This is a genomic window from Pseudomaricurvus hydrocarbonicus (assembly GCF_011602365.1).
GTDB lineage: Bacteria > Pseudomonadota > Gammaproteobacteria > Pseudomonadales > Cellvibrionaceae > Pseudomaricurvus > Pseudomaricurvus hydrocarbonicus.
In genome coordinates, this window is sequence record NZ_JAAONZ010000028.1 from 1 (window position 1) to 40597 (window position 40597).

Genomic DNA, 40597 nt, shown 5'->3' on the forward strand with positions numbered 1-40597 from the left:
TATTCGGTATTTTGACGTTACCCCTCTGCACGGGCAGCAGGTGTTCGATGATTTTGAATTGCGCGTTTGTAATTTCCATAGGCGCAAATTTTACCAAAATTAGTGTGAACAGGCCCTAGAAGCTTTGTTTTTACATCGAGTGGAGCTGTTTGGCTATGAGTAACGACAATAAGATTTACGCACGCTCCATCCATACACTTCCGGTTCGGAGGGTGTTTTAAGCACCTCTCAGCACGGCACAAGTACTCCTTTTGCTCCTATCTTTCGCAAAACTCCCATCCGACTTTGTTAAGAGACTGAAGATCTAACACTTTGAGTGCAGCTGCCACCCCGTGTTCGAAGTGGATGTCAGCCGTTCAGGATTTCTGGGTTCACTATCAACAATCCGGCTGCAGCGCAGCCGGATTTGTCATTTCCCGTGCTAGGGATTGGCTGCATATACTCACTGCATACACAGATACGGCATTCAGGTTGAGTAAGTACCGAAGTATTTCCCATAAAAAAGCCACTGACGAATCGGATATTAACCTGTTTTAAGCCACACATAACTATCAATCAGTCACATTAAACTTAGGAGATATTATGGATCGTTATATTAACCGACTGTTTCACGTATGTATTACGGTTGCCGATATTGACGCAGCACTGGAATTCTATTGCGGTGTTCTGGGGTTGGAATCAATCGGCCAGCTGCGTCATGAACGCGCACCAGGCGAAATTCTCGGTTTCCCGAACCAGATCATTGAAATCCATGCCGACCACCTCGTAGGAACGGACAAAGAAAACGCAACTGTTATCGATCTGATTGAGTTTGTCGAGCCCAAGACTGTCGTCAACACTGAATCGGCCGCACCGCTGAACCATGCTGGCATTAATCGTATGGCGTTTGGTGTGGATGATACCGACGCAATCTACGAGAAGTTGAAGGCGCGTGGTGATATCAATTTTCTATGCGAGCCTCAAGTTGTGATCGCGCCGACCGGTGGAAAATTTAAAATTTTGACGTTCAAAGATCCTTTCGAAAATATCTTAGAAGTCATCGAGTACTGCGAGTAATCATGGCGTTACACCAAGGATTACTGACTTGGTTTTTTATAACCTTGACTAATCGGAGAAACTTAGATGAGTGTTACACAAGACAAAGTTGAAATTATTGATGTCATCAATCTTTATGGCGTCGCGCTTGATAGTCACGCCTGGGATGTGTTGGATGAGGTGTTTACCGAAGATGCACATGCCGACTTCGGGCCCGCAGGGGCGGTGTGGAAGTCAGTGGCTGCACTGAAGTTCGCCTTCAAGGACTTTCACGAAACACTGACCAACCATATGCACACCATGATGGGCTCTTGCATTCACGTTGATGGCGATACCGCCTATGCGCTGACTTATGGCGATTGGCTGCTGTCGCGCGATACGGCCGAAGGCGGCCCTGACTGGGTGGGTCGTGGCTGGTATGACGATGTATTGGTACGCACTGACAAGGGTTGGCGTATCAGCAGCCGTGTCTGTCGGTTGATCTCCTGGACCGGCAACCCGAACGTACCGGAACCTGCGTACGAACAGCACCCAGTGATGACGACGCATACGCTGCGCAGTTATCGCGAGCAGGGAAAAGTCCGCTACTTTCAGGAAATTGCCAAGAAAAAGTAAGTCGAGCTCAAACCACACTCCGTGCCTTGCGTTAAATGGTATTTGGCGGTGCTGGGCTCGAATCCTTTCCCTTGTTCAGAATTTCCGGATGATCTGGAATTTATTATAGAGGTCAGTAATGAACGAAGAAACCGTGATTTGGATGGTAGGCATCAACTGCAACGCCGAAGATATAGAAAAGTTCGAGGCCTGGTACGACGATGTTCATGTGCCGATGCTGTTAAAGGGCGATTTCGTCGAAAAGGTACGCCGCTTCAAACTGTCAGATGAAACCTATCATGTCGGTGTTACCACGCAGCCGTGCCCCACTTATCTGACGATTTATGAGTTCGCCAATCAGGAAAAATTTGATGCGTGGATGAACAGTGAGGCACGTACTGAAGCCGGTAAAGACAAAGAAGAAACCTGGAGCGATAAAGTATACGACGTCCAGTGGGCAACACTCTACAGCCTTGCCAACGCTTGGAATGTATAAAGGAAGGAAATTACCATGAACGCATTAGTTAAGAAACTCCTACATGTTTGCATCACCGTGCCTGATGTTGATAAAGCCCTGAAATTCTATTGTGATGTGCTAGGGTTTGAGTCGACCTTCGAAACACGCACTGATGAAGCTGATGGACCGCTATTGGGTTTTTCTGAAGATGAGATTAGTATTTATGCGCATCACGTTCTCACCGCTGGTGCAGACGCCCGGCATGCCACTGAGATCAATCTGATTGAATACACCAAGCCTGCCACCATCGAGGGCAATGGTCCCTATGAGTTGATGAATCAGGTAGGCATCACGCGCCTGGCGATGTTGGTTCTGGATTGCCAGGAAGCGTTTGAAAAGATCAAGGGTTACGAAGGTGTCGAAGTGGTCTGCCCACCAAAGGACATCGTTATCCGTAAACCAGATGGCAACCAGACCATGTCCTGGTTCAGTTTCAAAGATCCTTATGGAGTGTTCATTACTATTGCTGAGCCGCCGAAGGCCTAAATTCAGCGTATTTTGAGAGTGCGGTTCTGCCTGGGTAGGACTGCTCACAGTCCAATGACAGGAATCCCGGAGTTAAGATGCAGATTGATGTTCTGGTCGATGTTAAAACGACCCTCGGTGAGGGGCCTTTATGGGACGTACAAGAGCAGCGCTTGTACTGGATAGACGTAATTGACGGTCGCGTCTTTCGCTGTACCGCCGATGGTCGTGAGGTCCGTTCGTGGGATATGCCTGACTCGATTGGCTCATTGGCACTGCGCCACGATGGCGGTGCCATCGTGGCGCTGGGTTCAGGGCTTCATTTCCTCGACTTCGATACTGGTGAGACTGAGTTGGTCGCTCACCCGGAAAAAGACAAACCGCACAACCGCTTGAACGACGGTAAGGTGGATGCACGCGGACGTTTTATTGTCGGCAGCATGGATACCCGTGAGGGGTTTTCAGACGGCCGGCTCTTCAGAGTCGATCCAGATTTGAAGGTGCACGTGCTTGATGTTGGCTTTGCGATCTCTAATGGGCCTTGCTGGAGCCCGGACGGGTCCAGATTTTATTTCTCAGACACCTTCTCCGGGGAGATCTGGCAGTACGACTACGACCTGGACACTGGCAACATCGCTAACCGACGGACCTTTACCAATGATGGCTTTACCGCCACGACAGCGACTGACGGCTCAACCGTCGATGCGGAAGGTTTCCTTTGGAACGCCCACGTCTACGAGGGAAAATTGTGTCGCTATGCACCGGATGGCAGCCTGGATCGTGTCATCGAGATGCCGGTAAAGAAGGTAACCAGTCTTAACTTTGGTGGCCCCAACATGGACACCTTATTTGTCACCTCTATGACCAAACCACCGCTACCGCGTTATCCCGGTGACAACGCGATGCGTGGCAGTGTATTTGCGATTTATGGGCTGGGTGTGAAAGGGCTGCCCGAGCCACGCTTTGCGGGCTGAGTGATTTCTTGATTCGCCATACGGAAACCCCAAATAAATAAGACTTAAGGAGAACTCCTATGTTTGCCAATCAAATACAGCTATCTTTGAGAGGTTTGTGCCGATCGATTATTGCCAAACTCGGAACTTCAACTGTCTCGGGCCTCTCTATTGCTGTTGCCTTCCCTAATTTCTCGGTCATGAGTACGTCAGTAATATTCTGGATCTTTACCTTGAGCCTTCAACCCTCCAAAGTAACTCCGAGACGTGACGTCTGTTTAGCATACTAATTTTAACTCTTACGTCCGAGAAAACTTATAATAACTTCATGTTTTTTTGACGCCGATTTAAGCCATTGGAGCTATCATGCACTTCGACCTGAGGGATCTCCAGCTTTTCGTGTGTATTGCTGAATCCGAAAGCCTTACCCATGGTGCGAAGAGGGCCAATATATCCCTCGCGGCGGCGAGCAACAGGCTCAAGGGTTTCGAGGAACAACTGGGAACCCGCCTGTTTTACCGCGAGACCCGAGGCGTAAGTCTAACGACCGCGGGTACACGGTTGCTGCGGCAGGCACGTGGCATCCTGCAAAAGGTAGACGCCATCAAGGCCGATTTCTCTGCTCCTGATGATGACAGCGCCGGGCACCTGCGTATATCAGCCAATACCACCGCGGTGACGGAAATCCTGCCCAGTGTACTGGCGGATTTTCTGGCGCAGCGTCCCGGTGTCAGCATCGACCTTCAGGAGGCGCTCAACCGGGACATCGTTAAAGCCGTTATCGACGGTTCTGCTGATCTCGGCATTGTATCGGATGAGGTAAAGGGCAGTGGACTGGAGGTGATCCCCTTCGCCACCGACAAGCTGCTGCTGGCGGTGCCGGAAGGCAGCAAACTCGTGAGTCAGAGGGCGATCAGTTTTTTTGACACTCTGGGTGAATCCCATATCGGATTGCATGAAGGGAGTAGCTTGTTCACGTTTCTGGAAGCGGTGACACGTGAAATCGGTGGTATCTACAAGCCTAGAGTTAAGGTTTTCGGATTCGAACCCGCCTGTCGTATGGTGGAATCGGGGGTCGGTGTTGCCGTTGTGCCAGAATGCTGTGCCTTTCGCTATATCCAAACGATGAACATGAAACTGGTGGAACTGACGGATACCTGGGCTACGCGAAGGCGTTGCATTTTGCTAAAAGACCGTGAATCGCTGCCCCGATGCGGACAGGCACTGATCGAGAGTGTCATCGAACGATACGGAGATTAATCTGGGGCTCCGTCAGGAAAGGTGATCGTTCATCCCGCCTTCTTGGTGTCTGATAGGCCTGTTTGAGATCCTTTTGTTTTCCAAAACGGAGGCTATCGGAGATCGAAATTTTCATTGCTGCCTGCTTGGTTCATCCTCTGTAAAAACCGAAAGCGAGACGAGTCATGAAATCGGATTCTCCTGAGAACTGGGTGGGTCGACATATTCGAACACTCGATAACATTTCAGAACTTTTGTGCAGCCGTATGGCGGCGACGTTTAATATCGCCAAACTCAAGCAATACGCTGATCTGCCCGCACTGTGGCATTGGGCGTTTTTCCAGGATCCCGCTTCGCAGGATGGCCTGGGCCCGGATGGACACCCAAACGTGAGTGCTTTTATCCCCGGGGTTGAAGGTTGTGCACGCATGTGGGCGGGCGGTCGCGTCAAATTTCTGGAGCCGCTGAAGGTTGGGCTCGATGCGTCACGTGAATCCAGCATCATCAAGGTGGTGGAAAAAGAGGGGCGCTCGGGCAGGCTTATTTTCGTCACTGTGCAGCATGAGATTTATCAGGAAGGCGTGATGTGTATCAGTGAAGAGCAGGATATTGTGTATCGCCCGCCAGCTCCGGTGAGGATCGAGCCGAAGCCCTTTGAAGAGGCTTTTGACTGGGTTGAAGCGGTCGAGCCAACACCGACGTTACTGTTTCGCTATTCCGCCGTGACCTTTAATGCTCACCGCATCCATTATGACTGGCCCTATGCGACCGAGGAAGAGTCATACCCGGATCTCGTCGTGCACGGTCCACTGATCGCCACGTTGTTGATGCGAGCCTTCGTCGACGCCAATCCGGATCTGCGACCGACCTACCTCTCCTACCGGGGCCTTCGACCCCTCACCGCCGAGCAGACCTTTAAGGTATCCGGTCGGCATCTGGGTGATGGCAAGGCAGCGCTTTGGGCGTTCAACAACAACGGACTGGCGCATCAGGCCGAACTTCAATTTGAAGAGAAAAGCTGAGGTTCCGCCCCAAATCCGACGGCATGGTCGGAGATCGATTTCTTTTAGCAAGTAACACTGTCAGTCAGTGCCGTTACCGAGGTGGCGGTGAACGAAACAACGAGAGGAGTACAACAGTGCATAACACCAGTATTGGCGCGGGATATGACGATATTCGTGATGCGGTTCGCACACTTTGTGCGGAGTTTCCAGCCGAGTATCACCGCAAAGTCGATGAAGAGCGTCGCTACCCCGAAGAGTTTGTCGATGCCCTGACCAGAAACGGTTGGATGGCGGCGTTGATCCCCGAAGAATACGGCGGTTCTGGCCTCGGTCTTGCTGAAGCCTCGGTCATCATGGAGGAGATCAATCGTGCGGGCGGCAATTCCGGTGCCTGCCATGGCCAGATGTACAACATGAACACGCTGATCCGCCACGGTTCGGAGGAGCAGCGCAAGTTCTACTTGCCGAAGATCGCCAGCGGTGAGCTGAGACTGCAGTCGATGGGCGTGACCGAGCCGACCACCGGCACGGATACCACCAAGATCAAGACCACTGCTGTGCGCAAGGGCGACAAGTACGTCATTAACGGGCAGAAAGTGTGGATCTCCCGAGTACAGCATTCGGACCTGATGATCCTGCTGGCGCGCACCACGCCACTGGACCAAGTGAAGCGAAAGTCCGAAGGGCTGTCGATCTTCCTGGTCGACCTGAAGGAGGCCATCGGCCACGGCATGACGGTTCAGCCGATCGCCAACATGGTTAACCATGAAACCAATGAGCTGTTCTTCGATAACCTGGAAATTCCGGTTGAAAATCTGATCGGCGAAGAGGGGCAGGGTTTCAAATACATCCTCACCGGCCTGAACGCTGAGCGCGCACTCATTGCTGCCGAATGTATCGGCGATGGTTACTGGTTTATTGACAAAGTGACCAACTACGCCAACGAGCGCATCGTGTTTGGCCGCCCGATCGGTCAAAACCAGGGCGTACAGTTCCCTATCGCCGAGAGTTTCATTGAGGTGGAGGCGGCCAACCTGATGCGCTTCGAGGCCTGCCGCCTGTACGACGAGCAGCAGCCCTGCGGAACCCAGGCGAACATGGCGAAGTACCTGGCGGCCAAGGCCTCATGGGAAGCTGCCAACGCCTGTCTCCAGTTCCACGGCGGTTTCGGATTCGCCTGCGAGTATGACATTGAGCGCAAGTTCCGCGAGACCCGACTGTATCAGGTGGCACCGATCTCGACGAACCTGATTCTGAGCTACGTTGCCGAGCACGTACTCGGTATGCCTAGGTCGTTCTAACTCAGGTGTTGGTTGCCGGGAGCTTTCCCCGGCGATTCCCGATAACGCATCAACAAAGGTGGTACTTTGATGCAGAACACTATATCCAAACGTCCGCTCGACGGGATCAACGTGATCAGCCTCGAGCACGCCATTGCGGCTCCCTTCTGTACTCGGCAACTGGCCGATCTCGGTGCCAACGTCATCAAGGTCGAGCGCCCGGGCAGCGGTGACTTCGCGCGGGGGTACGATCAGCGGGTACGGGGGCTGTCGTCCCATTTCGTCTGGACGAATAGGTCCAAGCAGAGCTTGACGCTCGATCTGAAGTCGGATGACGCGAAGCCGGTGATGAATGCCCTGCTGGAGAGTGCCGATGTCCTGGTGCAGAACCTGGCGCCGGGTGCTGCAGCACGCCTTGGGCTCTCGTTCGAACAGTTGCACGACCGCTATCCACGACTGATCGTCTGCAATATTTCCGGCTATGGCGAGGGCGGACCCTACCAGGACAAGAAAGCCTACGATCTGTTGATCCAGAGCGAGTCAGGTTTTCTGTCGACCACTGGGTTGCCCGGTGCGGATGGTATGTCGAAGGCGGGCTGCTCCATCGCCGATATATCCGCCGGTATGTATGCCTACACCAACGTGCTATCGGCGCTGATTCTCCGCCAGCAAACAGGGGTGGGCAGCGCCATCGATGTGTCGATGCTGGAAAGTCTAGTCGAGTGGATGGGCTATCCGATGTACTACGCCTTCGAGGGGGCCGAGCCGCCTCCGCGGGCTGGCGCGTCGCACGCTACCATCTATCCCTACGGCCCCTTCTTGGCAGGTGACAACCGTGCAGTCATGTTGGGGCTGCAGAACGAGCGCGAATGGCAGTCGTTCTGCAGCACCGTGCTGGAGCAGCCTGAACTGGCTGTAGATGAACGCTTCAGTGCCAACTACAAGCGCTCTGAGAACCGTGAAGAGCTGCGCGACCTGATTCACGCCGCGTTCAAATCACTGTCATCGGCGGAGGTTGCCGAGCGTCTCGATAAGGCCAAGATCGCCAACGCGCAGGTCAATGACATGCACGCGGTCTGGGCGCACCCGCAGCTCGAATCCCGTCAACGCTGGACCCGCATCGACAGTCCCGCAGGCGAACTGCCAGCGCTGGCGCCGCCGGGGGTCAACAATGCTTATACCCCTCGGATGGATGCGGTTCCGGGGCTGGGCCAGCATACCGAGGAGATCCTCACCGGACTTGGCTACAGCGAACATGACATCGAGCAGTTGAGACGTGAATCCATTATCTGAAGGTGATCAAAGTAATGACAGTATTCCAGAAAACACGATCGGTTCTGTTCGTGCCGGCATCTCGACCCGAGCGCTTCGGCAAAGCGCTTGCAAGCGGTGCCGATGTGGTCGTCATCGACCTTGAAGATGCGGTCGCAGCAGCTGAGAAAGATGCAGCGAGAGAGTCGCTGAGAGCGTACCTCGAAGCCAATCCTGACTTGGCGGTGCTGGTGCGCATCAATGCCTCCGGCACTCAGGAGTTCGTTCAGGATTTGGAACTCTGCCGCCAGCAGCGCGGCGTTGCCGCGATCATGGTCGCGAAAGCGCAGAGCGTGGAAGCGTTGCAACTGGCTGCCGCCACCGGCAAGCCGATCTGGCCGCTGCTGGAAACCGCTCTTGGTATCACTGAGCTGGCGAACATGGCCAAGGTGAAAGGGGTGGAGCGCTTCTGCTTCGGAGCCCTGGATATGGGCGTGGATCTGGGCCTCAAGCCCGACACCGCTGGTGCCCAGCTAATGCTGGACCGGGTGCGCGTCGATCTGGTGCTGTACTCCACGGTTGCGGGTCTCCAGGCACCGATCGAAACCGTTTACCCTTCGATCGATGATGAGGCGACAGTGGAGCGGATCGCGCGACAGGCCAGCGAGATGGGCTTCTCCGGCATGCTCTGTATCCACCCACAGCAACTGGTACCGATACACAGAGGTTTCAGTCCTGATGTCACTGATCTCGATTGGGCGCGGCGTGTGCTTGCCGCTGCAGAAAGTGGCGAGGGGGTGTTCAAGTTCGACGGCAAGATGGTGGATGCCCCTGTCATTCAGCGGGCGCGCCTGATCGTGAGTCAGGCGGGCGATGAGTATTGACCGAAATAAAATTAAAGAGTGGTTAGAGCCTCTATGAAGCCGTCGTGCGCGATGGCGATATACAGAGCACTTTGCATCACCCAGCACGTGCATCCGTACTCGGCCTATCGGAACACAATTCCGATTGAACGGTAGGGCGCCTATCCAGGCCGAGGAATGGCTCACTTCAATGAGTCGTACGAATACATTGACCGTGGTGGAGCGGATTCCTCATCCCTGGATGAACATATGCGCCCTAAGGTGGCGCATATGTTCGCTATCTCAAGCTGCCCGGTCGACGTAGGTGCCATTCGGCAGCTTGGGTAAGGCGATCTTTGTCATTTGGGAAAAGGTCTTAGTCCAACTCAAGGATTCTTAAGTTTGATTTATCTGAATATCATCTACCCATCGAAGTAGCTACTGTAGAGCGTGCAAAAGAACGGCAATCCAATGGCAGGGTCATTCTGGAGTGTCTGCTACTGCAATTTGCGGTCATGGTTCGGTTTTCAATTCATATTTTCTGATCAACGAAACCTGAAGTTAAGGTTAAACGTTTCAAATGCAGGAGTATTACCCATGGAACAGAACACTAACAATAATCCCACCACCTTGAGTGGAATCCAAAACGGCGTGCGCAATGGCGCCGAGTATATCGCCTCTCTGCAAGACGGTCGCTCCGTTTGGATTGATGGTGAGCGTATCGACGATGTGACCACCGATCCCCGTTTTTGTGGTGCGGTTCAGTCGATTGCCGATTTGTACGACATCCAGTGCAATCCGGCTAATGAAGAAAAAATGACGTTTATATCACCAACTTCTGGTAAGCGTGTGGGACGTTCATTCATGTTGCCACGTAACGCTGACGATCTGCGTTTGCGCCGGGAAATGATGAAAACCTGGATGGACGCCGTCGGTGGCATGATGGGCCGTACACCAGACTTTTTGAACGTGATGGTGAGCGCCCATGCTTCTGCCTACGAGTTGTTTTCCGTTGGTGGTGAGCAGTTTGGTGAAAACATTCTGAACTACTATGAATACATTCGGGACAACGATCTGGCATTAACGCACTCGCTAGTGTCTCCCGATATTGACAAGCGTTTGCCCATGTATGAACAGCCTGGCGATATGGTTATGCGCGTTGTGCGTGAAACCGATGAAGGTATTTATGTATCTGGAGCGCGCTCAGTGGCTACCCTCGGCCCTCTGGCTAACGAAGTCCTGATCATGCCCGCAGCCGCTAAGTTCCCTCTGGTTGAAGATGCTGAAGATTTTGCGGTTGGTTTTGCTTGCCCGCTGGACATCCCTGGATTGAAGATGATCTGCCGCCCCAGTTTCCCCACCAAAGGTGGCTTTGCCAACGATCCGCTGTCTTCACGAATGGACGAAATGGATGCCGTACTGTGGTTTGAGGAAGCGTTCATCCCGTGGGAGCGCGTCTTTATCTATCGCGACATCAAAGCGGTGCAGTCGGTGATTAAGTCACCTTCTGGCCCACACGGTTCTCATCAGTCGGGCACTCGCTCACTGGCCAAGATGGAGTTCCTACTGGGTATTGCTTACAACCTGGTGGAAATTAACCACAGTCGTTTCCCTAATGTGATGGTACAGCTGTCCGAGTTGGTAGCTTTTGTGGAAACGCTGCGCGCCTTGATCCGCGTGTCTGAGGTCGACTGCATCAAAGGGCCGGGTGATACCGTAGTACCTTATGAGCAGCCGTTGAATGTCATTCGTGCCCAGTATCCGGCTATGCATGCTCGCGCGTTGGAAATTTTGCAGTTCTTGGGTGCAGGCAATGTGGTTGTTGCTCCAAGCGTTGAAGATCTGAACAGTGAAAACGGCACAGAAATTAAACGCTACTGCGCGGGCGCTGATATTCCCGCAGAGCGCAAGATGCAGATGCTGCGTTTAGCTTGGGATGCCTCGTGTTCTTCCTTTGCCGGTCGTCAAAATTTGTATGAGAAGTTTTTCTCCGGCGATCCATGGCGCAACGCACAAATGCGTGGTGAGCGTTACCCAGGAGCTCGCGAAGCACAAGATCGTGTATGGGCGTTCCTGGATCGCAATGCTGAGTGGGATGAGAAAATCAACGGAAAGTAATCGATAGTGGCCGTGGCAAGGTCACGGCCACTGCAATTTAATAATAATGTGCGGAGTACAGTATGCCTCGTATCCAACTTCCAACACCAGATGAAGCCCCAGAAGCTTTTGAATTACTTCGGGCAAAGCGCGGTCACGCGCCGACGGCACAAGTGTTTCGGATGCTGGCCATTTGTCCGGATATTCTCGAAGCGTTTATTCCCATGGCCGACGCTGTTCGCCAGGGCTGTGGCATTGATCCCAAGCTGCGTGAAATGGCCATCGTGATGGCGTGTCAAACCATGGGTTCCAGCTATGAGCATGATCCGCATTGGAATCGGGCCATTAAAGAAGGTGTGCCCAAAGAAAAAATGCTAGCGCTTTGGGATTTTGAAAAAAGCGAGCTTTTTTCTGAATTAGAAAAAGCTGTTCTGCGTCTCTCGCGGGATGCGACTCGTGCACCAGCGCAAGTCAGTAACGAGGTATGGGAAGCTGTTCATCGTGAACTTGGCTCCCAGCAGAGTGTGGCGCTGCTGTTCAGTATTGGTTGGTACAACATGACCGGTCGCTTGACTGGTCCTCTGGAATTAAGCAACGAAGACGATTTTACCCGGCTATAACCGATTAAAACCGCCTAAAAAACACAATAGGAGCCTTAACATGCCATTACCCAAGCCGGTCTATTACCCCCCATTTAATATTACCCGTTCTAGTCATTCCATCATTACCTCGCGCGACCTGGAAGCAAGCCTCGACTTCTATGAGCAGGTCATAGGTTTGGTATTGACCGAGCGCGATGCGGATACCTTATATTTCCGCGGTCTGGAAGAGGTGTGTCATCACAGTTTAGTGGTGAAACGCCACACCGGTGAGCATCAGGCGGAAGCGATTGGCTTCCGAGTTTACACGGAAGAAGAACTGGATAAGGCCGAGCATTTCTACCGCTCAAAAGGCTTACCAGCAAGCTGGATTGAAGTACCGTACCAGGGACGTACTTTGTTGGTTAACGACCCAACCGGAACTCCCGTACAGCTGTGCGCCACCATGCCGACCGAACCGCGTATGTACACTAACTTCCAGGACTTTAAGGGCGGCGCGGCGATGCGCTTCGACCACTGGCAGATTCAGACGCCCAATGTGCAGGAGCAAACCGATTTCTACGCCGAGATGGGCTTCCGTGTTTCCGAATATATGGTTGTCGGCGATAAGCTGATGACGACCTTTATGTTCCGTAAACCCGGTACTCAGGATATCGTTTTCCTGGAAAACCCTGGCCCACGTTTACACCACTTTGCCTACTCAGTTTCCGATAATAACTCCTTGATTCGTGCCTGTGATATTGCCGGTATTCTCGGTATGGGTGATGTGGTAGAACGCGGCCCAGGTCGTCATGGTCCAGCAGGCGTGATGTTCGTTTATTTCCGTGACCCCGATGGCCACCGTGTCGAGCTGTTCTGTGACCATTACTTCCTGATCGATATTGAAGTCGAGCCGGTTGAGTGGGATATGACAAAACCTGGCTTGTCGATTCGCTGGGGTCTGCCAGCGCAGGAGTGCTGGTACAACGAGACCACTGCATTCAGCGGCATTGAGACGAAGCAGCTGGATTATGAGCGTGGTCCATTGTCTACGCTTGAGACCTATTTGGCCGAGAAGGCGAAAGCGAGAGCCGCCAAAGCCCAGTAATGGGACTGGTAGAAGGAGTCACTGTGGTGACTCCTTTATTATCGATACTCACCTCTGTGCCGAGTTTCACCGACCTATATTTATGAGAGATAGTTGAGACATATACTATGACGACCCAGACATCTACCCAAGCAGCGCCTTTCGAAAACGGTCCACGTTTTGATGGCCGTGCGCTGCGCAATGCCTTCGGTTCATTCGCCACCGGCGTGACGATTGTTACAACCGCGGGATCCGACGGTGCCGATATCGGTTTAACCGCCAACAGTTTCTCCTCCGTGTCACTGGATCCTCCGATGGTGCTGTGGAGCCTGGCAAAGACATCTATGAATATGGAGGCATTCTGCCAAAGCGAGTATTTCGCTGTGCATATTCTCTCAGCCGATCAAGAAGATCTTTCAACGCGCTTTGCAAGCAAGGTTGAGGATCGGTTTTCAGGCCTGGCGCTTGATCGCGGACCAGACGGTATTCCGATGTTGCAAGAGTGCATGGCCCGCTTTGCCTGTAAGGTCGCGTATCAATATGAGGGTGGGGATCACGTTATCTTTGTTGGAGAAATTGTTGATTTCAACCACTCTGCCCAAAAACCGCTGCTGTTCCATGGTGGACGATATGGCATGCTGCTGCCCAAGCAAATCGATACGTCGGAAGACGTGTCTAGCAACCTGTCGTCTGATGATTTGCTGTATCAGGTATCGAATGCCTACTTCCGGACACGTCACTCCGTGATTAATGAGCTTAATCGTCATAACTGGACAGCAGAGGAGTATGCCGTTCTAAGCATCATCGCCCGTGAGGATGGGTTGTGTATGCCTGAGATTGTAGCACGCAGCGAAGAAGTCCGAGGCCAGGCGATTTCCGCCACCATCGTTCAGTCACTTATCGCACGAGGGTTGTTGTGCGAAGACGAATCAAGCGATGGTAAAACAGGGTTCAAGTTGACCTTCGAAGGTAAAATTGCCGTTATGGAACTTATCTCAATACGGAAGGCGAGCGAAGCCGCTGTTCAAAGTGGTTTGGACCCGAGTGAAGTACAACTGCTGAAACATCTGTTGGCTCGACTCGAATATTCGCCTGCACAATGACATCAATGTAAGCGTCCAGACTGTCGTGGTTTAATTTGAATGGACGTCTACACGATTTTCCGGATCAGATCGATTGTACCATTTGGTAACAAAGAGTAAGACAGAACGCGTATTCCGCTACGAACCGTTTCACTGCTTATGCTTGGAGTTGTTAGGAGATTGATCGCCCGCACGTTACCGGTTGATATAACTTCCCCATCAGCTACTTAGCTATGGGGCAGCAGGATTTTTCATTTCCCGTGCACTGGGAGGGCTGGATATACTCCGTTCTACACAGATGAGTAATTCAGATTAGCCTCCACAACGAATCCAGGCTCAAGAATGTTTATGTAGGTCCCCCAAAGTGAGGTCAGTGTATGGCCGCAATGGCTTTGGGGGCGAGAGTGATTTTTTCAATCTGCGTAAAAACCTTGTGTATCGAATGCTATAAGCTGTTGATTAAAGCAATAAACAATTGAGGCCCGTAAAGCATAACCCATGAAGAGCAACGTAAAGAACCAATCGACGGCCTTGTGTGAAACAAAAATCCGCATGGGACTGGACCATCTGATACTCGAATACATGCTGCATGGTTTCCAGCGTGGCTACATGTTCGTGGCAATAGCCCTCGAAGCCTACTCGCTGGGAAGAAGAGGCGCATGAAAATTGCACGTTATCAATCGGTCGGGGGGGGAGAGCGGCTCGGTATCGCTACCCGCGTGTCAGGTCGTGAGCTATTGATTAATGTTGCCAAGGCAGGTGCATGTGCTAATTTCTCCGTCCCTACGACGATGATGGGTCTGATCGAAGGTGGGGACTCAGAGATGGATGCCACGCGCGAGTTACTGTCATGGGCGTCGCTGCGTCAGGATTCAATGTGGATGGATGACCCGAGCTCTGTGAATTGGCTTACCCCTGTGCCAAAAAGGTCGATGTTCTGCGCAGGACGCAACTTCGGACGGCACAAGATGGAGTCAATGAACAGCGACACAGCCATTGCCAGTCAGCTGCACAGCAACTTTCCTACGGGCTTTATCAAGCTTGGGCGCACGCTGGTCCCGCACATGAGCCAGGTGAAGCGACCTGCTGACGTGATCAACTTCGACTACGAAGTCGAGATCGCACTGGTGCTGGGCAAGGACATTAATGCGAACAGCGACATCGATCCGGCCAGCGCCATCTTCGGTTACACGATTTTTAACGACCTGTCCGCGCGCGAGTGGCAGCTTAGCGAAATGCAAAACGGCATGATCATGCTGGGCAAGAACTTTCCTGACTTTGGGCCAATAGGTCCCTATATTCTCACCGCTGATGAGGTGCCAGACCCCACCGAACTGGTGTTGTGGCTGAAGGTTAATGGTGAATTGCGTCAGCACTCTGACTGCCGTGACTTGATTTTTAGTTTCCCAGAGTTGGTGGCGTTCTGGTCGCGTTTTGGATTAACAGTTGGCGATCTTATCAGCACCGGTACGCCTGAAGGGGTGGCCTTGCACCACAAGCCTGATCCTAACGAATGGTATCTTAAACCTGGTGACTGTGTTGAGGCTGGCGTGGACGGTATCGGCGTTTTGAAAACCTTCATCGTTTAGAAACCACCGTTCCCATTCCCCCATCACTTGAGGAGTATTATATGAAATTGTATTATTTGCCTGGAGCCTGCCAGATCGGGATACATGCCTTGCTTGCCGAGATAGGTCGGCCGTTCAAGATCGAACAGGCGGCACGTCCTGACACTCCAGAGTTCGAAGCTTATACTCAAATCAACCCTAAGGGCAAAGTCCCCGCGCTGATTCGTGATGACGGCTCGCTGCTCACAGAGTTTCCAGTGATAGCGCTCTACCTCGCGCGTATCAATCCCGAACGAGAGCTGATTCCGACTGATGTCGAAGGCGAGATCCGCGTGCTGGAAATGACCGAATATCTGGTATCCACTGTGCATATGCAGGGTTATACCCGTGCACGTCGGCCCGGGAAGTTTACGCCAAACGAGTCAGACCATGAGGCGGTTAAGGCGCAGGGGCTGAAAATTTTCCAGGCAGGCCTTGACCGGGCAGAGCAGCAGATAGGTGGCAAAGAGTGGCTGTTCGACAAAATGAGCATCGCGGATTTTGCGCTTTTCTATCTGGAACACTGGTGTGTGCTCAATGGAATCGGTACCTTAGGTCCAAGATGTCAGGCGCATCATGACCGCCTGTGGTCGAAGGTTGAAATTCGTCACGCCGTTGAGTCTGAGCTCATCGCCTAATTTTGAGTGATCAATAATGGACGTGTTAGTGAAACTGAAGGCTTTCATCTCGACCGCAGATACCGGTAGTTTCTCAGCGGCTGCGCGCGCGTCCAATACTTCAGCATCCGTCATCATGAAACGGGTTGACGAGCTCGAGTGGGATTTCAAAACGAAATTATTCGACCGAACAACCCGGCGACTGACGTTAACGGAGACGGGCCATTGCTACCTGACGCATGCGCGCCAGCTTGTCCGATCCTACAATGACATGGCCAGCGGCGCGATTTTGAGCCCGGACAGCATCGAAGGGCCAATCAGGGTCAAGGCCCCGGCGGTGCTTATCCGGCAAGGCCTGGGTGATCTGTTCACGAGTTTCCGTTCCCAGTATCCGCTTGTTCAGTTAGATATAGTCGCGTCTGACAGGGGGGGAAATCCAGCGGAGGAGGGGTTTGATATCTCGGTCGGGATGGATCAAATGGCTTATCGTGACGTAGAAGAGCAGATCATTAGGCCCTTTCCTAGACTGCTGTGTACGTCCCCAGCCTATCTCTCACATTGCGATGCCCCGTCACATCCCCGCGAACTGATCCATCACCCCTGTCTAACCTTTTCTATAGCCGGACCCATCTGGGAGTTCAATTCGCCGGAGGGGCTCGTAGAAGTGGACGTGCACCCAGTCCTGGTTACCAATGATGAAGGCTATTTGTGTGCTGCCGCCCGCGATGGCCAAGGTATTGTTCAGCTGGCTCTGCCAGTTGTTGCTGATGCTCTGCAAGCAGGGCAACTTGTTCCTGTATTGGAGCAATTTTCTTTGGTGGAGCGCTGGTTGAAAATCATGGTACCGGCTCCCCGACTCGAACTGATGCGAGTAAAGTTACTGTTCGACAGGATGGCTATGCATCTGGGCTCCGACGATGATTGAACCATTTTTCTTGAAGTAAGTTATTGTTGTTGTGAATAGGGATCCAAGAATGATTTTAATTACTTCTGCGAATGGTAACCAAGGTAAGCACCTCATTCCCAAGCTTCTCGCAGCGGGGCATAGCCTGCGCGCCTGCGTGAGGTCAGAAGAATCGGCCCGCTACCTCGGAGAGCAGGGCGTACATCAGGTGCTGGTTGGCGATCTCGCTGACACCGCTTTTATTGCAGAGGCAGTGCGCGGTGTTGCCAGCCTTTACCATATCGGTCCTACGCTGCATGCCGCTGAGCGGGACATCGGTTTCGCAATGGTGGATGCAGCGCGGGCGGCGGGCGTGGGCCACTTTGTGTTCAGCTCGGTACTTCACGCTATCACCACCGATCTGATTCAACACGAGATCAAGCGTGACATTGAGGAGCATCTGCTGTCGTCCGGGCTGGCGTTCACCATTCTGCAACCGGCCAACTACATGTTACCGCATCGCCTCACATCGGTGTTTCAGGAGGATGTATTCCGCCTCTCCTGGTCGCTTGATCGGCTGCAATCCATGGTCGATCTGGACGATGTTACCGATGTCGTCGCAGAAGTGCTGGCTCAGCCGGAGACCCATTTCGCCGCGACCTACGAGCTAGCGGCACCGGGTCGTTTTTCGGGCCATGATATTGGACGGGTACTCTCGGAGGTGCTTGGACGGGATATCCGCGTTGAGCGCATCGACTCTGAAGCCTTCATCCGCGCCCGAATGGAGGATGCAGACCCAAGTGCCCAGAAGTACCAGCTACGCATGATCCGGGCCATTGAGGCACGTTATAGCAGCCACGATTTTCTCGGCAATCCGAATGTTTTGACTTGGCTGCTCGGTCGCTCTCCGACGACTTTTGAGGCGTTCGTGCGTAAGCAATCCACCCAAACCTGACCCCCGCTATCAATTATCCTGCTGCCTGGCAGCAGAATATGCCATTTCCCTAGCTGTGGAGAAGCTGCATAAACTTCACCTGTGCATTCACAGATGTGTAATTCAGTTTGAAAACAAGTGACGTAAACCAAACAAGCTGAGGGGCTGTGCTTAGCAGGCGTTCATTTTATCTGGGTGATAAAAATAATCAGGGCTGATGTGGTAATCAACATCTCTAAAGAACAAAGATGCACATAACAATAAAATTCAAAATGCCAGTAAATAAATACTGCTGCAAAAATTTTCGCTCCGTGGTCATCGCCACCGACATGATAGTTGTGGCTGACTCGCCCTCGTCTGAACTAGACAAAATGACTGATGAGACTTGCAACTGATGACTAATTTAATGGGTGGATCGCCACGGGGAAGACTTCAAGTCAACGTTACAGAAGTGATTGATAGCAGTTCGTTCAACGCGTTCAGCATGAAAGTAGCGCTCATCTGCTTTTTGGCAATCGTGTTTGACGGCCTGGACAGCGCGCTCTTCGGCACCATATTGCCAGCGATCATGGCCGATATGAAGATGGGCCCTGCCGAAGCCGGTCTCCTGGGAAGTGTTGGGCATATCGGTGCGGTGATCGGTGCTGCTGTCTTTGGCATCGCAGCCGACGCCATTGGCCGCAAGAAGATGATGATCATCGGCATGACAATCTTCATCATCTTCAGTGCCGCCTGTGGCCTGACTCAGGGTGTGGTCGATTTCGCCATTTACCGTCTCATAGCGGGTTTTGGCCTTGCCGGGATTGTGCCAATTGCGGTGGCGTTGGTGTTCGAATATACACCCCTCAAGTGGAAATCAACGATCTCCAGTGTGTCTTATACGGGTATCTCGGTAGGCGTTCTGTTGTCTGCGTTGGTGTCGATTTTGTTGCTATCCTCTGTTGGATGGCGGACGATCATGCTTGGCACCATCATCGGCATCGTGCTGGTCCCGGTCGCAATCCGACATTTGCCCGAATCCATGACGACTTTGGTTAACATGAACAAAAACGAAAGCATTCGGGAAGTCTTAAAAAAGGTCGATACACAGTTTGTGACCAACGAGGATCAGGAATACATTCTGAAAGAGGCGCCCACTGCAAAAGTGCCCTTGAAAACCCTTTTCCAGGATGGCTACGCGGGTAACACGCTGTTCCTGGGTATCGGGATGCTGAGTATCATGATGATTACTGTCACACTGACCACCTGGATCGCGCAATTGATGGTACAGCGTGGGTATTCGCTGACCATGGGTATCACTTTCATTCTCGTATTCACAGGCAGCAATTTCATCTCTACACCGTTGGCTGGGTGGTTATCTGGCCGAATTGGTTACAAGAAAGTGTTCTCGATTTATATGCCAATTCTTTTCATTTCAATCTCATTGATTGGCGTTATCCAAAATTTGACAGGTGCATTGATCTGCATGTTTTTTGCTGGGTTTTCGGCGATGGGAGCTACCTGCATTTTATTACCCTACGTCGGGTCGCTATACCCTATGAATTTTCGATCATCGGCGATGGGTGTCATTTATGCTATTGGCCGGGTTGGCCCTATTATTGGTCCCGCACTGGCTGGCTTTATGCTGGCAGCAGAAATCAGTGTGCCAGCTGTATTAGTATCTATAGCAGCACCAAGTGTGGTTGCCATGATCGCTTTCCTGCAGGTGAAAGAGCCACCTTTGCACAGTGTTAACCGTAACGGCTGATGCACACTGATACCGATTTGATCAAGTTGATTTTTTTATGGTCAACCACAAATCCTGATCTCGCAGCTGATGGTAGATTTATTTCCCAGACTTTGAAAAATCCGTTCGACAATTTATGGGATGTCATCGAGTATTGCAGTTAATCAGAGTTTTACAGTAGAAGCTACTAGAGCTGTTTTTATAATTCTGGCTAATAGGAGAAATTAAGATGAGTGTTACACAAGATAAAGTTGAAATTATTGATGTTATCAATCTATACGGTGTCGCGCTTGATAGCCACGCCTGGGATGTTCTTGACGAGGTGTTTACTGAAGATACACATGCTGATTTCGGACCTGCAGGGGCCGTCTGGAATTCAGTAGCCGCGCTGAAATTCGCCTTTAAGGACTTCCACGAAACTCTGACTAATCACATGCATACCATGACGGGTTCTTGCATTCACGTTGATGGTGATACCGCTTATGCACTGACCTACGGCGATTGGTTACTTTCTCGTGACACGGCTGAAGGCGGTCCTGACTGGGTGGGTCGTGGCTGGTATGACGATGTGCTGGTACGTACTGACAAGGGCTGGCGCATCAGCAGCCGCGTTTGTCGACTGATCTCCTGGACAGGCAACCCGAACGTGCCAGAACCGGCCTACGAACAGCGCCCGGTGATGACAACGCATACACTGCGAAGTTATCGCGAGCAAGGCAAGGTCCGTTACTTTCAGAAAATTGCCAAGAAGAAGTAAGTCGAACTCAAGTCTCCTCCCTGTGCCCTTAATGAGACAACAAGCCAAGTTACTGCCCTACCCAAGTTGCATGTTGTTGAGTGACGGCGTGTTTGCGATTTATGGCTTGGATGTAGAAGGGCTGTCCGAGCAGAGTTTAACAGAACGCCTGCGTTCGGCATGGTCATGCGTGTTACCACACTGGCTTCTGATAGGATAGTTTCGATGAAAGAGTTCAATGACAAAGTCGTGCTGATAACAGGTACTGGTGGACAAGTGGGTAGGGTCGCTGCCCAGATGTTCGCCCTGGCTGGTGCGAAAGTGCTCGGTTGCGACATCGCAACCGAGCCAGCTGAAGAAACCTGCCGACGGGTAAACGAGATGGGCGGCGAGATGCAGTCTCTTGCACCGTTGGACCTTGCCAATCCGGTAGAAGCGCAACGCTGGGTCGATGAAGCCATAGCGCTGTGGGGGCGTATTGATGTGCTCTTTCACATCGCTGCAGGTATCGCTATTGCACCGTTCAATGAAGCCTCTATTGAGCATTGGGATTTAACAATCCGCAACGAATTGACAATTGCCTATGTGGCTTCTCGCGCGGTGTGGCCGCATATGCTTAAGCAGAAAAAAGGTGTGATTGTCTGCCTGTCATCCATTGCCGGCCACCTCGAGCTCGCAGGCTTCCCGGCCGTTGCCCATGGTGCGGCAAATGCGGGATTACAGGCGCTTACACGCATGTTGGCTGCCCAGGGTGCACCCCATGGCATTCGTGCGGTCAGCATCAGCCCAGGACTGATTGCAAATCCGGATGCGCTATCATCGCCGACATTGGATGAGTACGGCTTACCCATAGCGCGCCCGCTGTGGCGGCATGCTCCGCTGGGACGTCCAGCCCGTGCGGCGGAGATCGTTGAAACGGCGCTGTTTATTGCATCGGACCGAGCGTCCTATATCACCGCGACGGATATCGCCGTAGACGGGGGGATGTCCGGCATCATCTGGAACTCAAAAGTATGATGACGGTCATCTTAAGTACACTCTAGCCGCGCTATCTAACGGCCTGAATTAAAATGACGGATAAACCTCGCCGCAATACGCATAAAGACTGGCTAGCAATTCGACAAGGCGTAGCATGCGACACCAGATAGAGATAGAATCTTAGTATTCTATAGCTGGCTAAGGGCATGTAGTCATGAACAATAAAAGTAATACAGCCCAGCGGATCAAGCTTCCAAAGTTGATGCACATCCGCATGTTCGTCGCCGTGTACGAGGAGGGTTCCTTTACAGTAGCTGCCAGCCGCGAAGGGTTGGGCCAGTCTGGTGTCTCGGCGCATGTAAGGCAGTTAGAAGCCCAATTGGGTGTACAGCTTTTTTTCCGTGACCGTGCGATTGTGCCAACGCCAGCGGGCCACGCCTATTACCAACAATGTGTTCAACTTTTGCGTTTGCATGAAAGTGCAAGCAACGCGGTCGGTCGCCGTGCGGAGCCGGCTGTCGGAACTCTGCGGATGGGCATGATCCCCACGATGAGCCGTTCGGTATTCAGTCGGGCGTTGCGGGCTTTCGAAATTGCCTATCCTAATGTATCCGTACAATTGACCGAAGGAACAGGCGCCGTCTTGGCGACCTCCGTCCGCCGTGGCATGCTGGATTTTGCTATCACACAGCGTATGTTCTACGATGCTGGCGGTGGCAGTGGACTCGGTATATCGGTATTTACTAGGACACCGGCGTTTCTGGTCTCGTCACCGAACTCAGATCTACCACATTGTGAGCCGATTCGCCTGAACAAGGTCAAGGACCTGCACCTTGTGCTACCTGTGGGTAGAAGACCGTTACTGGAAAAATATCTGATCGACCACAATGTTCAGGTTGTGGAGCGAATCAACTGGTTCGAATCCATGCTCGGTGCCATGGATCTGGTTCGCACCAGCCACTGGACGGCAATTATTTCCGGACTTTTCATCGCCGATGATTTGCGCCGTCGACGCTTCACCCTCAATCCGCTGGCTGATCCCATTCTTTGGGACGAAATGCTGCTGGTGGAGCCCGCGCGTATACCTTTGAGCACAATTGCCCAGAACTTTATCGAGTTGTTGAGACAGGCCACAGAAGAGATCAACGAGATCCCGATCCGTATTGCCCATGGCGAACAAGTAAATAGCTTAAATCACCCTTTTAAGAGCGCATTGCCTCATGAATGATTCATTACCCGGCTTACGGGAGATGCAGCTGTTTGTCGCAGTGTATGAAACAGGGTCCTTCACCGCTGCGGCAGAACGCGAGTTCGCTACCCAGTCTGGTATTTCTCATCACATAAAACAGCTGGAGGAGTCTCTGGGAGTACAGCTGTTCGACCGACAGAAAGCGGTCGAGCCTACCGAAGCGGGCACTGTGTTCTACCAGCATTGTTTGGAGGTTCTTGCTGCCAACGCTCAGGCACTACAGACCCTGGGCTGCTTTGACCTCGGGCTTACTGGCGAAGTGCGATTCGGGGTGACACCCACCTTGGCCTTTTGTCAGCTGGCACCGGCCTATCTGTCTCTGATGGAGCGGCATCCCAATGCCTCCATCGCTGTGATTGATGCCCCCAGTAATATACTGATCGACAGAGTGCGCTCCCATGAGCTTGACTTTGCCATTATTCCGTCGATCTCGCATCCTCCAACGGATCTAACAACTTCGGTCTTTGCCAGCACTCCAGCATTTTTGGTTTCGTCTATTACTCATGCCAGCGGGTTTGAGCATGGTGAGGTTATAGAATTCGACAAACTGGCAGGACTTAAACTCCTTGCACCTGATAAGCGTGAGCATGCTGAATGGATAGGTTTGCAATTGGATTTACCAGAAACGGGACCGAACTATCAACTCGATGCCGTGCTGGCGACGCTGGATCTGATCCGAGAAAGTGAGTGGATGGCGATTCTTCCTGGCCTGATGTTTATTCACGGTTTTTGTGCGGAGCCGGGAGAGCGAGATTTCAGGCTCAACCCGTTTCCCGGTGCGGGCCTCAACCTTGAGCTATTGCTGGTGCAATCGGCAAAGGTGAAACCTTCACCACTGATGCTGGAGGCGATTCGTGCGATTCAGGAGGTCACCCTAGAGCATCTTGAACGGCTGAATACTTTTCAGACCGGCGATTTCTGCCGGTAGCACATGCCAGGCGGCATCTCCTATTGCTGAGGTTTCAGCTCTGCAAAACATCGCGGCGAAGCCGGCCGTACTCTGACAGTAGTGGCTTCGCCCCGATATGTACGTGTTTAACGCTATGTATTAATTAATCGTCTGTAAGCGATTTTTTTCCGATCGGTGTTCCATGATAACCAGCGACTTTGCGCAGTACACGATCGGTCCCGTCACGCGGGCTAGCGGAAGCGTCGGGATGGTCATCGAACCAGTTTTCCTTGTTTGGGTAGCGGTACATCAGATCCACCATAAGGCGGCGCTCGGCAATCAGCCAGACACCATTGCGGCGTTCGAAACGGTCAAAATAGCGTGCCCACATTTTTACAGTTTCGCCTTTCCAGTGATGGCGCTCGGAGGCCGCGTGATCAGCCTGCAAGTAGGTCTCAACAAACGCGATATCCGGGCCGTCAAATTCAATCAGACTATTACCCAAAAAGTGCTGGGTACGGTTGAATCGAGGCATTTCATCGGTCAGAAATTTAAAAAAACCTTCAGCTCCACCGATATGAAGGCTCTCGGGAAAGTGTATGTAGGCGTCATCATGGAAGGCGCCACGGACCAACGACATATCGATGCGGTCAAGGCCACGGCAGTATCGTAGCAGAACATCGTGAATTTCCGTGCGTGCGGCGAGTTCTTCGAGTGTCATATCTATCTCCTGTAGTCAATTTTTTGGATATGCAGAGTTAGTCGCAGGCCCCTTTGCCAACGGCCTGCGATGGGTTTACGTGTCTTTCGCCGGAACAATCGGCAGCTGGATAAAGCCTTGCCGATCCGGGCCGGTGTAGACCGCGTTGCGCGCACCGTCATGGTAGGACGCGTCATAGGCGTGGCGCGGACCATGGTCAACACCATCGAAAGGCTGAATATCAACGCGCAAACGGTAGCCTTTGCGGATCAGTGCGGTGTTAGGAATGATCTCGATTTCAACCGGAACAACTTCGTTATCTTTGAGCGGTGCATAGTCAGCTTTACTGTGTGTGTGTTTAACGGTGTACTCGGTTGTGCGCGCCTCGTCGATCTTGCGATGTGATACTTTCAGCCAACCCTTGGCCAGTGGGTAGTTGGGTACGTTCATGCCCATGGTGGTTGGACCGGCGTAGTCGACCTCCTTGCCATCTTCATCGAGAATTCGCAGGCTCAAAAAGATGTCCATGTCTGCGCTGGTGGAGGAAACCCACAGCTTCGCCTTGCCGTAACCGGCAAATACCATATCTTCTTCAACGGGTTCACTGATAAACGAGATTCCTGTTTTCCAAATTTCCAGCACCTCTGGTGGTTTGACGGGCAGGAAGCAGGGCGGAATACCCGTGCGCAGCTCCAGCGGAATTTCGGCGGAGTAATCCGCCTGGCCATCGCTGCTGGGATGTGTCACCGACAAACGCAGAAAGTCATCGCGATACTCATCGCCTTTCCAGTCCGTGGGATTCGCATCGAAGAACCATTTAGGATAGGTTGTCCTGGCGATAGGCCATTCATTCTCTTCCTGAATATAGGAAGCGCCATTGCCACTGCGAATTTCCAGACGCACTGGCGGCTCATCCATGATGCCGTTATCGATTCCTTTCAACCAGTGGTCGAAAAACGCACGATGAGCGGTCAACAACGAACGGGTATAGGGCTTGGTAAACCAGTCCTCCAGGAAGTCTATTTTCTTGGCGTCGGTGTTTGTGGCGAGATACGCCTCACTGCTGCCAAGCTGATGGAAATGGGCCATGTGGGTGGTACAGGCGATGGCCCAGAGTGGTACATCCACCTGACTCATATCCGGACTCATCATAATGGTCGACTTGGGGCCGAACGCTGCTGAGGTGTCGGAATCTTTGAAGGAGGCTTCTTTCAGCATCTCGATAAAGTTCACGGCATTGGGTTCGCCGCACACGGCAGCCAGTACCCCCGCCTTGTACCAGTGGCTGAAGAATTCCTCGTTCAGGATACCACCGGTATAGGCCACTTCCTCATAGAGATCCACATCGGTGCCGATGGCAATCATCGCTTTGAGGTGCTTGGGCTGGAGGCTGGCCACCATATGCTGGCTCATGGCGTAGTAAGACATACCCCAGAGGCCGACGTTACCGTTTGACCACGGTTGTTCACCCGCCCATTCGCTGGCGTCGCGAAATGCCTCTGCGGCTTCGATACCCCAGGGTGCCAGAGTACCAGGGTTTTTGCCTGACCCGGGGCCATCAACGCGCATCACGATATAGTCGTGAGGAACCCAGTCGACTGTGTTAACGGTTTCGTGGTTCTCGAACACTTGCCCACCAGAGTTGCCGAAGAAGTATTTCTCCTCCAGCTCTTCGTGGGCCTCGAAGTCAGCGTCATCGGCAATCGAGTGATGGTAGAACGCGCGTCCATAAGGACCGCAATTCATGATTACTGGAAAATTACCCTCTTTAGCCGGGCGGAACACATCTGCGTAAACGTACAAGCCGTTTTTCAGCGGGATTTTCACATCTTTAAAACGCTGAATTCCCAGAATGTTACGGCGTACTTCGTTGCGCGCTGTCGCCGCTGTGCAAAGCTGTCGCGGTGTGCGATCGGTAAACACGCCAGCATCGGACAGTTCGGCAAGCATCGTCGATACCATGGGGTCCTGTTCGAACTCCAGCGTGGGGTTTAAATCCATACCGGCAAAGGAAATATCGTGGCGGAAATTAATCCGGTATTTACCGAGGATGTCGTGTACCGCGGGATCAATAGTGATGCCACCGTTCAGGTCACCGTCACGATCCAGTGAACAGACAAAACGGGCAATGTTGGTCAGGCCTGCGTCTTGCAACTTATTGATATTGCCATCCACACGACTGATGATGTCCGCCAGATTGATACGCGGAGCTCCCATAGCCGAACCGATAGTTGTGTTGCCGAGCAGGAACGCGATGCGTTCACCTTCACGGTATTGAAACTCGCCCTTGTCGTTTGTAAGGCCACTATTGGTCGGGGTTTGATATTTGAGACCAAAAATTGGTCCTGAAAAAATGCCTGTTTGCAGCATGCTGATGTCCTCTAGAAATGGTGATTACGGCGACAGCCAAAATTGGGCTGTCGCCTCATGGTTCCTACATGTGATGTAAGTATGTGGGGGACCAGCCGTTCAAAGAATTATCCAGTGATTTTTATGGGCAACTGGAGATAGGAGGCATGGTTTCCACCTGTATGGATAACGTGCTGACCGCTGTTCGCTCCAGTGTATTCTTGCAGGCCTGGCATCATTGTTCCGCTCAAGTTGTGGGCGCTGATAATGAAACGCAGCTGGTCACCGGGGTAGAACGTGATGCCTGTTGGTAACAGATCAATCTCAATCTCCACAACTTCTCCCTCAGATAGCTTCTCTATGCGATCAAAGGTGTGTGCCGGCACCTCGTCGGTGGACAGGGATTCGTCGAGGTGGCGAGCCGATACCCGTAACCTGCCATCCGAACCCTTGTAGCGCAGGATGCTGCCGCCATGGTCGGTAACGTCATGGCAACGAGCGCTTTGGTTGGGCACAGTGAACTGTTGCAGTGGTGTGCCGTAGGCATCGAGCTTCTGGATAAGCACGAACAGATCCATGTCATCGGCTCCACGCGCTTCTACCCAGAGGTGTGCCTTGGGGTAACCGACGATGACCGTTTCCTTCTCGAAGCGGGTGATGAACGACACCGCATTGGGATTCGATTCGGTGCCGTAACTCGCTTCCATTGCACCAGCCGGAGCTGTATCGCTTAGCGTGCGAGAAAGGCCGTCGAGATACAGTTTGGTCAAGCTGATGTCAGCTGGTGGGAAACTATCTGCGGGCAGATTTACCTGATCGCCGCCTTTGAAATCATGCAGTGCGTAGCGCACACGTGGTGTGGATCGCCAGTCGTTGTCTTGGCCTTTAAGAAAATGATCGAAGAAACTGCGGAGGTCTTCAACGTTGGCTTCGTCGTAGTAGTCAGGCCACTCCTGACTGTTGTGGATACGCAGCCATTTGTCTTCTGAGGCCATGCGCCGCCATGCGCGGAAGGTGCCCGCTGTGTGTAGTGTATTGGAGTAACTGGCGACCACATAAGCTGGTACCGTGATACGATCGAAGTCGGGAATTTTGTTGCGCCACAGATCATTCATCAGTGGGTAGCGCTGTTCCTCGCTAATCAGATCCTCCTTCTGCTGCTTGCCGAAAAAGCTGCCTTTCTGCAAACGCTGACCGAAGTATACGTCTGGCATACCACCGCGTTTTAACAGATCGCGGTAGACATCGCTTACGCCCTCCCAGGGGTTGATCGCGACAAGATGTTTGGGTTGCTCAGCTGCGGTGAACCATTGAGAAGCTGCTAGGTAAGAAGTTCCACTCATGCCGACCTTGCCAGTGCACCACTGCTGTTCGGCGAGCCATTCGATAAGATCGTGGCAGTCGAGGCCTTCCTGGCGATCCCAGAGAACGCTGTTACCTTCGGAGTCGACAATCCCACGTGGATCAGGGTTGCAGATGGCATAGCCATGGGCACACCAATAAGCCGGATCCGGACCCTCGAACTTGGCTAGTCCGGAGACGAGGGAGTTACTCAGACCCACCATACCGAACACCCCCATTACACTAGCCGAAGTACCTTGCGCCTTGCCATAGGGGCTCCAGGCGACAATCACAGGTACCTCTTCGGTACCGACCGGGCGAAATAGATCGACGTAGATCGTCACGCCATCTCGCAATGTGACCGGCACGTCTTTCTCGAACACGATATCGACCGGAAGTGGCTTGAATGGTGGTGCTACTTGGTGACCTGCAGGCAGAGTGCGAACACCAGGATCGTATGGTGTTAGCAGTCCGATGCGGTCAGCCGGCAGTGGCGCGGATGGAATGAACAGCTGCGAAATATCGCTCATGGTTAGATCCTCTTATTCTTGTATTACAGGTCTTGGTCAAACGCTGGGCATGAGCTGATTGTAGAGCGGACTTATTTTTTTCTCAACACGCGTTGAGAAAATGGCCTAAACAGACTCATTATTTCCTTCTCGGGTAAGTCGCTGAAATATGGTTGGAAATCGGTAAAACCCTGGGGACGCGGATGACAGCAGCGTCAGGAGTTGTTATGTTTGGCGATTATTAATTTGACCCGGCCTGACAATTCGCTGTTTCTCTTGAGACTGCAAACAACTTAGAAATCGGCACTATGACAAGCAAAACAGAACCTACAGTAACAGCTCGCCGAGGCCGCAAACCTGGGCGAAGACCAGGAGGGGGCAGTACCCGGAAAGCAGTCCTTGAAGCTGCGCGAGCGCGCTTCGCCAATGATGGATTTGCAGCCACCACCATGCGGCTTGTTGCCGCTGATGCTGGCGTTGACGTGTCCATGGTGATGCAGTTTTTCCGCTCGAAAGATGAACTATTTGCGTCTGTTATGGACATTCCAGAATCGGCACTGAAGAAATTGGGTACGGTGTTTGAGGAAGCAGATGAGCGGCTGGGAGAGCGCGTGGTGCGCACCTTTTTGCAGGCGTGGGATGGTGCGCCCGAGGAGTCGGAGCCCCTCATGGCGATGCTCAGGAATGCGATGGTGCACGCCCAGGCCCGCGATCAACTGCGGGCCTATATCGAGTCCAGATTGATGGCAGGTGATAGCACATCTCTTGGTCCAGATGCTCGCCTGCGAGCGGGCGTAGCCCTGTCGATGTTGGTGGGGTTGGTCACTGGCCGTCAAATCATAGGTGTGCCGATGCTGACAGCCGTCGATCAGGAAACGTTGGTGGCGATGGCTGCCCCGGCGATACAGAACATACTCTTGCCAGCCAAAGGCACCAGTTAGTTGGCGCCTTTGGTGCAATTCCGGTTACTGATATGCCGGAAAAACGCTTAATTATAGGGTAGCTATCAGGGAATTATGGGTAGCTGTAAATAACTGGGATGCTCTGGTCCGGTGTAGATCTTGTTTACAGCATCAATGTGATAGCTCTCGTCATAGGCGCGAACGGGTACTCCTGCTGGCGCATAGGGTTGAATATCCACCAACAAGCGATGTCCTTTGCGGATTAGCGCTGTGCTGGGGTTGAGCCCGATTTCGACAGGCACAACTTCGCCACTTTGCAGTGGGGCCTCATCCTCTTCCAAGTGAGTATGCACGGGCCAGTATTCAGTAGAGCGTTCGACATCGAGCTTGCGTCGTGACACTTTCAACAAGCCATGCCCAACTGGATGAATGTGCACTGGATCCACTGGAAGTACTACGGACTCGTAGCGGATCTCCTTGTCGTGTTCGTCCAGCACGCGGAATGAAACAAATACGTCCATGTCGGCACTGCTCGATTCTACCCATAGACCTACCTTCATGTACCCGGCGAGCGTCATGTCTTCACTCATCGGTTCGCTGACAAAAGAAATGCCGGTAGACCAGCGCGGAGTGCCATCACTGGAGCCTGCGGGCGCGAGCGTAGGGGTGCCCAGATCCAGATGCGCGTCATACTCGGCAGTGCTTGGTTCAGTGGGTACGGTTTCGCTGATACGCAGCGCGTTGGGGCGCCGCTCATCGTTCTGCCAGGTCGAAGGCCGGGCATCGAAATACCAGCGACGGTATTCGGTACGTGCTATCGGCCACTCGTTTTCGTGCAACACGAAGTGAGCGCCGTTGCCGGTGCGAACCTGTACCCTTACCGGTGCCTCGTCCATCACGCCGTTGTCGATGCCTTTTAGCCAGTAGTCGAAGTAACGTATGTGCTCGGCCAGGGACTTGTTACTGTATGAGTCCGGGAACCAGGCATCGGTGAAATCAAACTTGCGTGCCTTGGAAGCGGTGGAGCGAATAAAGGTTTCACTGCTGCCCAACTGGTGAATGATGGCGCCCACTTGCGGGCCCACAATCCAAACCGGCGCCGTGGCCTTGCTCATGTCCGGGCGCATGAAGATGCTGCCGTTCGTGCCGTAGGCCTCGGGGTCGTTGAAAGGCGTATCCAGAACGCGGGCCATCCAGGGGGTTTCACGGCGTTCACCACAGTGGTTATTGCCCGACCAGATCTTCCACCACCAGTTCCAGAATCCGGAACCGAAGATACCGCCGCCATACAGGGCTTCGTTGTAGATGTCGGAATCGGTGCCTTGTGCGATCATCGCTTTGAGGTGCGGTGGCTGCAAGCTGGCCACATGGTGCTGGGTCATGGCCAGGTAGGACATGCCCCACAGGCCCACATTGCCATTCGACCAGGGTTGAGTGCCCGCCCATTCGATGGCGTCGTAGTAGTCCTCGGCTTCCTGCACACTGAACGGTGCCTGCTCACCTTGGCTGTTTCCTACGCCCCGCGCGTCAACTCGAATGCAGACGTAGCCCTCTGGTACCCATACTGAAGAATCGACGTTCTCGTGGTTCTCATATTGGGCACCGTCGGGATTGCCGGAGAAGTAGCGGTCTTCCATCTCTTCCTTACTGATCGCGTCGGCCTCGTTGCAAATGCAGTCGTGATAGAAGCTCTTGCCGTAAAAGGTCTGGCTCATCACGACGGGGTAACGGCCCGGTTCAGCCGGGCGGAAGACGTCGGCGCACACGTAAGTGCCATCGCGCAGCGGAATACGGACATCAGTTGTCTTGATGATGCCGCGGATATTGCGCCGCAGTTCGTTTCGGCTGGAGGCTGCCTCGCACAGTGTGCGTGGCGTTTTGGCGGTGAATACACCGGGCGTTGCGTTCAGCGTCTCAAGAATCTTGAGCAGGGTGGGGTCGTCGGCGAAGTCACCGCCGGCTTGTCCCATCGGCATAACAGGTGGGCTGAAGTTGATCGGGGTTGAACCAATCAGTTCGTGCACCTGAGGGGAAATTTTAACCCCCGACTCGATGTTGCCTTCCTGGTCCAGAGTGTGAACGAAGCGTGCCAGGTTGGTGATCGAGGGGTCGTGCAGTTTGTCGATTTTGCCATCCACGCGGTTGGCCAGCTGTGCCAGATTCAAGCGGGGTGCAGCCTCGACGGAACCGAGAACGATGCCGCCAACCATAAAGCTAATGGCCTCGTTGGCTCGGTACTGGAATTCGCCATTATCCGTGGTGATACCAGACAATGTGGGTGTCTGGTATTTCAGGCCGGCGATGGGGCCGGCGAACACGCCGGTTAAAACAGGGCTTAGAGCCGGTGCAGAAGACTGTGTCATGGTGCTCTCCTAATGCGTGTGCAGCAAGTCAGTGAAATCGGCGCAGCCGGAAAATCAGGTTGCGCGTGTATGGTTGGGAAACACCCCATTAATCGATCAGAATCGGCAGTTGCAGATAGGATGCGTACTGTCCACCGGTGTGAATTACATGCTGCCCCGCGTTGGCACCGACATATTCGGCCAGCCCTGGCATCAGCGTCCCCGAGAGGTTGCGCGAGCTGACGATGAAGCGAAGTTGTTCACCCGGGTGGAATGCCCAGCCGAGGGGCAGCAGGTCGATGTCGATGGCCACGACTTCGCCGGGAGAAAGCTTCTCGACGCGGTCGAAGGTATGCGCCGGTACATCATCCGTGGACAGGGTTTCATCCAGGTGGCGAGTGGATACCCGCAGGCGTCCATCCGATCCTTTGTAACGCAAAACGGTGGCCCCATGGTCGGTGAGATCATGTACCCTGGCGTTGTGGTTGGGGGCAGTAAACTGTTGCAGCGGTGTGCCGAATTTGTCCAGCTTCTGGATCAGAGCGAACAGGTCCATATCATCGGCACCGCGTGCTTCGACGAATAATCGCGCTTTAGGATACCCGACCAGTTGGGTTTCTTTGTCGAAGCGGACGATGAAAGAAACCGCATCGGGGCTGACGCCAACGTCATACATTGCAGGTACTTCGTTAGCGGGAGCATTGGGGCTCAGGATACGTGCTGCACCGTCGAGGTACAGTTTGGTTGATACCGCCTCTTTCGGTGGGAAAGCGTCGGCTGGCACGTTAGTTTGGTCGCCACCTTGGAAGTCATGCACCGCGTAGCGTACGCGGGGGGTGTCTTCCCAGCCATTGTCGATCTCTTTGAGGTAGCGATCGAAGAAGCGGCGTAAATCTTCTACGTTGGCCTCATCGTAGTAGTCAGGCCACTCCTGGCTGTTGTGAACACGCAGCCATTTGTCTTCTGATGCGATGCGCCTCCAGCCACGAAAAGTGCCTGCGGTATGCAGCGTATTGGAATAACTGGCGACCACAAAGGCCGGTACGGTGATGCTGTCGAAGTCGGGAATTTTTTCGGCCCACAGGTCGTTCATCAACGGGTATCGCTGCGCTTCCAAGAGGATATCTTCCTTCTCGTTTTTGCCGAAAAAGCTGCCATTCTGGAGCAGGCCCGCGAAGCTTGTGTCAGGCATACCGCCACGCATAACCAAATCGCGATATACGTCACTCACACCCTCCCAGGGGTTGATTGCCGCAAGGTGCTTGGGCTGTTCGGCCGCGGTGAACCACTGTGAAGCTGCCAGATACGAAGTGCCGCTCATACCAACCTTGCCAGTACACCAAGACTGCTCGGCCAGCCACTCGATCAGGTCGTGGCAGTCTCGGCCTTCCTGGCGGTCCCACAGCACGCTGTTGCCTTCAGAATCGACGCAGCCGCGTGGATCGGGGTTACAAATTGCGTAGCCTCGGGCACACCAGTAGGCCGGGTCCGGGGCTTCAAACTTTGCCAAACCAGACACAACGGAATTGCTCAGTCCTACTAGACCGAACACACCCATCACGCTGGCGGATGTCCCCTGGCCCTTGCCATATGGACTCCACGCTACAATCACCGGCACCTTTTCATTACCTGTCGGACGGAAGATGTCTACGTAGATTGTCACACCATCCCGTAAGGTTACGGGCACGTCTTTCTCGAAGACGATGTCGACAGGCAGTGGTTGGAATGGGGGTGCCACCTGGAAGCCTGCCTTAAGCGTGCGGGTTCCGGCTTCAAACGCGGTGAAAATCCCTGTTCTGGCAGGTGGTAATGGATGAGACGGCACAAAACTCTTAGGACAGTCTGTCATGGGAGCTCCTTATTTTTTTAATGAGCGGGGTTATTGTTTTAGAGTACAGCAGGCCAGGGAATATATCAACACGCGTTGATTTAATTAAAATACATGAATATCATGGTTTGATGGAACGAAACTCTTTAGGAAAGCCAATCATGCTAGCTCCTTAATTGTTTTTAATAGGCGTGCCTATTACCTTAGGGGCAGCAGGTCTGGACATATATCAGTAGCAAGTGTTGATATACTTAAAATATCGAAATTTATGGGTGTAAATATGAAAAAAGAATCTAATTCGACAGCGCGTCGGGGGAGGCGACCGGGGCCCAATAGTACACGCCGGGCCGTACTCGAAGCTGCGCGTGCTAGCTTCGCTAAACATGGGTTTGTTGGTACAACCATCCGATTAGTTGCGGCGGAAGCAGAGGTCGATGTTGCACAGGTTATGCAATTTTTTCGTTCTAAGGATGCACTTTTTGCTGCGGTGATGGCGATTCCAGAGTCAGCTCTGGAGCGATTTAACTCACTGTATGAGGGGCCCGACGAACACTTGGGCGAACGAGTGGTCCGCGCCTTTCTCACTGCTTGGGAGGGGGTAATCGAAGAGTCCGAACCCCTGATGGCGACACTGAGGGGCGCGTTCGTCAATGATCAGGCACGGAATCAATTGAGCGATTTTATTCAATCGCGGTTACTGGCTGGAACCAACGAAAACCACTGTTCCGACGCTAGACTGCGTACCGGTCTAGCTTCGTCCATGCTTGTTGGTGTGGTGGTTGGTCGACGTGTTATCGGTGTACCCACCATTGTTGCGGCGGACCACGAAGAGTTGATCAGAATACTTGCCCCGGCCATTCAGCAGATCCTGGTGCAATAGGTACTTTGCTCAATCAGCCGGTAGAAGAGATGAGCGTATAGTCGATGGAAGATTATAACGTGCCAAAATTGGAGCAACGATTACATCTAAATCTACTTTAGGTATTGCCAAGAGTGCATCGTCGAGCTTTCTTACATCTCCACTGGTATATTTATCCTTAGGATAACAGAGCGTTCCAAAAGCTACTCCGACTTTTGAAAAGACCATAAGAGGTTTAAAGGGTAATTGTGCCGCCCAATATTCACTCACTATATCTGATGCGGCCACATAATCAACCCTGTCGCTTATCAGCGATTTAAAAGCCGCCTCAGCACTTGGTGATCGTTTTACATTAAGCTTTTTCCCTTCAATACTGGGTAATTTAAAATATTCTTTTAGTAGCGGGGTGGGTATCAATGTCGCCAAAGTGGGGGTAGTGCGTGTTGAAGGTTTTGTACCATAAATATACAGAGGAATCCGTATTAAAGGGCGCTGAAAACATGTCAAATGCCTAGATTCGATAGCTTTATTTTGCTGTCCCGTGTAAAAAGTCAGCCCTAAATCCTGATGAATCCATTGCTGGTTTGTAAAAATGCGCTGATAAGGGAGTAGATGCACTTTCACTTCGAGGCCAGCTGCTGCGCCCAAAGCTAAGATTAGATCGGGCAATAGCCCTACCACCTTACTTTCTTTATTAAAAGCAAGAGGCTCCCCCATTTTATAAACACCTATATTCAGAGGGTTACCTGCAGCGAGCAATGGTGCTGCAGTTGTATCTGCAAGGCATTTTAAGGGGATAATCGTAAATAGCATTAAAAGATTGAAAGCTCGTAGTTTCATACCGTAATTCGTCGCTTATGGTGAGCACATTATCAGCTTAGTAAAGCCCTTGTGGTTTTCTATGCACTCTACCAAAGAAGTGGCCACTTGGAGTTCACTTTGTAGCTATAATAAGACGCATAAATAATTGTTCTTAGAAGCTTCAGGGATTCATTAAATCGAAAATTAAACCATATCTATGCTGCACAACACTGTGTCTGTCGCCTTTTGGGGTTACTTTAATCAAACTGGGGATACCTAATTCGGGTTTGTTGAACCTCTGGCGATGAACTGTCTCCCCGCTCCTAAATACACCGTCATGAACCTTGGTGAATCAAGTTGTCACTCAAGAGCCAACAGGGAATAACAGGAGGCTCAGGATCCACTATCAAAATTCCAGCTGCGCAGCAGCCGGATTTGTCATTTCCCGTAAGATTAATGGGCTGTTTATACTCAACACATACACAGAAACGTTTTCAGGCTAAGTGATAGCCAAAGTATTTCCATCCGCAAATTGGGCTTTGCTTTTGTTACGGATATACACAATTGGCTAAAGTTTTCTGCCCAATGATACGACAGAGATTTTAATGTTAGAGCTTAACGAATTAGAAAAGTACGTCACTGTTCTTATAAAAACTAGAGCCCATGTATGTTCAGCGAAAACACTTTTATGCCTAATTTGCTTTTGTTCAACATTCCGGAAGGCTTACAGAGAGATTAACCATAAGAGGATTTCAGACTGCACTTATTTTAAATGTTATAAATGGTGCATAACTGTATTGATCCCTAAGTATAATAGACACAGGATTAATCGTAATCTACAGGTGTGAACCTGTCTGTATTTATAAAAAGTGTCGCGGGACAGCCTAAATTCGTCAAAAGGCTGATTACATTGCAAGGTGTAAGCTTCGTAAACACAACAATACATAGCCGATAGACTTGAGAATCTATGCTCGCAAGTCATAGAGGTAATTGTTAAATATAATAAGGAGAAAATACTATGGTTTCCAGATTATCCACTCAATCATTACGGAGTTTGCGTACTTCGATAAATGGATTGACAGGCGTTTCGGCGCTTGCTGTTGCTATCAATGCTACTCTTCCATCCTCCAGTTATGCCGCCGACAGTCTCACTCTGGAGGAAATTACGGTTACAGCCCGTCGAGTTGAAGAACGACTGCAGGATATTCCTGGTAGCGTTTATGCTATTGGCTCTGACAAAGTGGACAGTATGCAATCACTTGATGATATTCAATCGATGGTTTCCGGCGTTACATTCCAAACATTTGGTTCTGCTACAGCTGTCGGTATCCGGGGATTTGGTAACCGAACACAAGCAGGGAATCCATCGTTTTCAACCGTCGGTATTTTTCAGGACGGTGTTTTCATCAATCCGTCGTTAGTGCCATTGGTAAATCGCATAGATAGTGAGCGCATCGAAGTTGCTAAGGGACCACAGAGTACGCTTTACGGTCGCTCCTCTTTTGCCGGTGCGATTAACATGGTCTCTAGTGATCCGGAGAGTGAACTGTCCGGCTATATTGATACAGGTTATGGTGAAAGTTCGGTACACGGCGAAGAGCTCTGGAGTATTAAGGGAGCTGTGTCTGTCCCCATTTCCGATACTTTAGCCTTACGGTTTTTTGGTCTGCGCGAGCAGCGCGAAGGATACACATATGATTCCGTAACCGGTAATCGTGGCAACGGTTATGATCGAAAAATAGGACGCATCAGAGCGTTGTGGACGCCAAGTGACTCTGTCACAGCACGTCTAACAGGAACTGTAATGCGTGATGACGTACCTTTTGGTCTTGTTCGAACCGGTGAGGTGCCCTCGCCATTGGGTCAAACCATACCTTTTGGCAATCCGTTTGACCCGGCTATTCAGGCTGGATCAACACGGTTTCCGGACAGTGTCTGGGATGGTAGTTATGCACAACCTCAAAAGGGCGAAGTAAAAGGTGAGCAGGTTACGTTTGACTTGCGCGTTGAAACGGCGATAGGTGAATTCGCTTCTTTGACCGATTACCAAAACTCAGAATCTACCCAAAGCCTTACCGTGGATGCATCTCCGTTTAATCTCGCAACGGGCAACGCGTCCTTCGATGAAGAGCGGTATTCGCAGGAGTTCCGGCTGGCGGGAAACAGTGGTAACCTGAGTTACCTTACAGGTCTCTATTATCTTCATGACGTTACAGAACAGTCTGGTGGTAAAGATATCGATTTGGACGTGGGTGCAGTGTTTCGTCCGGGGAGTGTCCAATACGATTTGGCCGGCCTCAGAGGTGCCTATCAGCCCACCTACACCAAAACTGAAGCCTACGCTGCATTTGTACAATTGGGGTACGACTTTACAGAGCGCCTGAATTTGACTGGCGGATTACGATGGGGTCAGGATGAGATTTCGGGGACAACTTCGGTGTTCTTGGAGACTATTCCTGGATTCCTGATTCCGGCCACACCTCAAACCTATCGTGAGGATACATTTGAGGCTATCACGGGTAACATCAATCTCAGTTATGAAGTGGCACCCGATGTAATCGTTTATGCAAGTTACGCACGAGGCAACTCTCCAGGTGGTCTGAACACAGGCGGTGCAGCACTGGTTAGCTATGATGAGCAGTCGGCGGATGCCTATGAACTGGGGCTAAAATCTCAGTTATTTGATTACCGTCTTCAGCTAAATGTAGCCCTCTTTAATAATGAATACAGTGACCTGCAGTTGAGCCAGAACATATTCATTGATGGAGCTCTTACTCCTCTGACGACAAATGCTGGTGAAGCAAAAGGTCGAGGTGTTGACGTTGATATTACTGCTCTTTTATCAAGTCACTGGCGTGTTGGGTTGCAGTACACTTATGTAGATTCCGAAATTACAGAGTATACAGTGCCAGCTTCACCGGCACCTCAAGTAGACATTACAGGAGCACCAATGGTGCGTTCTCCTGAGCATTCCGCCAACTTATCCATTACGTACACCAATGAAATTGGACCGGGGGAGCTGGAAGTGGAGGTTCAACAAACTTACTCGTCAAGCTACACCAACGATTATTTAGGAGTGCCAGCGGGAACAGCATATCCTGGAATCCCAGGACAACTAGCGCCAGGTGTTACCACAGGTCAGGTTCTGGCTCTGTATCGTACCGATAGCTACTCACTCACCAACCTGAATGCCAGCTATACCTGGGGCGACTGGCAGGTGAGAGGTTATGTGCGAAACCTGTTTGATGAGGAATATATCGGTAGTGTTTTGGCATACAGTCTTACTGAAAGCACAGTCGACACACCAGGGGAGCCTCGTACTATCGGCGCTTCTGTGAAATATAACTTCTAACCGGTGGGTTAGCGCGGTTCTGATTGCACCAGCCCGCGCTCAGTCAAAGTAAAGCTTGGTATTATAAGAGCTAAATTGTTCTACATTTATAGAAGATTTAGTCGAACGTTTGGTGGCAGCGCATTTAACTTAAAGCTTTTCTGCATCGGCAGTCTATCCAGTACAGGGGACTGCCTTTTTTTTACATAATTAAATAGCAGCTTATTTTTTCGTGCCTGTATGATGACCAAGGAAAATTTTATGTTACGTACACTGATGATTTATTTCAGCTTTGGCCTATTGATGGGATCACCATTAATTATGGCGGAACAACCAGTGAATGAGAAACTCGATGATTTGAAGGTGACTTTACTGGGCACCAGTGGGGGGCCGGCTGCAAAACAAAATCGTAGCCAACCGTCAACGTTGATACAGATTGAAGGAAAATCCTATTTGATAGATGTGGGTGATGGTACGCTACGTCAACTTGCTTCGATCGGTATCGAGCCAAACAAGATTGATGCTGTCTTTTTAACGCATCTTCATTTTGATCATACCGCAGGACTACCGGCCTTTATGGCTTTTGATATTATGGGCAGACGATCAGCGCCAGTGCAGATTATTGGTCCACCAGGCACACAACGTTTGGTGAGGGATGCTGGCAAGGTATTCCAGAGTAGTTTTGATATTTTCAGATTACAGCAACCGCATCTTCCCACCTTTGCATCGCTGTTTCCATCGAAGGACGTTTCTATTGATGGTCCTACTGAAATATATAAAGACTCCGTCATACGTATTACCGCTGTATCGAACAGTCATTACTCGACGATGAGATTGCCTCAACGAAGTTACGGTCAAGATAAATCCTACTCCTATAGAATCGACACGGGGGGGCGTTCCATTGTATTTACCGGCGATACTGGGCCGAGTTCTGCGGTAGAGGAACTGGCTCGTGGAGCTGATGTGCTCGTGAGTGAAATCATTGATTTCCCCGCAATTAAAAAACTTCTCCTAGATCGTGGTTCTGTCAGTGGTGTTGATCAGACCAAACAGATTGAGCATATGGCCAAGGAACACCTAACCCCAGAGGAGGTGGGGAAATTGGCGACTCGAGCGGGGGTCAAAAAGGTGGTTCTTACGCACATCGCGGAGCCATGGGATAGTGAAAAGAATGGTGAGAAACTTGCTGATGCCGTGAGAAAAGAGTTTTCTGGTGAGGTGGTAGCCGGGACAGATCTATTCAGTTTCTAATATATTGTTAATACAGGGCTGAGCTGTAGTGATGGATACTGTACCAGACGACACCGTATACCGTACTTTAAACCGTTTCTCTTTTTGAGATAGACCTGAAGTATTTTATTAACGCTGGGAAAATGTGGTAAACAGCGGAAGGCTGAAAAATAATAGAAAGCCCGAAAATTTATGTATTCCTGTCCCGGTTGGGATGGTGGGCAGTATTGGGGGTAGAAGTCATGCAAACACATAAAAATCGAGTAGCCGTAGTTTCAGGTGCGGCTAAAGGGATTGGTCAAGAATTGGCAGTTCAGCTTGCGCAACGCGGAGCATTACTCGCCCTGATCGATATTGCGGATCTTTCTGAAACCAGCAGGTTGATTCAGCGGGAAGGCGGCAAGGCAGTATCGATTAAAGGGGATATCTCTCAGGAGGAAGACTGGGAAGCCGCCGGCGATCTCGTTAGAAATGAGTATGGTCGGTGTGACATTCTCGTCAATAATGCTGGTATCTTCCCCAATGTACATATAGACGATATGAACTTTCAGGATTGGAAACGGACGCTCGAAATTAACCTGGATAGCGTTTTTTTAAGTGCCAAAGTGTTCGTGCCGATGATGCGTAATAACAAGTGGGGGGGTAATCCCCCCGATAAATAACTGGCCTGAAAAGTAGAATTTTCTCATAATAGTTTGAAGGAGATTCCGCATGAAAGTACCCCGTTATTCGGATAGTCAGATTATGGCTATTCTTAAGCAA

Annotated in this window: 35 protein-coding genes; 29 read left to right on the forward strand and 6 right to left on the reverse strand. The window is 51.7% G+C overall.

The window, feature by feature from the left end:
- The first annotated feature begins 582 nt into the window (after nt 1-582).
- From G8770_RS22410 to G8770_RS22525, 24 genes are all read left to right on the forward strand, one after another.
- On the forward strand, nt 583-1056 hold the full coding sequence (locus G8770_RS22410; protein WP_167192198.1) for a VOC family protein: 474 nt from the start codon (nt 583-585) through the stop codon (nt 1054-1056).
- A 66-nt stretch (nt 1057-1122) separates the two neighbouring features.
- Entirely contained in the window at nt 1123-1650 is a 528-nt protein-coding gene (locus tag G8770_RS22415) for a nuclear transport factor 2 family protein (protein WP_167192200.1), read from the forward strand.
- 118 nt (nt 1651-1768) lie between these two features.
- Nucleotides 1769-2125: a DUF4286 family protein gene (locus tag G8770_RS22420; protein ID WP_167192202.1), complete on the forward strand. Its 357-nt coding sequence runs from the start codon at nt 1769-1771 to the stop codon at nt 2123-2125.
- A gap of 15 nt (nt 2126-2140) precedes the next feature.
- Nucleotides 2141-2632, forward strand: a complete 492-nt coding sequence (locus G8770_RS22425) for a VOC family protein (protein WP_167192204.1) — start codon at nt 2141-2143, stop codon at nt 2630-2632.
- A 77-nt stretch (nt 2633-2709) separates the two neighbouring features.
- The gene (locus tag G8770_RS22430; protein ID WP_167192206.1) at nt 2710-3585 is read left to right on the forward strand and encodes an SMP-30/gluconolactonase/LRE family protein; all 876 of its coding nucleotides are present in this window, start codon (nt 2710-2712) and stop codon (nt 3583-3585) included.
- 345 nt (nt 3586-3930) lie between these two features.
- A complete protein-coding gene (locus G8770_RS22435) occupies nt 3931-4824 on the forward strand; it encodes a LysR family transcriptional regulator (protein ID WP_167192208.1) in 894 nt (297 codons plus the stop codon).
- A 164-nt stretch (nt 4825-4988) separates the two neighbouring features.
- Nucleotides 4989-5825 carry an HTD2 family dehydratase gene (locus tag G8770_RS22440; protein ID WP_167192210.1) on the forward strand — a complete coding sequence of 279 codons (837 nt, stop codon included), beginning with the start codon at nt 4989-4991 and terminating at the stop codon, nt 5823-5825.
- 116 nt (nt 5826-5941) lie between these two features.
- Nucleotides 5942-7108 (forward strand): acyl-CoA dehydrogenase family protein, encoded by a 1167-nt coding sequence (locus tag G8770_RS22445; RefSeq protein WP_167192212.1) that lies wholly within the window; start codon nt 5942-5944, stop codon nt 7106-7108.
- Between the two features lie 69 nt (nt 7109-7177).
- Nucleotides 7178-8380 (forward strand): CaiB/BaiF CoA transferase family protein, encoded by a 1203-nt coding sequence (locus tag G8770_RS22450; protein ID WP_167192214.1) that lies wholly within the window; start codon nt 7178-7180, stop codon nt 8378-8380.
- 14 nt (nt 8381-8394) lie between these two features.
- A complete protein-coding gene (locus tag G8770_RS22455; RefSeq protein WP_167192216.1) occupies nt 8395-9222 on the forward strand; it encodes an HpcH/HpaI aldolase/citrate lyase family protein in 828 nt (275 codons plus the stop codon).
- A 555-nt stretch (nt 9223-9777) separates the two neighbouring features.
- A complete protein-coding gene (locus tag G8770_RS22460; RefSeq protein ID WP_167192218.1) occupies nt 9778-11298 on the forward strand; it encodes a 4-hydroxyphenylacetate 3-hydroxylase family protein in 1521 nt (506 codons plus the stop codon).
- A gap of 62 nt (nt 11299-11360) precedes the next feature.
- On the forward strand, nt 11361-11897 hold the full coding sequence (locus G8770_RS22465) for a carboxymuconolactone decarboxylase family protein (RefSeq protein ID WP_167192220.1): 537 nt from the start codon (nt 11361-11363) through the stop codon (nt 11895-11897).
- A 40-nt stretch (nt 11898-11937) separates the two neighbouring features.
- Nucleotides 11938-12963: a VOC family protein gene (locus G8770_RS22470; RefSeq protein ID WP_167192222.1), complete on the forward strand. Its 1026-nt coding sequence runs from the start codon at nt 11938-11940 to the stop codon at nt 12961-12963.
- A 107-nt stretch (nt 12964-13070) separates the two neighbouring features.
- Entirely contained in the window at nt 13071-14045 is a 975-nt protein-coding gene (locus G8770_RS22475; protein ID WP_167192224.1) for a flavin reductase, read from the forward strand.
- A gap of 477 nt (nt 14046-14522) precedes the next feature.
- Complete coding sequence (locus tag G8770_RS22480; protein ID WP_167192226.1) at nt 14523-14687, forward strand: hypothetical protein; 165 nt, start codon at nt 14523-14525, stop codon at nt 14685-14687.
- Nucleotides 14684-15613, forward strand: a complete 930-nt coding sequence (locus G8770_RS22485) for a fumarylacetoacetate hydrolase family protein (protein ID WP_167192228.1) — start codon at nt 14684-14686, stop codon at nt 15611-15613. The genes G8770_RS22480 and G8770_RS22485 overlap by 4 nt, the downstream gene beginning before the upstream one ends.
- A 41-nt stretch (nt 15614-15654) precedes the next feature.
- Entirely contained in the window at nt 15655-16269 is a 615-nt protein-coding gene (locus tag G8770_RS22490) for a glutathione S-transferase family protein (protein WP_167192230.1), read from the forward strand.
- A 16-nt stretch (nt 16270-16285) separates the two neighbouring features.
- Nucleotides 16286-17173, forward strand: coding sequence for a LysR family transcriptional regulator (locus G8770_RS22495; RefSeq protein WP_167192232.1), 888 nt, complete (start codon nt 16286-16288; stop codon nt 17171-17173).
- 49 nt (nt 17174-17222) lie between these two features.
- Nucleotides 17223-18086 carry an SDR family oxidoreductase gene (locus G8770_RS22500; RefSeq protein ID WP_167192234.1) on the forward strand — a complete coding sequence of 288 codons (864 nt, stop codon included), beginning with the start codon at nt 17223-17225 and terminating at the stop codon, nt 18084-18086.
- A 373-nt stretch (nt 18087-18459) separates the two neighbouring features.
- A complete protein-coding gene (locus G8770_RS22505; protein ID WP_167192236.1) occupies nt 18460-19812 on the forward strand; it encodes an MFS transporter in 1353 nt (450 codons plus the stop codon).
- A 208-nt stretch (nt 19813-20020) separates the two neighbouring features.
- Entirely contained in the window at nt 20021-20548 is a 528-nt protein-coding gene (locus G8770_RS22510; protein WP_167192238.1) for a nuclear transport factor 2 family protein, read from the forward strand.
- 204 nt (nt 20549-20752) lie between these two features.
- Nucleotides 20753-21544, forward strand: coding sequence for an SDR family NAD(P)-dependent oxidoreductase (locus G8770_RS22515; protein ID WP_167192239.1), 792 nt, complete (start codon nt 20753-20755; stop codon nt 21542-21544).
- Nucleotides 21545-21719: 175 nt separating this feature from the next.
- A complete protein-coding gene (locus G8770_RS22520) occupies nt 21720-22733 on the forward strand; it encodes a LysR family transcriptional regulator (protein WP_208022464.1) in 1014 nt (337 codons plus the stop codon).
- Nucleotides 22726-23682, forward strand: a complete 957-nt coding sequence (locus tag G8770_RS22525; RefSeq protein WP_167192241.1) for a LysR family transcriptional regulator — start codon at nt 22726-22728, stop codon at nt 23680-23682. Before G8770_RS22520 ends, G8770_RS22525 begins: the two co-directional genes overlap by 8 nt.
- A gap of 124 nt (nt 23683-23806) precedes the next feature.
- Here G8770_RS22525 and G8770_RS22530 read toward each other — a convergent pair whose 3' ends face one another.
- The 3 genes from G8770_RS22530 to G8770_RS22540 form a co-directional block, all read right to left on the reverse strand.
- Nucleotides 23807-24364, reverse strand: a complete 558-nt coding sequence (locus tag G8770_RS22530) for a nuclear transport factor 2 family protein (RefSeq protein WP_167192243.1) — start codon at nt 24362-24364, stop codon at nt 23807-23809.
- Between the two features lie 75 nt (nt 24365-24439).
- On the reverse strand, nt 24440-26713 hold the full coding sequence (locus tag G8770_RS22535) for a CocE/NonD family hydrolase (protein WP_167192245.1): 2274 nt from the start codon (nt 26711-26713) through the stop codon (nt 24440-24442).
- Between the two features lie 107 nt (nt 26714-26820).
- A complete protein-coding gene (locus tag G8770_RS22540; RefSeq protein ID WP_167192248.1) occupies nt 26821-28563 on the reverse strand; it encodes a CocE/NonD family hydrolase in 1743 nt (580 codons plus the stop codon).
- Between the two features lie 287 nt (nt 28564-28850).
- Between G8770_RS22540 and G8770_RS22545 the strand changes: the two genes are divergently transcribed.
- On the forward strand, nt 28851-29483 hold the full coding sequence (locus G8770_RS22545; RefSeq protein ID WP_167192250.1) for a TetR/AcrR family transcriptional regulator: 633 nt from the start codon (nt 28851-28853) through the stop codon (nt 29481-29483).
- A 65-nt stretch (nt 29484-29548) separates the two neighbouring features.
- On the opposite strand, the gene G8770_RS22550 is transcribed toward G8770_RS22545, so the two are convergent.
- Nucleotides 29549-31807 (reverse strand): CocE/NonD family hydrolase, encoded by a 2259-nt coding sequence (locus tag G8770_RS22550; RefSeq protein ID WP_167192252.1) that lies wholly within the window; start codon nt 31805-31807, stop codon nt 29549-29551.
- Nucleotides 31808-31895: 88 nt separating this feature from the next.
- Complete coding sequence (locus G8770_RS22555; RefSeq protein WP_167192254.1) at nt 31896-33635, reverse strand: CocE/NonD family hydrolase; 1740 nt, start codon at nt 33633-33635, stop codon at nt 31896-31898.
- A gap of 259 nt (nt 33636-33894) precedes the next feature.
- Here G8770_RS22555 and G8770_RS22560 point away from each other — a divergent pair, with 259 nt between their 5' ends.
- Nucleotides 33895-34494, forward strand: coding sequence for a TetR/AcrR family transcriptional regulator (locus G8770_RS22560; protein ID WP_167192256.1), 600 nt, complete (start codon nt 33895-33897; stop codon nt 34492-34494).
- Between the two features lie 9 nt (nt 34495-34503).
- On the opposite strand, the gene G8770_RS22565 is transcribed toward G8770_RS22560, so the two are convergent.
- A complete protein-coding gene (locus tag G8770_RS22565) occupies nt 34504-35313 on the reverse strand; it encodes a substrate-binding periplasmic protein (protein ID WP_167192258.1) in 810 nt (269 codons plus the stop codon).
- A 979-nt stretch (nt 35314-36292) separates the two neighbouring features.
- Between G8770_RS22565 and G8770_RS22570 the strand changes: the two genes are divergently transcribed.
- From G8770_RS22570 to G8770_RS22580, 3 genes are all read left to right on the forward strand, one after another.
- Complete coding sequence (locus G8770_RS22570; protein ID WP_167192260.1) at nt 36293-38626, forward strand: TonB-dependent receptor; 2334 nt, start codon at nt 36293-36295, stop codon at nt 38624-38626.
- Nucleotides 38627-38866: 240 nt separating this feature from the next.
- Nucleotides 38867-39856: an MBL fold metallo-hydrolase gene (locus tag G8770_RS22575; protein ID WP_167192262.1), complete on the forward strand. Its 990-nt coding sequence runs from the start codon at nt 38867-38869 to the stop codon at nt 39854-39856.
- 221 nt (nt 39857-40077) lie between these two features.
- Nucleotides 40078-40497, forward strand: coding sequence for an SDR family NAD(P)-dependent oxidoreductase (locus G8770_RS22580; RefSeq protein WP_167192264.1), 420 nt, complete (start codon nt 40078-40080; stop codon nt 40495-40497).
- The last annotated feature ends 100 nt before the right edge of the window (nt 40498-40597 follow it).

Coding starts and splice junctions, on each gene's coding strand:
- G8770_RS22410 (WP_167192198.1), top strand. CDS start 583: ATGGATCGTTATATTAACCGACTGTTTCACGTATGTATTACGGTTGCC.
- G8770_RS22415 (WP_167192200.1), top strand. CDS start 1,123: ATGAGTGTTACACAAGACAAAGTTGAAATTATTGATGTCATCAATCTT.
- G8770_RS22420 (WP_167192202.1), top strand. CDS start 1,769: ATGAACGAAGAAACCGTGATTTGGATGGTAGGCATCAACTGCAACGCC.
- G8770_RS22425 (WP_167192204.1), top strand. CDS start 2,141: ATGAACGCATTAGTTAAGAAACTCCTACATGTTTGCATCACCGTGCCT.
- G8770_RS22430 (WP_167192206.1), top strand. CDS start 2,710: ATGCAGATTGATGTTCTGGTCGATGTTAAAACGACCCTCGGTGAGGGG.
- G8770_RS22435 (WP_167192208.1), top strand. CDS start 3,931: ATGCACTTCGACCTGAGGGATCTCCAGCTTTTCGTGTGTATTGCTGAA.
- G8770_RS22440 (WP_167192210.1), top strand. CDS start 4,989: ATGAAATCGGATTCTCCTGAGAACTGGGTGGGTCGACATATTCGAACA.
- G8770_RS22450 (WP_167192214.1), top strand. CDS start 7,178: ATGCAGAACACTATATCCAAACGTCCGCTCGACGGGATCAACGTGATC.
- G8770_RS22455 (WP_167192216.1), top strand. CDS start 8,395: ATGACAGTATTCCAGAAAACACGATCGGTTCTGTTCGTGCCGGCATCT.
- G8770_RS22460 (WP_167192218.1), top strand. CDS start 9,778: ATGGAACAGAACACTAACAATAATCCCACCACCTTGAGTGGAATCCAA.
- G8770_RS22465 (WP_167192220.1), top strand. CDS start 11,361: ATGCCTCGTATCCAACTTCCAACACCAGATGAAGCCCCAGAAGCTTTT.
- G8770_RS22470 (WP_167192222.1), top strand. CDS start 11,938: ATGCCATTACCCAAGCCGGTCTATTACCCCCCATTTAATATTACCCGT.
- G8770_RS22475 (WP_167192224.1), top strand. CDS start 13,071: ATGACGACCCAGACATCTACCCAAGCAGCGCCTTTCGAAAACGGTCCA.
- G8770_RS22480 (WP_167192226.1), top strand. CDS start 14,523: ATGAAGAGCAACGTAAAGAACCAATCGACGGCCTTGTGTGAAACAAAA.
- G8770_RS22485 (WP_167192228.1), top strand. CDS start 14,684: ATGAAAATTGCACGTTATCAATCGGTCGGGGGGGGAGAGCGGCTCGGT.
- G8770_RS22490 (WP_167192230.1), top strand. CDS start 15,655: ATGAAATTGTATTATTTGCCTGGAGCCTGCCAGATCGGGATACATGCC.
- G8770_RS22495 (WP_167192232.1), top strand. CDS start 16,286: ATGGACGTGTTAGTGAAACTGAAGGCTTTCATCTCGACCGCAGATACC.
- G8770_RS22500 (WP_167192234.1), top strand. CDS start 17,223: ATGATTTTAATTACTTCTGCGAATGGTAACCAAGGTAAGCACCTCATT.
- G8770_RS22505 (WP_167192236.1), top strand. CDS start 18,460: ATGACTAATTTAATGGGTGGATCGCCACGGGGAAGACTTCAAGTCAAC.
- G8770_RS22510 (WP_167192238.1), top strand. CDS start 20,021: ATGAGTGTTACACAAGATAAAGTTGAAATTATTGATGTTATCAATCTA.
- G8770_RS22515 (WP_167192239.1), top strand. CDS start 20,753: ATGAAAGAGTTCAATGACAAAGTCGTGCTGATAACAGGTACTGGTGGA.
- G8770_RS22520 (WP_208022464.1), top strand. CDS start 21,720: ATGAACAATAAAAGTAATACAGCCCAGCGGATCAAGCTTCCAAAGTTG.
- G8770_RS22525 (WP_167192241.1), top strand. CDS start 22,726: ATGAATGATTCATTACCCGGCTTACGGGAGATGCAGCTGTTTGTCGCA.
- G8770_RS22530 (WP_167192243.1), bottom strand. CDS start 24,364: ATGACACTCGAAGAACTCGCCGCACGCACGGAAATTCACGATGTTCTG.
- G8770_RS22535 (WP_167192245.1), bottom strand. CDS start 26,713: ATGCTGCAAACAGGCATTTTTTCAGGACCAATTTTTGGTCTCAAATAT.
- G8770_RS22540 (WP_167192248.1), bottom strand. CDS start 28,563: ATGAGCGATATTTCGCAGCTGTTCATTCCATCCGCGCCACTGCCGGCT.
- G8770_RS22545 (WP_167192250.1), top strand. CDS start 28,851: ATGACAAGCAAAACAGAACCTACAGTAACAGCTCGCCGAGGCCGCAAA.
- G8770_RS22550 (WP_167192252.1), bottom strand. CDS start 31,807: ATGACACAGTCTTCTGCACCGGCTCTAAGCCCTGTTTTAACCGGCGTG.
- G8770_RS22555 (WP_167192254.1), bottom strand. CDS start 33,635: ATGACAGACTGTCCTAAGAGTTTTGTGCCGTCTCATCCATTACCACCT.
- G8770_RS22560 (WP_167192256.1), top strand. CDS start 33,895: ATGAAAAAAGAATCTAATTCGACAGCGCGTCGGGGGAGGCGACCGGGG.
- G8770_RS22565 (WP_167192258.1), bottom strand. CDS start 35,313: ATGAAACTACGAGCTTTCAATCTTTTAATGCTATTTACGATTATCCCC.
- G8770_RS22570 (WP_167192260.1), top strand. CDS start 36,293: ATGGTTTCCAGATTATCCACTCAATCATTACGGAGTTTGCGTACTTCG.
- G8770_RS22575 (WP_167192262.1), top strand. CDS start 38,867: ATGTTACGTACACTGATGATTTATTTCAGCTTTGGCCTATTGATGGGA.
- G8770_RS22580 (WP_167192264.1), top strand. CDS start 40,078: ATGCAAACACATAAAAATCGAGTAGCCGTAGTTTCAGGTGCGGCTAAA.